Origin of the sequence: Nostoc sp. LPT, from assembly GCF_017115165.1 — a bacterium.
Classification (GTDB): domain Bacteria; phylum Cyanobacteriota; class Cyanobacteriia; order Cyanobacteriales; family Nostocaceae; genus Nostoc.
In genome coordinates, this window is the sequence record NZ_JABXKF010000179.1 from 1 (window position 1) to 57671 (window position 57671).

39 protein-coding genes, 1 other RNA gene and 4 pseudogenes (1 of these 44 running past the window's edge) are annotated in these 57671 nt (G+C 42.2%); 26 read left to right on the top strand and 18 right to left on the bottom strand.

Annotated features, from left to right (window positions below):
• Positions 1–122 precede the first annotated feature (122 nt).
• Entirely contained in the window at positions 123–1235 is a 1113-nt protein-coding gene (aroB, locus tag HWQ58_RS35285; protein WP_292873065.1) for a 3-dehydroquinate synthase, read from the bottom strand.
• Positions 1236–1530: 295 nt separating this feature from the next.
• On the opposite strand from aroB, the gene petL reads away from it, so the two are divergent.
• The 11 genes from petL to ssrA all read left to right on the top strand — a co-directional run bounded on the left by petL (position 1531) and on the right by ssrA (position 9589).
• The gene (gene petL / locus HWQ58_RS35290) at positions 1531–1626 is read left to right on the top strand and encodes a cytochrome b6-f complex subunit PetL (RefSeq protein WP_292873067.1); all 96 of its coding nucleotides are present in this window, start codon (positions 1531–1533) and stop codon (positions 1624–1626) included.
• A gap of 270 nt (positions 1627–1896) precedes the next feature.
• Complete coding sequence (locus HWQ58_RS35295) at positions 1897–2337, top strand: ATP synthase subunit I (RefSeq protein WP_292873069.1); 441 nt, start codon at positions 1897–1899, stop codon at positions 2335–2337.
• 60 nt (positions 2338–2397) lie between these two features.
• Complete coding sequence (gene atpB / locus HWQ58_RS35300) at positions 2398–3159, top strand: F0F1 ATP synthase subunit A (protein ID WP_292873071.1); 762 nt, start codon at positions 2398–2400, stop codon at positions 3157–3159.
• Between the two features lie 153 nt (positions 3160–3312).
• A complete protein-coding gene (gene atpE, locus HWQ58_RS35305; RefSeq protein WP_012411162.1) occupies positions 3313–3558 on the top strand; it encodes an ATP synthase F0 subunit C in 246 nt (81 codons plus the stop codon).
• 182 nt (positions 3559–3740) lie between these two features.
• The gene (locus tag HWQ58_RS35310; RefSeq protein ID WP_104907880.1) at positions 3741–4172 is read left to right on the top strand and encodes a F0F1 ATP synthase subunit B'; all 432 of its coding nucleotides are present in this window, start codon (positions 3741–3743) and stop codon (positions 4170–4172) included.
• Between the two features lie 187 nt (positions 4173–4359).
• A complete protein-coding gene (locus HWQ58_RS35315) occupies positions 4360–4932 on the top strand; it encodes a F0F1 ATP synthase subunit B (protein ID WP_292781176.1) in 573 nt (190 codons plus the stop codon).
• The gene (gene atpH / locus HWQ58_RS35320; protein WP_292873074.1) at positions 4929–5483 is read left to right on the top strand and encodes an ATP synthase F1 subunit delta; all 555 of its coding nucleotides are present in this window, start codon (positions 4929–4931) and stop codon (positions 5481–5483) included. The genes HWQ58_RS35315 and atpH overlap by 4 nt, the downstream gene beginning before the upstream one ends.
• A gap of 142 nt (positions 5484–5625) precedes the next feature.
• Complete coding sequence (gene atpA, locus HWQ58_RS35325; protein ID WP_292873076.1) at positions 5626–7146, top strand: F0F1 ATP synthase subunit alpha; 1521 nt, start codon at positions 5626–5628, stop codon at positions 7144–7146.
• Positions 7147–7314: 168 nt separating this feature from the next.
• A complete protein-coding gene (locus HWQ58_RS35330) occupies positions 7315–8262 on the top strand; it encodes a F0F1 ATP synthase subunit gamma (RefSeq protein ID WP_292873078.1) in 948 nt (315 codons plus the stop codon).
• 105 nt (positions 8263–8367) lie between these two features.
• A complete protein-coding gene (locus HWQ58_RS35335) occupies positions 8368–9132 on the top strand; it encodes a class I SAM-dependent methyltransferase (protein WP_292873080.1) in 765 nt (254 codons plus the stop codon).
• Between the two features lie 66 nt (positions 9133–9198).
• Positions 9199–9589: a transfer-messenger RNA gene (ssrA, locus tag HWQ58_RS35340) on the top strand.
• Between the two features lie 394 nt (positions 9590–9983).
• Here ssrA and HWQ58_RS35345 read toward each other — a convergent pair.
• Positions 9984–10439 carry a helix-turn-helix domain-containing protein gene (locus HWQ58_RS35345; protein ID WP_292873082.1) on the bottom strand — a complete coding sequence of 152 codons (456 nt, stop codon included), beginning with the start codon at positions 10437–10439 and terminating at the stop codon, positions 9984–9986.
• Between the two features lie 1106 nt (positions 10440–11545).
• Between HWQ58_RS35345 and HWQ58_RS35350 the strand changes: the two genes are divergently transcribed.
• The 4 genes from HWQ58_RS35350 to HWQ58_RS35365 all read left to right on the top strand — a co-directional run bounded on the left by HWQ58_RS35350 (position 11546) and on the right by HWQ58_RS35365 (position 21023).
• The gene (locus tag HWQ58_RS35350; RefSeq protein WP_292873084.1) at positions 11546–13285 is read left to right on the top strand and encodes a diflavin flavoprotein; all 1740 of its coding nucleotides are present in this window, start codon (positions 11546–11548) and stop codon (positions 13283–13285) included.
• A 250-nt stretch (positions 13286–13535) separates the two neighbouring features.
• Entirely contained in the window at positions 13536–15248 is a 1713-nt protein-coding gene (locus tag HWQ58_RS35355) for a diflavin flavoprotein (protein ID WP_292873232.1), read from the top strand.
• Positions 15249–15692: 444 nt separating this feature from the next.
• Positions 15693–16766, top strand: a complete 1074-nt coding sequence (locus tag HWQ58_RS35360; RefSeq protein ID WP_292873086.1) for a TIGR03032 family protein — start codon at positions 15693–15695, stop codon at positions 16764–16766.
• Positions 16767–16799: 33 nt separating this feature from the next.
• Complete coding sequence (locus HWQ58_RS35365; protein WP_292873088.1) at positions 16800–21023, top strand: tandem-95 repeat protein; 4224 nt, start codon at positions 16800–16802, stop codon at positions 21021–21023.
• Between the two features lie 818 nt (positions 21024–21841).
• Here HWQ58_RS35365 and HWQ58_RS35375 read toward each other — a convergent pair.
• Positions 21842–23134 carry a dicarboxylate/amino acid:cation symporter gene (locus HWQ58_RS35375; protein WP_292873092.1) on the bottom strand — a complete coding sequence of 431 codons (1293 nt, stop codon included), beginning with the start codon at positions 23132–23134 and terminating at the stop codon, positions 21842–21844.
• A 194-nt stretch (positions 23135–23328) separates the two neighbouring features.
• Here HWQ58_RS35375 and HWQ58_RS35380 point away from each other — a divergent pair, with 194 nt between their 5' ends.
• The 3 genes and pseudogenes from HWQ58_RS35380 to HWQ58_RS35390 all read left to right on the top strand — a co-directional run bounded on the left by HWQ58_RS35380 (position 23329) and on the right by HWQ58_RS35390 (position 26741).
• Positions 23329–25959 (top strand): DNA polymerase III subunit alpha, encoded by a 2631-nt coding sequence (locus HWQ58_RS35380; RefSeq protein ID WP_292873094.1) that lies wholly within the window; start codon positions 23329–23331, stop codon positions 25957–25959.
• An 84-nt stretch (positions 25960–26043) separates the two neighbouring features.
• Positions 26044–26418 (top strand): annotated as a pseudogene (locus HWQ58_RS35385) (type II toxin-antitoxin system RelE/ParE family toxin).
• The gene (locus HWQ58_RS35390) at positions 26415–26741 is read left to right on the top strand and encodes an XRE family transcriptional regulator (protein WP_292873096.1); all 327 of its coding nucleotides are present in this window, start codon (positions 26415–26417) and stop codon (positions 26739–26741) included. The pseudogene HWQ58_RS35385 and the gene HWQ58_RS35390 overlap by 4 nt, the downstream one beginning before the upstream one ends.
• A gap of 244 nt (positions 26742–26985) precedes the next feature.
• On the opposite strand, the gene HWQ58_RS35395 is transcribed toward HWQ58_RS35390, so the two are convergent.
• The 7 genes and pseudogenes from HWQ58_RS35395 to HWQ58_RS35425 all read right to left on the bottom strand — a co-directional run bounded on the left by HWQ58_RS35395 (position 26986) and on the right by HWQ58_RS35425 (position 38884).
• Positions 26986–28713, bottom strand: a complete 1728-nt coding sequence (locus HWQ58_RS35395) for an NFACT family protein (protein WP_292873098.1) — start codon at positions 28711–28713, stop codon at positions 26986–26988.
• Between the two features lie 634 nt (positions 28714–29347).
• Positions 29348–30580: pseudogene (locus tag HWQ58_RS35400) on the bottom strand (glycosyltransferase family 1 protein); the annotation flags it as partial.
• A gap of 1147 nt (positions 30581–31727) precedes the next feature.
• Positions 31728–32300 (bottom strand): Uma2 family endonuclease, encoded by a 573-nt coding sequence (locus HWQ58_RS35405; RefSeq protein WP_292873102.1) that lies wholly within the window; start codon positions 32298–32300, stop codon positions 31728–31730.
• Between the two features lie 94 nt (positions 32301–32394).
• Complete coding sequence (gene recQ, locus HWQ58_RS35410) at positions 32395–34557, bottom strand: DNA helicase RecQ (protein WP_292873104.1); 2163 nt, start codon at positions 34555–34557, stop codon at positions 32395–32397.
• Between the two features lie 252 nt (positions 34558–34809).
• Positions 34810–35421 (bottom strand): annotated as a pseudogene (locus HWQ58_RS35415) (Uma2 family endonuclease).
• A 354-nt stretch (positions 35422–35775) separates the two neighbouring features.
• Positions 35776–37338: an AAA-like domain-containing protein gene (locus HWQ58_RS35420; protein ID WP_292873106.1), complete on the bottom strand. Its 1563-nt coding sequence runs from the start codon at positions 37336–37338 to the stop codon at positions 35776–35778.
• Positions 37339–37477: 139 nt separating this feature from the next.
• Complete coding sequence (locus HWQ58_RS35425; protein WP_292873108.1) at positions 37478–38884, bottom strand: AAA-like domain-containing protein; 1407 nt, start codon at positions 38882–38884, stop codon at positions 37478–37480.
• A gap of 576 nt (positions 38885–39460) precedes the next feature.
• Here HWQ58_RS35425 and HWQ58_RS35430 point away from each other — a divergent pair.
• The 3 genes from HWQ58_RS35430 to HWQ58_RS35440 all read left to right on the top strand — a co-directional run bounded on the left by HWQ58_RS35430 (position 39461) and on the right by HWQ58_RS35440 (position 42573).
• Positions 39461–40420: a protochlorophyllide reductase gene (locus HWQ58_RS35430; RefSeq protein ID WP_292873110.1), complete on the top strand. Its 960-nt coding sequence runs from the start codon at positions 39461–39463 to the stop codon at positions 40418–40420.
• Positions 40421–40640: 220 nt separating this feature from the next.
• Complete coding sequence (locus HWQ58_RS35435; RefSeq protein ID WP_292873112.1) at positions 40641–41105, top strand: DUF29 domain-containing protein; 465 nt, start codon at positions 40641–40643, stop codon at positions 41103–41105.
• Positions 41106–41913: 808 nt separating this feature from the next.
• A complete protein-coding gene (locus HWQ58_RS35440; RefSeq protein WP_292873114.1) occupies positions 41914–42573 on the top strand; it encodes a hypothetical protein in 660 nt (219 codons plus the stop codon).
• Between the two features lie 99 nt (positions 42574–42672).
• On the opposite strand, the pseudogene HWQ58_RS35445 reads toward HWQ58_RS35440, so the two are convergent.
• Positions 42673–43125 (bottom strand): annotated as a pseudogene (locus tag HWQ58_RS35445) (Hsp20/alpha crystallin family protein).
• Between the two features lie 676 nt (positions 43126–43801).
• Between HWQ58_RS35445 and HWQ58_RS35450 the strand changes: the two are divergent.
• A complete protein-coding gene (locus tag HWQ58_RS35450; protein WP_292873116.1) occupies positions 43802–44299 on the top strand; it encodes a hypothetical protein in 498 nt (165 codons plus the stop codon).
• A gap of 265 nt (positions 44300–44564) precedes the next feature.
• Here HWQ58_RS35450 and HWQ58_RS35455 read toward each other — a convergent pair whose 3' ends face one another.
• Complete coding sequence (locus HWQ58_RS35455; protein WP_292873118.1) at positions 44565–45242, bottom strand: methyltransferase domain-containing protein; 678 nt, start codon at positions 45240–45242, stop codon at positions 44565–44567.
• Positions 45243–45581: 339 nt separating this feature from the next.
• On the bottom strand, positions 45582–46055 hold the full coding sequence (locus HWQ58_RS35460; RefSeq protein WP_366839235.1) for a DM9 repeat-containing protein: 474 nt from the start codon (positions 46053–46055) through the stop codon (positions 45582–45584).
• A 476-nt stretch (positions 46056–46531) separates the two neighbouring features.
• Between HWQ58_RS35460 and HWQ58_RS35465 the strand changes: the two genes are divergently transcribed.
• Entirely contained in the window at positions 46532–48118 is a 1587-nt protein-coding gene (locus tag HWQ58_RS35465; RefSeq protein WP_292873122.1) for an NCS2 family permease, read from the top strand.
• A gap of 37 nt (positions 48119–48155) precedes the next feature.
• Here HWQ58_RS35465 and HWQ58_RS35470 read toward each other — a convergent pair whose 3' ends face one another.
• Positions 48156–48779 carry a hypothetical protein gene (locus HWQ58_RS35470; protein WP_292873124.1) on the bottom strand — a complete coding sequence of 208 codons (624 nt, stop codon included), beginning with the start codon at positions 48777–48779 and terminating at the stop codon, positions 48156–48158.
• A gap of 196 nt (positions 48780–48975) precedes the next feature.
• Entirely contained in the window at positions 48976–49656 is a 681-nt protein-coding gene (gene surE / locus HWQ58_RS35475; RefSeq protein WP_292873126.1) for a 5'/3'-nucleotidase SurE, read from the bottom strand.
• A gap of 587 nt (positions 49657–50243) precedes the next feature.
• Here surE and HWQ58_RS35480 point away from each other — a divergent pair.
• Positions 50244–50981, top strand: coding sequence for a TPM domain-containing protein (locus HWQ58_RS35480; RefSeq protein WP_292873128.1), 738 nt, complete (start codon positions 50244–50246; stop codon positions 50979–50981).
• A gap of 52 nt (positions 50982–51033) precedes the next feature.
• Here HWQ58_RS35480 and HWQ58_RS35485 read toward each other — a convergent pair whose 3' ends face one another.
• From HWQ58_RS35485 to HWQ58_RS35495, 3 genes are all read right to left on the bottom strand, one after another.
• The gene (locus HWQ58_RS35485; RefSeq protein WP_292873130.1) at positions 51034–51417 is read right to left on the bottom strand and encodes a DUF4346 domain-containing protein; all 384 of its coding nucleotides are present in this window, start codon (positions 51415–51417) and stop codon (positions 51034–51036) included.
• 491 nt (positions 51418–51908) lie between these two features.
• On the bottom strand, positions 51909–53087 hold the full coding sequence (locus HWQ58_RS35490) for a GNAT family N-acetyltransferase (RefSeq protein ID WP_292873132.1): 1179 nt from the start codon (positions 53085–53087) through the stop codon (positions 51909–51911).
• A 155-nt stretch (positions 53088–53242) separates the two neighbouring features.
• A complete protein-coding gene (locus HWQ58_RS35495; RefSeq protein WP_292873134.1) occupies positions 53243–53983 on the bottom strand; it encodes a RibD family protein in 741 nt (246 codons plus the stop codon).
• Between the two features lie 294 nt (positions 53984–54277).
• Between HWQ58_RS35495 and HWQ58_RS35500 the strand changes: the two genes are divergently transcribed.
• Both HWQ58_RS35500 and HWQ58_RS35505 read left to right on the top strand, forming a co-directional pair.
• Entirely contained in the window at positions 54278–56410 is a 2133-nt protein-coding gene (locus tag HWQ58_RS35500) for an ATP-binding protein (protein ID WP_292873136.1), read from the top strand.
• 668 nt (positions 56411–57078) lie between these two features.
• Positions 57079–57671, top strand: the 5' portion of a protein-coding gene (locus HWQ58_RS35505; RefSeq protein WP_292873138.1) for a PleD family two-component system response regulator. The gene runs 403 nt beyond the window's last position; the window shows 593 of its 996 coding nt (coding positions 1–593); it begins with the start codon at positions 57079–57081; its stop codon lies beyond the right edge, outside the window.

The following is a 57671-nucleotide window of genomic DNA, read 5'->3' on the forward strand; positions in this document are numbered from 1 at the left end:
GAAGGCAATATATTTTGGTAGCTTTATCTGTAGCCAGCTTTTAGAGAATTGGTATAACTTTTATTCTGACCGGAGCAACGGAAACGTCTCCGGCTCCGCTCCTGAATTCTTCTTCAAATTGTTTACATTCCTCGCAACACTTGCCGAATAATATCCGATGGCACTTCATCGGTAATTGTTACTACACCAATCTCTGTTGGTAAAACAAACCGCACTTTCCCAGCTTGGACTTTCTTATCTAACTGCAACGCCTCAATAATTGCTTCAATATCTACCCCATCTGGTAACTGAGTGGGTAAACCCGCTTTTTGAATTAAAGCATTTTGACGTTCTGTGTCTTCCTTGTGCCACAGTCCCAAATCCACAGCAATTTGACCGGCTGCTACCATACCAATAGCCACTGCTTCGCCATGATTTACTAAACGATAACCAGTCAAACTTTCCACTGTATGACCGATGGTGTGTCCATAATTGAGAATTGCGCGTAATCCGCCTTCTTTCTCATCTTTGCCGACAACATCAGCTTTAGCTTGACAAGAGCGCGTTAATATGTTTGTTATGAGATCAGGTTTGACATAGCGGAGTTGGTCGAGGCGTTTACTTGCTTCCAACTGGGTAAACAATTCGGCATCCCAAATCACACCGTACTTGATAACTTCTGCCATCCCTGCTCGAAACTCACGCATAGGTAGAGTTTTTAACACATCTGGGTCAATCAAAACCAAGCGCGGTTGATGGAATGCCCCAATTAAGTTTTTACCGTGGGGATGATTCACGCCAGTTTTGCCGCCAATTGCCGAATCTACCATCGCCAACAAAGAGGTAGGCACTTGGACAACATTAATACCGCGCAGCCAAGTTGCGGCTGCAAAGCCAGTCATATCGCCAATTACACCTCCGCCCAAAGCTACCATAGTAGAAGAACGTTCTAGGCGGTTTTCCAAGGCGATATCGTAGAGTTTTTGGATGGAATTGAGGGTTTTGTAGCGTTCACCAGGTGGTAGAGTGCAGCTAGCAACTTTAAATCCAGCAGATGTCAGGGATGTAATTGCTCTTTCCCCAAAATGCTTAAAAATCGTCGGATTAGAAACCAGCAATACCTTTTTGCCCAGTTTCAGACTGGCCATCTGTTGACCCAGTTGATCTAAACTTGAAGGTGCGTTAGCGTAGCTCAACGAAGTTATCGCAATCTCATAAGACTGCTCTGGTAGATTTACATTAATTACAGAAGTCATTGCCCAACCTTAAACAAGCGCCCGTGGGCTGTATTGTATCGCAATCTAGAAAATGGGAATAGGGCATAGGGCATAGGGCATTGGGGATTGGTTAAGAAGCAGGGAAGCAGAGGGAGAAGTTGCAGTAACTATTTCTTCTCTACCCCATGCCCTTCAGGAGTGCTGAGTGCTGAGTGGGGAATCTCAGTTCTTTACTCAGCACTCGGAACTCGAAACTCGGAACTGTTTTGCCCCATGCCCAATACCCAACAACTAATGATTCAATAGATTTAGGAAATATTCTGGAGAGCAATAAATGTTTGCAATTGTATCTTATGTCGTCTTCTTGGGTTTATTCTTTGGCTTAGCTGTAGGTTTGCTGTTCGGTCTGCGGACTGCCAAAATAATTTAATCGAGAGGGATATTCAACCCAAGACTCTTGTGGGGCGGGCATCTTGCCTGCCCTCTATTTATGAATATCCTATAAAACCCTTCCTTTTTCACCAAGTACACCTCGGCGAACTTGGTAAAAGTGCTGTAGGCTTTAGTCTGTCGGTACTTACTCTCTGAATGTTGATAAGAAGTTAATTGTTTTTTCCTAAAGTATTGTTACCGCATCGTGATATGATTCAGCTGACTGAATGTGCAGTCATCATATTTAACTGTACTGGTTTCAAGTCCCGTGAGCTTGTCTGACGAATCAATTGCGCCCACTCCGACAACGCAACAAGATGCTAAAACTGGTTCTGAAGACACAGAATCAGGTAACTCCATGCAAGAGTTCTATCAACTCTTCCAGCGATTGTTGGTAATCACGCTTGTCTTGACGGGGGTTATTTTTATCTCTGTGTGGATTTTTTATTCCTTAAACATTGCCCTAAATTATTTAATTGGGGCGTGTACAGGTGTGGTTTACTTAAAAATGTTGGCTAGAGATGTTGAGCAGCTTGGTAGTGAGAAAACCAGTCTGAGCAAAACTCGTTTTGCTCTATTTATTGGAGTCATGATCGTGGCAACTCGATGGCGTGAGCTACAGATTTTGCCCATTTTTTTGGGATTTCTAACTTACAAAGCCACGCTCCTCGTCTATATGGTGCAAATTGCGTTCATTCCTGATTCTTAAAAAGTCAGGCTCACAAAGATAGTAATCCCATCCTCGCTCGTTGGGGAAAATGCTTGAAGAATGCAAATGCTTAGTGTCTTAAACGCCTTTAATTCTTTTCCCCTCGCCGAATTAGAAGTAGGTCATCATTTCTACTGGCAGTTGGGCAATCTTAAAATTCATGGGCAAGTTTTTCTCACCTCATGGTTTGTGATTAGTATTCTAGTAGTGGCTTCAATAGCTGCTACTCGCAACGCACAAAGAATTCCCAAGGGTATCCAAAATTTGATGGAATACGCCCTAGAATTTATTCGTGATTTGGCCAAAAACCAACTTGGTGAGAAAGAGTACCGCCCTTGGGTGCCATTTATTGGCACATTGTTCTTGTTTATTTTCGTATCGAACTGGTCAGGTGCGCTAATTCCCTGGAAGCTCATCAAGCTACCTTCAGGTGAATTGGCAGCTCCCACCAATGACATCAATACGACTGTTGCATTAGCACTGCTGACCTCTTTAGCGTACTTTTACGCAGGTTTTAGCAAACGGGGTTTAGGCTACTTTAAGAAATATATAGAGCCAACCCCTGTTTTGTTGCCGATCGCAATTTTAGAAGATTTCACCAAGCCCCTCTCCCTAAGCTTCCGTCTATTTGGTAATATTTTGGCGGATGAATTGGTAGTAGCGGTATTGGTGCTGCTAGTTCCTCTATTTGTACCTCTGCCTGTAATGGCCTTGGGTTTATTTACCAGCGCCATTCAAGCCCTGGTTTTTGCCACCCTAGCCGGAGCATACATTCATGAGGCAATGGAGGGGCATGGCTCAGATGAACATGAGGAGCATTAAACTTCTCAGTTGATAGCACGGTTCCAAGAGCATTTTCGCTCAAAACATCGCAAAGCGCGATCAAAGAAAAGAACTCATGTGCAGCGTGAAAACCACGTTTCTAATTGTTAACGTACTTTTGTTAGTTTTGTAATCAAAGCAAGGAAAATCAACATGGATCCATTAGTTCAGGCCGCTTCAGTTCTCGCTGCTGCTTTAGCGATTGGTTTAGCTGCAATTGGCCCTGGTATTGGTCAAGGAAACGCTGCTGGACAAGCAGTAGAAGGTATTGCTCGTCAACCTGAAGCAGAAGGAAAAATTCGCGGTACTCTGCTATTAACCTTGGCATTCATGGAATCCTTGACTATCTATGGTCTAGTAATTGCCCTGGTATTGCTGTTTGCTAACCCCTTCGGCTAATACCTGAAAATTTTTGTGAGTGTGGAGACGTGATAGTTCACGTCTCTACAATCAAAATATTTTGGGTGTCGTAATAGTTTTAATGTTCAGTTGACCCTTATTGGCTATGGGTCTCTAAAATATGAAAGGTTGGATGATGTTGCTAGCCACGAAAACTGCTACTCCAGCCAAAGAGGAGACAAATGTTTGATTTCGATGCTACCTTGCCCTTCATGGCATTGCAATTCCTGCTCTTAGCAGCTTTGTTGAATGCAATTTTCTATAAGCCACTGACCAAGGTACTAGACGATCGCGATAATTATATCCGAACGAATACCTTGGAAGCGCGGGAGAGCTTGGCTAAAGCCGAGCGCTTGGCTACCGAATATGAGCAGCAACTCGCAGACGCTCGCAAACAATCGCAAGCTACTGTAGAAGCAGCTCAACTGGAAGCTAAGAAAATTACTGCCGAGAAAATAGCTGAGGCCCAAAAGGAAGCTCAGACTCAACGAGAACAAGCTGCTGTTGAAATAGAACAACAAAAGCAGGAAGCTTTTCGCACCTTAGAGCAACAAGTTGATGCTCTAAGCAGGCAGATTCTAGAAAAACTATTGGGGCCAACTCCAGTTAGATAAACTAACTAGACTGGTTCCGTGAAAGCATACGCGCAACTGGCCCCTTGTCCAAAGCGCAAAATTTAAGTGTCGAAAAAGGCACTTTTTCCCCTTCTGGGGAAAAGATACTTAAATTTCCTTCGGGAAAGATACTTAATTTCCCTTCGGGAAAATACAATGTATTAGCAAGCGAGCAGCGCACTTGTAAATGGGTATCATGGGGACATTCTTATTACTTGCCGCAGAAGCGAACGCTGTTCACTCTGAATTGGCAGAAGGCGCAGCAGAAGGTGGTTTCGGTCTAAACCTAGACATTTTTGAAACCAATCTAATTAATCTAGCGATTCTGATTGGCATACTATTCTACTTCGGACGTAAAGTTTTAAGCAATATCCTGAACGAGCGACAATCCAATATTGCCACCGCAATTCAGGAAGCAGAAGGGCGCTTAAAAGAGGCAAAGACTGCCCTTTCCCAAGCGCAAGAGCAGTTGAAGCAATCTCAGGCAGAAGCAGAACGCATCCGCCAATCTGCCACAGAAAACGCCCAAAAGACAAAAGAAGCCTTGTTAGCGAAGGCAGTGCAAGACGTAGAACGCTTGAAACAAACAGCAGCAGCAGATTTAAACACCGAAACTGATCGAGCGATCGCTCAACTGCGGCAACGGGTAGCTACACTAGCATTGCAAAAAGTCGAATCGCAACTCAAAAGCGGGATTGCCGACGATGCTCAACAAGGTTTAATTGACCGCAGCATCGCACAACTGGGAGGCAATGTATGACAAGTCAGGTAGCGGCAGCCGAAGTAGCCCAACCTTACGCACAGGCACTTTTGTCAATAGCGCAATCGAAAAATTTGACAGAAGAGTTTGGGGAAGATGCGCGTACTTTCCTGGGACTACTCAGGGCAGATAAACAGCTACACAACTTCTTCAGCAACCCGTTTATTCAGTCTGAGAACAAAAAATCTCTGATCAAACAAATACTTGGTGAAGGCTCTAATCCCTACTTACGCAATTTTTTGCTGATACTGGTAGATAAGCGGCGCATTGCATTCTTGGAAGAGATTTTTCAACAGTATCTGGCGCTGTTGCGGCAGCTGAATCAAACCGTATTAGCGGAAGTAATTTCAGCCGTTCCCCTCACAGAACCTCAACAGCAGGCAATCATCCAAAAGGTCATCGCCATCTCGAATGCTCGTCAGGTAGAACTAGAAACCAGGGTAGACAGCGAGTTAATTGGCGGTGTAATCATTAAAGTAGGTTCGCAGGTAATTGACGCTAGTATCCGGGGTCAGTTACGCCGCCTTTCATTGCGCTTAACTAATAGCTAGAAAGTTAGAAGTTAGGAGTTAGTAGTTAGGAGTTAAGTAAATAGTAATTTATTTTGACTTTTAACTTGTAATTTTGGCATTTTTAACTCTTAACTCCTAACTGAATTAATTTTTCCGTCTCGAAAGCAAAAAAGATAGACACATGAGTATATCAATTAGACCTGACGAAATTAGCAGCATTATCCAACAACAAATCGAGCAATACGATCAAGAGGTCAAAGTTGCTAACGTTGGTACTGTTCTCCAAGTTGGTGATGGTATTGCCCGGATTTATGGTCTGGAAAAGGCTATGTCTGGGGAACTTTTGGAATTTGAAGATGGCACAATTGGCATCGCCCAGAACTTAGAAGAAGACAACGTGGGTGCGGTGCTGATGGGTGAAGGGCTGGAAATTCAAGAAGGTAGTTCTGTAACTGCCACTGGTAGAATTGCCCAAGTACCCGTAGGAGATGCGTTAATTGGACGAGTTGTAGATTCCTTGGGTCGTCCTATCGATGGTAAGGGAGACATCAAATCCTCAGATAGCCGTTTGATTGAATCTCCAGCACCCGGTATCATTGCCCGTCGGTCTGTACACGAACCCATGCAAACGGGTATCACAGCTATTGACTCAATGATTCCTATTGGTCGCGGTCAACGGGAATTGATTATTGGCGATCGCCAAACTGGTAAAACTGCGATCGCGATCGACACAATCATCAACCAGAAAGAAGAAGATGTAATTTGTGTCTACGTTGCGATCGGTCAAAAGGCTTCTACTGTTGCTAACGTGGTGCAAACATTGCAAGAAAAAGGCGCGATGGATTACACCATCGTCGTCGCCGCTAGTGCCAGTGAACCAGCTACCCTGCAATACCTCGCTCCCTACACAGGTGCAACTATTGCTGAGTACTTCATGTACAAAGGCAAAGCTACCCTGGTAATTTATGATGACCTCTCCAAGCAAGCCCAAGCTTATCGCCAAATGTCCCTACTGCTACGTCGTCCACCCGGACGCGAAGCGTACCCCGGAGATGTATTCTACATCCACTCCCGCTTGTTAGAAAGAGCCGCAAAACTGAGTGACGAATTAGGTAAAGGCAGTATGACCGCCCTACCAATTATCGAAACCCAAGCTGGTGACGTTTCAGCATACATTCCCACAAACGTAATTTCGATTACTGATGGTCAGATATTCCTCTCTTCTGACTTGTTTAACGCTGGTATCCGTCCGGCTGTAAACCCCGGTATTTCAGTATCCCGTGTAGGTTCTGCCGCTCAAACCAAGGCAATGAAAAAAGTTGCCGGTAAGATTAAATTGGAACTAGCCCAATTTGACGACCTGCAAGCCTTCGCACAATTTGCTTCTGACTTAGATAAAGCCACTCAAGACCAATTGGCACGGGGTCAACGGTTGCGCGAACTCCTCAAACAGCCACAAAATTCCCCACTCTCGGTGTATGAGCAAGTGGCAATTTTGTATGCTGGCATCAATGGTTACTTAGATGATGTACCTGTAAATCAAGTAACCAGCTTTACAGCAGGTCTACGTGAGTACTTAAAGACTGGAACAACCCAGTATGCCCAAGGAGTACAAGCATCTAAAGCACTAGGTGATGCAGAAGAAGCTGCCTTGAAGGAAGCACTTACTGAATACAAGAATACCTTCAAAGCTACAGCGTAATAGAGTGCTGAGTGCTGAGTGCTGAGTGCTGAGTGAGAAGAGGAGTCAAGAGTGAAGATATATGAGCATGATGCTTACAAGTTCTCACATTTCCAATTCCTATGAAGCTTGGCATTCAGCACTTTCTACCACTCAGGACTCAGAACTCAAGACTCAGAACTTACAGTTATGGCCAATTTAAAAGCAATACGCGATCGCATTCAGTCGGTCAAAAATACCAAAAAAATCACAGAAGCCATGCGTCTCGTAGCTGCGGCTAGAGTGCGTCGGGCGCAAGAACAAGTGCTAGCAACTCGCCCCTTTGCCGATCGCTTGGCACAAGTATTATATGGTTTGCAAAGCCGTCTGCGCTTTGAAGAAGCAAACCTACCACTACTGAAAAAACGCCAAGTTAAGTCAGTTGGGTTGTTGGTTATTTCAGGCGATCGCGGTCTATGCGGCGGCTACAATAATAACGTTATCCGTCGTGCAGAAAACCGCGCCAAAGAAATCCAGGCAGAAGGTTTAGACTATCAATTTGTGATCGTCGGACGCAAAGCTACGCAGTACTTTCAACGCCGTAATCAGCCAATTGATGCCACCTACAGCGGCTTAGAGCAAATTCCCACCGCAGCGGAAGCTAATCAGATTGCCGATCAACTACTTTCCTTGTTCCTTTCAGAAGAAGTTGACCGCATCGAATTAATCTATACCAGATTCATTTCCTTGGTTAGCTCACGTCCTGTGATCCAAACCTTACTGCCGCTCGATCCACAAGGTCTAGAAGCAGGCGATGATGAAATCTTCCGCTTGACAACCCGTGGCGGTAAATTTGAAGTCGAACGGGAGAAAGTGACTAACCAAGTCCGCACCTTGGCTCCTGACATGATTTTCGAGCAAGATCCCGTGCAGATTCTCGATTCTCTATTGCCCCTGTATCTGAGTAACCAGCTATTGCGGGCGTTACAAGAATCGGCAGCTAGCGAACTAGCAGCGCGGATGACAGCCATGAGTAATGCCAGTGAAAATGCTGGTGAACTGATTAACACCCTCACGCTGTCTTACAACAAGGCTCGACAAGCTGCAATTACCCAAGAACTCCTTGAGGTTGTGGGCGGTGCTGAAGCACTAACTTAGGGTATAGCTAATTATTTATTTGTAGTGCGTTGTAATATATAGCCAACTGCTAATTATTTTAAGATTAGCAATTGGCTATTTTTAGTATTTGAGACTTTTAACTAGATGACATTCACGGCATATGGGCCTTTATGCATTGAGGTTTATGAAATAACCAAGCCCATTGATGGAGATTACCCAGATATTCCATACTACATTAGACACCTTTCATCAATTGGTGGCAGAGTTTTGGAGGCGATGGTTGGGACAGGACGACTACTCATTCCACTGCTAGAAGCTGGTATCAATGTTGAGGGTATCGATAGTTCATCAGATATGCTTGCTGCTTGTCGAAAGCACTGTACTCATAGGAACTTAAATCCAGTTCTGCATCAAGGTTGTGTAGAAAATTTTGACATTCCTGGTAAATTTAGTGCAATCGCAGTTTCCTTTGGTTCATTCATGCTGCTAGAAAAGCGAACTGCTGTTGTGTCTGCTCTGCAAGCTTTTGCTCGACATCTGGAACCACAAGGGCGAATCTTTATTGATTTAGAGTTGCCTATCGAAGATTTTAAGACAGAGAACATTGTTAAACAGCAATTGCCAATTGACAGCCCTGATGGATCAACAATTCTCTTGCAATCCACATCTCAGATAGACTGGCTTAATCAACTTAACACGACTGTGATTCGCTACGAAAAGTGGAAAGAGGGCAAACTTGTTGCCACGGAGTTACAAAGCCTTCCCTTACACTGGTTTGGGCGTGACGAATTTATGATGTGTTTACGGGAAAATGGTTATAAAGACATCACCCTATGTGTTAACTACACTGATGATCTACAGCCAAGCTCATCTAAAGATACCATGTGTTTCTCAGCAGCACTTGTATAAACCAAAAATTTTTTGTTACTAACACATTTTGAAAACAGCGTATTATAATTGAAATATAAAGCGCATGGGTCCGTCACGGTTTCGACAGGTTGGCGAACGCTGCTCTGTGATTCAGGTCGAGAGTGAGTCTCCTCTCGGAAATCAAAGGCTCAAACAAAAAGTAAATGCGAATAACATCGTTAACTTTGCTCGTAAGGATGCTCTAGTAGCAGCCTAAAACACCTCTTACAGGTTCGAGCGTCTTCGGTTTGACTCCGTTAAGGACTGAAGACCAAACCCCAACGGATACTCTAGCAAGCGTTCTCTGGTTGGCTTGCTAGCTAAGATTAAATCAGAGCATCCTACGTTCGGGATAATGAACGATTCCCGCCTTGAGGATCAGAAAGGCTAAACCTGTGAATGAGCGGGGGGTTAATACCCAATTTGGACAGCAGTTCGACTCTGCTCGGATCCACTAAAAATAGTTAACAAGTCCACTTGACATGTGATGTGTAAGTGGGCTTTGTTTTATGGGAAACTCCCATCAGAATTTTCTATAATGCACAGCTAACTTGAGTTCAACGGCTAATATAGCAATACCGTTCAGTTAAGCCCAAAATTTTTGGTAAATATGCGAAACTGGACTGTTACCCGGCTGTGCTAAGGTGTTTCTACAAGTTTCTCGGCAAACCTTAAACCAAAAACATGTAGACCTCAACAGCGCCCAAGCCCAAGTAACAAAAAGAAGCGCAACAAGTACTATCTCTGCACAAAGCAGAACTTGTCAAGAAGATAATCTTGATTGTCAACCACAATCTAGCGATCACTGCCCAAACGAAACAAGTGATTCGAGTCGAAGATGATTTAATCAGCTAATTATGCTGTTTCTGGGTTTGTGTGCGTGCGCTTCCAAACCCCCTTGCCCTTTTTTTCAATACCCGTCGTAGTCGATCTGCACTCAAGTTTACTTGACGCTCAGATGCGAGTTTTTTTGCTAATTGTTTAGAGTTATAAGTCTCTGACTCTTGAGCTAAACAATTTTCGAGATAAACCAAATCCGATTCCGAATATCGGGGTTTTCCTCCTCGACCAGGAGCATCCCATAAACCTGCTAAACCCATCTTTTCCCAGCGATGAAGGGTTTGGCGCACTGTTGAAATCGCCCAGTTCAAGCCTTTTGCAATTTGCTCATTTTTTAAGCCGCGAGTATTCAGCAGTAAAACTTGAGCACGATCCTTAGTACGTTGAGGAACATCTTTAGCTTTTCTCAACTCTTCTAAGGTCAGCTTTTCTTCTTCTGTAAGAAACACTTTTAATCGGCATCCCATAAACAATAACCTTTTACACAATCAATTTTTTGTCATTTTTGTATCTATTTACGCCTGTATATTGAATTACTTAAGTATTTAATTATACATCTTAAAAATGAACTACAAGTATTAAGGATGGCGGCGTCTATAAGGCTGCTACGCGATAAGTATTGGCTTGAAAACACGATCAAAGTTTGCAATTTTTCATCAACAATAAATTTTTATAAAAAGTTAGGCACATCGAAATGACACCATTAACCTATATAAGCAAATTTATTCAATAGCCTAAAGCTGTAGCTTATAGCTATGACAAGAAGAATTTGTTGGCGTTGTCTTGTTTAATGTCTAAAGTCGATAATAAAGGACTGTATCATTAAATTACTGAGATTATTTCTATGCTTACAGAGGTTTATCGAAACTTTAAAAATTATTTTTACGCTAGTTTCTATTTGGATGAGCGGAAAAAGATATACAACCCTAGTTCCTTTTTATTCAACTAGTCTCTGGAAATTTGCCTTGATTATCTCCAAAAAATATCTGTTTTATCTACTTTACATAAAGTTTATATTCTATGCCACCATATTTTTGATTAAGACAACAACATATTCAATACTCATTGAATAAACTAATGTTAACAGCTTATTTGATGCTTGTTCGAAGCTTGATAAAGTTTGTCCTACTTTTCCTACTTTTCCTACCTTTCCTACCTTTCCTACCTTTCCTACCTTTCCTAAGTAAGGGAGTATCCGAAAAAAAGAAATTTTTCTACTTTATAAATATATTCTCTGACAATATTAAGTATTAAAAGTAATTTAGACTTGGTAGATCGACCAGCAATCTAATATTGTATTGTTTAAATTATGCTTCTCTAGTTAAAAATATAATTGCTATGATATTTTTGAATTAAGATAGAGCCAGATAAATAGCAAAACTAAGTACTCAGGAAATTTTAGGGATAAATTAATATTTAGTATATTTTGGAGTCATATTTTTTGCTAAAAAACAGCAATAATTGATACAAGTTAAATTTCTCAAAAACTGATATTCATTACAACTTAAAATAAAAATAATAGAGACAATGGGGGCAGAAGAAAAACCTGTTAATTTGCGCTCGGAGACGAATAATGGTAACGATGTCTACGACCGGCAAGGCCCACGCAGAGAACGTTCAACATCGGTTAACTATACAAACTGTAGAAATTGCCCCTAACACAACGGCGATTCGCTCTCTTGATTGGGATCGCGATCGCTTTGATATCGAATTCGGACTGCAAAACGGTACAACCTACAATTCATATCTAATTAGGGGCGAACAAACAGTTTTGATTGATACTTCTCACCAGAAGTTTCGCGATCTGTATTTAGAGACCCTCAAAGGTCTTGTTAACCCCAAAACAATTGATTACATAATTGTCAGCCACACAGAGCCAGACCATAGCGGCTTAGTAGAAGATGTCCTCCAGTTAGCTCCTAGAGCTACCGTCTTAGCCTCAAAAGTTGCATTGCAATTCCTCGAAGGGTTAGTCCACGATCCTTTTAGTAAGCGGGTTGTGAAAACTGGCGATCGCATCGATATCGGCAAAGGACACGAAATGGAATTCGTGAGTGCGCCTAACCTGCACTGGCCGGATACAATCTTTAGCTTTGACCGCAAAACCCAAATTCTCTACACCTGTGATGCTTTTGGGATGCACTTTTGTGACGATCGCACCTTCGACGAAGATTTAGAAGCGATCGAAGCTGACTTTAGATTTTACTACGACTGCTTGATGGGCCCTAACGCTCGTTCTTTGGTGAATGCCATGAAGCGGATGAGCGAATTAGGGAAGATTAATATTATCGCCAACGGTCACGGGCCATTATTACACCACCATTTAGATGTTTTAACTGGGTGCTACGAAAATTGGAGCCAAAAACAAGCTAAAGCAGAAACCACAGTTGGCTTGTTTTTTGTCTCAGAATATGGGTATGGTGAGCGCCTTGGTCACGCAATTGCCGAAGGTATACTAAAAACTGGGGTTGGGGTAGAAGTACTGGATCTGAGTACTGCTGAGAGCCAAGAAATCCAAGAACTAGCCGGGAGAGCCGCTGGCATCATTATTGGTATGCCCCCAACTACCTCCGCCGCCGCCCAAGCTAGTATCAGTTCGGTGCTAGCTGTCGCTAGGAACAAACAAGTGATTGGGCTGTTTGAATGTTACGGTGGGGATGATGAACCCATTGATACACTCCGCAGAAAATTTCTTGACTCTGGCATCAAAGAAGCTTTCCCACCCATTCGGATTAAAGAGGCTCCCAGCGCATCAACATTCCAGTTGTGTGAAGAAGCGGGTAAAGACATCGGACAATTGCTGGTGCGCGATCGCAACATCAAGCAAATCAAGTCCCTTGATGTCAACATGGAAAAGGCGCTAGGTCGCATTAGTAGTGGACTATATATAGTCACCACGAAAAAAGATAATGTCTCAAGTGCAATGCTGGCATCCTGGGTAACGCAAGCGAGTTTGCAACCATTAGGATTCACAATAGCCGTTGCTAAAGACCGCGCCATTGATTCCTTAATGCAAGTAGGCGATCGCTTCGTCCTCAACGTTTTGGAAGAAGGCAATTATCAAGAACTCAAAAAACACTTCCTCAAACGCTTGCATCCTGGTGCTGACCGCTTTGCAGGAGTGAAAACTCAAACCGCGAAAAACGGTTCGCCGATTCTAACTGATGCTTTGGCATACATGGAATGTGAAATACAGACCAGCATGGAATGCAGCGACCACTGGATTTTATACTGCACCGTCCAAGAAGGTCGTGTCTCCAAAAACGATGGATTGACAGCCGTTCGCCATCGCAAAGTAGGTAATTACTACTAAAGATTGGGCATGGGGCATTGGGCATGGGGCATGGGGCATGGGGCATGGGTTATTTTCCCTCATCCCCCTTATTTCCCTCATCTTCCCCAATTCCCAATTCCCAATGCCCAATGCCCAATGCCCTTCAGGAGTTCTGAGTGCTGAGTGCTGAGTGGGAAATCTCACTTATTTACTCGCTTGCCGAGGAACTCGGAAAAGAGGAACTACTATTCCCAATGCCCAATGCCCAATTCCTCAACTTTTAACAGCTATGACCAATTCCAAGCCACGCGACGTACAAGTTCTACCAATTGCTACAAATACTAAAGCTATCAGAGCACGTAGTTGGTCACGTCTGCGGTTTGAAATTGAATACGCACTTGAAAGAGGTACCACCTCCAATTGCTATTTAATTGAAGCTGATAAAACCGCACTTATCGATCCACCGCCAGAAAGCTTTACCGAAATTTATTTAGAGGCATTGCGGCAGACTTTAGATTTACAAAGTTTGGATTATATAATCCTGGGTCATTTTAGTCCCAATCGAGTTGCAACCCTCAAAGCAATTTTAGAACTGGCACCACAGGTAACTTTTGTCTGTTCTCTTCCCGGTGCAAACAATTTGCATGCTGCTTTCTTAGAGCAAGATTTAAATGTCTTGGTGATGCGGGGGAAAGAAACTCTGGATTTAGGCAAGGGTCATGTTTTAAAATTCTTACCCACTCCTAGCCCGCGTTGGCCGGAAGGACTTTGTACCTACGATCAGCAAACCCAAATTCTCTACACAGATAAGTTATTTGCAACTCATCTTTGTGGTGATGATGTATTTGATGATAACTGGGAAGCGCTTAAAGAAGACCAGCGTTACTACTTTAACTGCCTGATGGCTCCCCAAATTCCTCATGTGCAAGCAGCTTTGGAGAAAATATCAGATTTGCAGGTGAGAATGTATGCTGTGGGTCACGGGCCTTTGGTACGCACCGGCTTAATTGAACTTACCAAAGCTTATGGAGAGTGGAGCCGTTCTCATAACGATCGCGAAATTTCTGTTGCCTTACTTTATGCTTCAGCTTACGGAAATACGGCGACTTTAGCACAAGCGATCGCTCTGGGACTAACTAAAGGTGGAGTCGCAGTCAAATCGATTAACTGCGAATTTGCTACCCCTGATGAAGTTCGCATCAACCTCGCACAGTCAGAGGGTTTTATCATTGGTTCTCCTACTATTGGTGGTCATGCGCCAACTCCCATTCATACTGCTTTAGGTATAGTGCTATCAAGCGGTGACAACAGCAAACTCGCTGGGGTATTTGGTTCATACGGCTGGAGTGGCGAAGCATTTGACTTAATCGAAGGTAAACTTCGGGATGCTGGATATCGCTTTGGCTTTGACACCTTGAAGGTGAAGTTTAAACCTGATGATGTCACTCTCAAGTTTTGTGAAGAACTCGGTACAGACTTTGCTCAAGCACTGAAAAAGGCTAAAAAGGTACGCGTACCACAACAAGCTGCTAGCCCAGTGGAACAGGCTGTTGGTCGGATCGTTGGTTCTGTATGCGTGGTGACAGCGAAACTTGGAGAAGTATCTACCGCAATGTTAGGCGCTTGGGTTTCTCAAGCGACCTTCAACCCACCCGGAATAACAGTGGGGATCGCTAAAGACCGAGCGATCGAATCTTTGATGTATCCAGGCGGTAAGTTTGCCTTAAATATTCTACCTGAAGGCAATCATCAAGAGTACATGAAGCATTTCCGTAAATCTTTTGCGCCTGGGGAAGATCGATTTGCCAACTTTAGTACAGCAGTTGCAGATAACGGCTGTACCGTCTTTACCGACGCGTTAGCATATTTGGAATGCTCAGTCAACCAACGTCTGGAATGTGGCGATCATTGGGTTGTGTATGCAACTGTGGACGAAGGGAAATTACTCAAGCCTGATGCTGTTACTGCCATCAACCATCGGAAAACAGGCACTCATTATTAGATAGTGAGAAATTTAACTTAACGGAACCGCTTTAGCTTAAATATAGCCAAGGCGTTTATATTAGAAAAATCTTCTTTTTATTGTGGGATGGACATTTTGTTCGTCCCACTTTTTTTGTTGAGATATAGAGTCCGCCCAAGGAAATTTTAGTTATCTACTAAGTTACCTATCTTTAGACAGATATTGGAGGTCTTTAAGTTTTAGATTACACACGATATACTTTTATATTACAAAACCATCTATTGTTTTAAAAAGACTCCGAAAATACTCTGGTAAATTTCTAAAATGAGGAACCACTGACTACGAAATGTGTCGAGTGCGATCGCTAGATGCAGCTGACGCAGCTGATGTCCAACAGTAAGAGCATCGAGTCAAAGGTTTTTTCTGCCCTGCAACGAAATTTTCATCGCCTAAACCCCAGAGTTATCAAGGAGTCTAAACCAAGTGAATTCCAGTGACAGCAACATTGACAAACCATCTTTAGAAATCAACGCTTCTCGCCAGTTTACCGCTTGGCTGTATGAGCAAAACCTCAGTTTGTCCTTCACTACCTATCAAGCGGGGAAGTTATTTTTCATCGGCTTGCAACCAAACGGCAAATTGTCTGTATTTGAGCGTACCTTTGAGCGGTGTATGGGGTTGTATGCCAATAGCAACAGCCTCTACATGAGTTCCCTGTACCAACTGTGGCGATTTGAAAACATTATCCAACCTGGAGAAAACCACCAAGGCTATGATGCTCTCTATTTGCCCCAGATGAGTTATGTGACAGGAGATTTAGATATTCACGATATCGCTTTGAGTAAAGCAGAAGAGAAAGATTCAACTCCACAAAAACTATTATTTGTCAATACTTTATTTAGTTGTTTGGGAACAGTCAGCGAAACCCACAGTTTCGTTCCTCTATGGCAGCCAACCTTTATCAGCAAGCTGGCGGCGGAAGATAGATGTCACCTGAATGGGTTGGCAATGCAGCAAGAAAAACCCAAATACGTTACTGCTGTCAGCCAATCGGACGTAGCCGAAGGCTGGCGGGAGCATCGGTTCAGTGGGGGCTGTGTTATTGACATAGAAAGCAATGAAATCGTCTTGCAGGGGCTGTCTATGCCCCACTCCCCACGCTGGCATCAGGGAAAACTCTGGCTGCTCAACTCAGGTACGGGCGAGTTTGGCTTTGCCGACTTAAAGCGGGGAGTATTTGAACCAATCGCCTTCTGTCCGGGATATCTGCGTGGTTGTGCATTTTATGGCAACTTTGCAATATTAGGAATTTCCCAACCCAGGCATAACAAGACCTTTAGCGGCTTGGCTTTGGACGATAAATTGCACCAAAAAAATGTTGAGCCTCGCTGTGGGTTACTAGTGATTGACCTCAGAAGCGGTGATATTGTCCATTCCTTGCGAATAGAAGGGGTGGTGCTGGAATTGTACGATGTGGTAGCACTTTTGGGGGTACGTCGTCCAATGGCGATCGGATTTCGCAGCGACGAAATTCGGCGGGTGATAACGGTGGGATGAGAAGGAATTCAAAATTAAGAGGAATCAGCATTAATGACACCTAATTCAGCAGTTTTTAACCTATCCGATCTCAACGGCAGCAATGGCTTTGTAATCAACGGTATCGATGGAGATGATTTCTTAGGCGGCAATAGTTTCCTTAGTAATGCGGGGGATATCAACGGTGACGGCTTCGACGACCTGATTATCGGGGCATCTGGTGGCGACCCCGGAAAATACAATGCTGGAGAGAGCTACGTGGTGTTTGGCAAGAGCAGTGGCTTTGCAGCCAGCCTCAACCTCTCTGACCTCAATGGCAGCAATGGCTTCGCGATCAACGGCATTGATGCATCTGACGAATCAGGCTTCTCTGTCAGCAATGCAGGGGATATCAACAATGACGGCTTCGATGACCTGATTATTGGGTCATTTACTGCTGGGGAAAGCTATGTAGTGTTTGGCAACAGTGGCTTTGCAGCCAGCCTTAATCTCTCCACCCTTAATGGCAGCAACGGCTTCGTGATTAAGGGTATCAATTCATCAGACAAAGCAGGCTTCTCCGTCAGCAATGCGGGGGACTTCAACGGTGACAGCTTCGATGACCTGATTATTGGGGCAAGGTATGCCGTTCCCAACAGCAAGTTTGAAGCTGGGCAGAGCTACGTGGTGTTTGGCAAGAACAGTGGCTTTTCAGCTAGCCTCAACCTCTCCACTCTTAACGGTAGCAATGGCTTCGCGATTAATGGCATTGATGTCAGGGACGAATCAGGCTTCTCTGTTAGCAGTGCCGGAGACATCAATGGCGACGGTTTCGATGACCTGATTATTGGCGCAAGAAATGCCGATCCCAACGGCAATATAGATGCTGGGCAGAGCTACGTGGTGTTTGGCAAGAGCAGTGGCCTTACAGCTAGCCTCAACCTCTCCACTCTTAATGGTAGCAATGGCTTTGCGATCAACGGCATTGATGTCAGGGACGAATCAGGCTTCTCTGTTAGCAGTGCCGGAGACATCAACGGCGACGGTTTCGATGACTTAATTATTGGGGCAGGAAATGCTACCTCTTCTAACAGAAGTATAATAAATGCTAATGAGACTTACGTAGTATTTGGTAGCAGTACCTTTGCAGCCAGCATTGACCTCTCCAATCTTAACGGTAGCAACGGTTTCGTAATCAACGGCATTGATGCGGGTGACGGCTTAGGCTTCTCTGTCAGCAGTGCCGGAGACTTCAACAGTGACGGCTTCGACGACTTGATTATCGGGGCAGTTTTTGCTGACCCTAATGGCAAGACTGATGCTGGGAAGAGCTACGTGGTGTTTGGCAAGAGCAGTGGCTTTGATGCTAACTTCAACCTCTCATCTCTAGATGGTAGCAATGGCTTCGCGCTCAACGGCATTGATGCAGGTGACGACTCAGGCTTCTCTGTCAGTGGTGCTGGAGATATCAATGGCGATGGCTTCGACGACCTGATTATTGGGGCACCAGATGCCAGCAAAGGCCAGGACTATTTCTTTGGCGAGGGACAAAGCTATGTCATCTTTGGCTTTGCGAGTACTACGCCTCCTAATCAACCTCCAATCGCGGTTGCTGACACGGCTACCACCGACGAAGCCACAGCAGTTAATATTTCAGTCTTAGCCAATGACAGCGACCCAGATGGCAACTCCTTAACGGTAACGGATGTCAACGGTAGTGTGTTGACTGTTGGCACTCCTATTAGCCTAAGTTCTGGCGCTTTAGTCACCTTAAATACTGATAGTACCTTCACTTATGACCCCAACGAGCGATTTGAAAATTTGGGTGTCGGTAAAACAGGTAGCGACAGCTTCACCTACAATGTCAGGGATGGCATCTCTATCAGTACAGCTACCGTCAACGTGACCATTAACGGGGTGAATGACGCACCTAGAGTTTTTTCTTTTTTCAACCTATCTGACCTTAACGGCAGCAACGGCTTTGTAATCAAGGGTATCAATCAGAGGGATCGCTCAGGCATTTCCGTAAGCAGTGCGGGGGATTTTAACGGTGACGGTTTTGATGATGTGATTATCGGGGCCCTTGGTGCTGGACAGAGCTACGTGGTGTTTGGCAAGAGCAGTGGCTTTGTAGCTAACCTCAAACTATCTGACCTCAATGGCAGTAACGGCTTTGCGATCAATGGGAGTGGCGGTTTCTCTGTCAGCAATGCAGGGGACATCAACGGTGACGGCTTTGATGACGTGATTATCGGGGCAGCATTTGCCAGCGACAATTACGTGGTGTTTGGCAGGAGTAGTGGCTTTGGAACTAGCTTCGACATCTCCACTCTCAACGGCAGCAACGGCTTTGCGATTGAGGGCATCGAATATGACCGCTCAATTTCCGTCAGCAGTGCAGGGGATATCAACGGTGACGGCTTTGATGATGTGATTATCAAAACACCAACAGCTGCAAAGAGTTACGTGGTATTTGGCAGTAACAGTGGCTTTAAAGCTAGCCTCGACCTCTCCACTCTCAATGGCAGTAACGGCTTCGTGATTCAGGGTATCAATCCATTTAACGAGCAATCAAATTCCTTCGTCAGCGATGCCGGGGACATCAACGGTGATGGCTTCGACGACCTAATTATCGGAGCATCTAGTGCCTCTGCCAACGGCAAAACTTATGCTGGGCAGAGCTACGTCGTGTTTGGCAAGAGTAGTGCTTTTGCAGCCAGCTTCAACCTCTCCGACCTCAACGGCAGCAACGGCTTTGCGATCAACGGCACTGATGCGTTTAAGAGATTGGGCTTCTCCGTCAGTAGTGCAGGGGACATCAACGGTGACGGCTTCGACGACCTGATTATCGGGGCAGGAACTAGGGGAGTATTCGGCAACTTTATTGGTAACAGCTACGTTGTATTTGGCAGCAGTAGTGGTTTTGGAGCTAGCCTCAACCTCTTTGACCTCAACGGTAACAACGGCTTCGCGATCAACAGCATTTCTAACGACTCAGGCTTCTCTGTTAGCAGTGCAGGAGACTTCAATGGTGACGGCTTCGACGACCTGATTATCGGCGCACCTAGTGCCTTTGCCAACGGCAAGTCTTATGCTGGGCAAAGCTACGTGGTGTTTGGCAAGAGTAGTGGTTTTGCAGCCAGCTTCAACCTCTCCACCCTTAACGGCAGTAATGGCTTGGCGATTAACGGCATTGATGAAGCTGATCTCACAGGCTCCTCCGTCAGTAGTGCCGGAGACCTCAACGGTGACGGCTTCGACGACCTGATTATCGGGGCGGCTGCATCCTCTTTGCGCGGCCCGGATGGTGTTGGAGATAGCTACGTTCTCTTTGGCTTTGCAACTCCTACAGCTAGTGCCGACATAGCTAGCACCAAGGAAGATACCGCAGTTAATATTCTTGCTAGCCCAATTCTAAGTAAATACACAGATTTTGATGGTGATACATTGAGCATCACTAGCTTTACTAACCCTGCCAAGGGCACACTGACGTTTAATAACAACGGCACTCTTAGCAACACTAGCGACGACTACTTTATCTACACGCCCAATACTAACTATAACGGCACTGACAGCTTTACTTACACTGTCAATGACGGCAATGGCGGCGCCATTAATGGTACTTTTAACCTAACTATCAATTCAGTTAACGACGCCCCTATTGCTGTGAATGATACTGTTAGGGATGCCGAGAATACTGCTGTGAGTATTCAAGCAAAGACCCTGTTGGCTAGCGATCGCGATATTGACAGCACCAGCCTCAGTATCACTAGTGTTAGTGCTGCAACTCACGGTACTGCCGTCCTCAAGAATAACGGCACTCCCAGCAACTCGGCAGATGACTTGATTGTATTTACCCCAACTACCGGGTTTAGTGGTGCGGCTAGTTTCAACTACACTATCAGCGATGGTCAACTCACCAGTACTGCCAAGGTTACTGTCCAAGTGGGCGATCGCCTTTTTGGTGGCAACTGCAACGATGTATTTCACGGCACCCCCGGCAATGACTACCTCAGTGGTGGTAATGGTAACGACCTCTTGTCTGGTGGTCTTGGTAGCGATATCCTCACAGGTGGTAATGGCCATGATAAATTTGTCTTCGCCGCTGGAGAAGGTACTGATATTATTACCGAGTTTTGCAAAGGTAACGATTTAATTGGCTTGTCTGGTGGTTTGACCTTCAGCCAACTAAGTTTCTGCGGTAACAACATTAACGTGACTAATACTGATGAAACCTTAGCAACGCTAACTGGCATTAAAACTACCACACTGACTGCTGCTAATTTCACTACCATCTAGTGTCCAAGTCAGGAAGCAATATCTTGCTTCCTGTGCTCCTCCTCTCAAGAACAGTTTGCCTCAACTGATAATTTTCTTTAAGCTAACCTTATTAGACATCTCCAAAAATGAATTTAGAGAGGTAGCACTGTTACCTCTCTACAAGGGTAGAACTTACGCAAAAACTCTCTGAAACTCTTATTTCTTGTCTGCGAGACGCTGCGCGAACGTGTCCTACCCTTCGGGAAGCCACTTCGTGTCTATGCGTCCAACTCTTACGAGACGCTGCGCGAATGCGGTTCGTTTTTCCGTTACCCGTGCGTAAGTCCTGAAGGGTTCTGGATAACGCATATTTAATTTCTGGAAATGTCTATTGTGTACGCCCTTAGTAACGTCTCCTTAACAGAAATTTTGTGAAATGGTATGACTTTTCACGGGATGTGGAATCAGAAAAATGGTGCGTGCAATTTCAGTATTAAAGCGGAAACAACATAAATTCACTTGTCGAAATTCAGCAATTGCCACAAAGACAATTGCAAAAACGCAGGGTAGCCTTTAACTAGAAAAACAGTATCAGGCAATTGCTAGACAAAACTTTTATATTATTTTTGTTGTTCTTATGACTCTAAAACACACCAAAATTAAATTTCCTATTTGGCAGTATCTGAACCAGCCCTTATTTAGTCGGGATACTAAATTAGTATTGAATCCCCAACGCTTTGTATTGATCTGGCGTCTGCAACTTTTAGAACGTTGCTGGACTAAAGAATGTGACGCCAAAGGGCCTCAACAGCATTAGATATCTGAAAAGTTGCTGAACTCAACTAAAAGCTGGCAAATTAAGCCTCGTCTACAGAACGTGGCTTTTTGCCGTCAAGTAAAGCACTGACAGTCATATCTCCCATAACATTAATCGCGGTGCGGCAGCGATCCAAAAACCAGTCTACAGTAACTAGCAAAGCAATGTACTGGGTAGGTAAGCCAACAGAAGTGAACACTAGTGTCATTGTTACCAGTCCCGCATTGGGAATATTTGCCGCACCGACAGATGCAAAAATCGAGGTAAGGATGACAATTAACTGCTGTGTCAGACTCAGATGTTGTCCAATCAGTTGGGAAATATACAACGCAGACATTGCTTCATAGAGGGCAGTGCCATCATTATTGAAATTTGCCCCGACTAATGCCCCCAAGGCAGCAGAAGATTCCCTTAAACCGACTTTTGTTTGCAAGACCTCAAAAGTTACGGGCATTGCCGCTGCCGAGGAAGAAGTTGAGAAAGCTGTTAAAAAGGCATCAGAACCGCCAGCTAGGAATTTTAGCGGGTGTACCCAAGAACCAAATTTTACTCTGGTGAGGTAGTAGCACGCTTGTAATACCAGTGCTAACAATACGGCTACGATAAATGCACCCAAAGATTTAAACGGTGCAAAGCCCTGCATCGCAATAGTTTTAGCTACAATCCCAAAGACTGCGAACGGCACTAAGGCAATTACCCAGTTGAGGATGCGGACTACCGCTTCAAATAAAATTCCGATGACATCCTCTATCGGCTGGAATCCATTCTTGCCTTGGGCGATTTGTTCAGATTTTAATCCCCGCAGGACGATGCCAAAACTCAGGGCAATCACAATCAGTTGAATGACATTATTATCAACCAATGGCTTGAGGACGGCTTCTGGTACAGCATCTTTGAGTATTCCCCAAGGATCGAGACTCTGAGCAGTTATTGCCGTACTTGTTGAGGTGCTAACATTGCCCCAAGTCCCCGGACGCAGTACATTCGCTACCAAAAGTCCCACCAAAATAGCTACGGTTGTGTTGGTTAAAAGTAGTACTGCCAGCCGCCGTCCGGCTGTACCAGGGATATTGGTAGTCATCAAAGTATGCAGCACCGCTACCAGAATCAGGGGTGTAGCCAAGGCGCGCAGAGCCTTTAGCACCAATTCTGCCGGAATTGCTAAATTGTTGATTAAAGCGGCGTTGCTGGGATTGGGATTCCCCGCACCAAGGGCAATTCCGACACTGACTGCTACTACTAAGGCGATGAGAATTTGCAACGTGAGAGGGATACGCTGCCACCAAGGGCTAGCTTTGGTTTCAGGCGAAGTTGTTCTCTCTGTTTGACTCATTGGCTAGATACTGGTTAACTGCTGTAACTATTAAAACAACACTAATAATAGTGATAATTCCCGAAAAAGAACAGCTTTAATTTTGGTTAAAAACTGTTAATCTAAGATGCCGTTGCTTTGCAAAATCTGGCTCGAAAGGGTATACCACAAGGTAGGCCCCTAGAGATATCTTGGCTTGTAGGTTGGAGATGCTTATGTCCTTTGTTCCTCTACATATTCACAGTGACTATAGTTTGCTTGATGGGGCAAGTCAGCTACCAGAGTTGGTGGATCGAGCGATCGCACTGGGAATGAAAGCGATCGCCCTTACCGATCATGGTGTCATGTATGGCGCAGTTGAATTGATCAAAATCTGCCGTAGTCAAAATATTAAGCCGATTATCGGCAATGAAATGTATGTAATTAACGGCGATATCGAGAAACAAGAACGCCGCCCTAAATATCATCAAGTTGTTTTAGCTAAAAATACTAAAGGTTACAAAAATTTAGTTAAATTAACCACGATTTCTCACCTCCAAGGTGTTCAAGGCAAAGGAATTTTTTCTCGTCCTTGTATTAATAAAGATTTATTAAAAGAATATCATGAAGGCTTGATTGTCACCAGTGCTTGTTTGGGTGGAGAAATTCCCCAAGCAATTCTCAGTAATAGACCAGATGCAGCCCGAAAAGTTGCTCAGTGGTATAAAGATGTATTTGGTGATGATTATTATCTAGAAATTCAAGACCACGGTTCCCAAGAAGACCGGATTGTGAATGTTGAAATTGTCAAAATTGCGCGGGAACTAGGGATTAAAATTGTTGCTACCAATGATTCGCATTTTATTTCTTGTTTTGACGTTGAAGCCCACGACGCCTTGCTGTGTATTCAAACTGGCAAGCTAATTATTGAAGATAAACGGATGCGTTATAGCGGCACAGAGTATCTCAAATCTGGTGAGGAGATGCGGCAGCTATTTCGTGACCATTTACCGGATGATGTAATTGCAGAAGCTGTAGCCACGACTGGAGAAGTCGCCGATAAAGTCGAGCCTTACCATATTATGGGTGAGCCTCAAATTCCTACACCTCCCATTCCTTCTGGTCATACTGCTGACACTTACGCTGAAGATGTTGCATGGAACGGACTTTTAGAACGGTTAAATCGCAAATCTCGCCAAGAAGTTGATTCCGTCTATAAAGAAAGATTGGAATACGAACTAAAAATGATTCAGCAGATGGGTTTTTCCAAATACTTTTTAGTTGTATGGGACTACATCAAATTTGCTAGAGATAATAACATTCCTGTGGGCCCAGGTCGTGGTTCTGCGGCTGGTTCATTAGTTGCTTATGCAATGCGAATTACTAATATTGACCCCGTACATCATGGGTTACTATTTGAGCGTTTCTTGAACCCAGAACGGAAATCCATGCCTGATATTGATACAGATTTCTGTATTGAACAACGGGATAAAGTGATTGATTATGTAACTGAGAAATATGGTGCAGATAGAGTTGCCCAAATCATTACTTTTAATCGTCTAACTTCTAAAGCAGTTTTGAAAGATGTCGCCAGAGTATTAAATATTCCCTACGGGGAAGCTGACAAAATGGCGAAATTAATTCCTGTGGTGCGGGGGAAACCAACTAAACTGAAGGTGATGATTTCCGATCAAACCCCAGAACCAGAGTTTAAAGAGAAATATGATAAAGAACCCCATGTTCGCCATTGGCTTGATATGGCGATGCGAATTGAAGGAACTAACAAAACTTTTGGTGTTCATGCAGCCGGTGTGGTAATTTCCGCCGATCCACTTGATGAAATTGTGCCGTTACAGAAGAATAATGATGGTTCTGTAATTACCCAGTATTTCATGGAAGACCTGGAATCAATGGGTTTATTGAAAATGGATTTTCTGGGTTTACGGAACCTGACGCTGATTCAAAAAACCGTTGATTTAATTCAAGAAACGAGAGGATATCGGGTCGATCCCGATGAAATTCCCCGCGATGAAAGAAAAGCCCAGAGGATATTAGCTAAAGGCGAACATAGCACTTTACCAAAAGATGTACAAAAAACTTATGAATTATTAGAAGCAGGTGAGTTAGAAGGGGTATTTCAATTAGAATCTTCTGGGATGCGTCAGATAGTGCGAGATTTGAAGCCTTCTAATATAGAAGATATTTCTTCGATTTTGGCACTTTATCGGCCTGGTCCACTAGATGCGGGACTGATTCCTAAGTTTATTAACCGCAAACATGGTCGAGAAAAGATTGATTATCAACATACTATTCTAGAACCAATATTAGACGAAACCTATGGAATTATGGTCTATCAAGAGCAAATCATGAAAATTGCTCAGGATATGGCGGGATATTCTTTAGGACAAGCTGACTTGCTGCGTCGGGCGATGGGTAAAAAGAAAGTTTCTGAGATGCAAAAGCAGCGAGAAAAATTTGTAGATGGCGCGGCGAAAAATGGCGTTCAGAAAAAAGTTGCGGATGAATTATTTGAGCAAATGTTGAAGTTTGCAGAATATTGTTTAAGTTATGACACGGAGATATTGACAGTAGAATATGGATTAATGCCGATTGGGAAAATTGTAGAAAAAGGCATTGAATGTACTGTATACAGCGTTGATGATAATGGAAATATTTACACGCAACCTGTAGCACAGTGGCACGATCGCGGGGAACAAGAGGTGTTTGAGTATAGCTTGGAAGATGGTTCAATAATTCGGGCAACAAAAGACCATAAATTTATGACTGTTGATGGTCAAATGTTGCCAATTGATGAAATATTTGAACGCGAATTGGATTTAATGCGGATTGAGAGTTTACCGAATTGAGAGGACAGGCAGTGGGAATTAGGCATTCTCGGCTTGCTATATGAATGAGATGTCTGACTTTTTTTATAGGACTTTTCATATAAAATGGACAATGGTGAGGATATTACAGAAATTCCTTTACGACCTCTGGTTTGGATGGGAGACTCTCTCAAAAATATTCGCTTATTTCCTGAAGAGGTGCGTACATAAGTAGGCTATGCCCTGCAATTGGTGCAAGCAGGGGAAACACCAATGGATGCCAAGCCTTTTAAAGGGGTTGGAAGCGGCGTGTATGAAATTATCAAACGCTACGATACCGATACTTATAGAGCAGTCTATACAGTAAAGATTGCAGAGAAAATCTATGTCCTGCACGCTTTTCAGAAGAAATTAAAGCAGGGGATTAAAACCCCACAAGCTGATGTTGACCTGATTAAACAACGCTATAAAGACGCAGTGGCAAAGGAGAAACAACAATGACACAGGAACCCGTTTTTGAACAAAGCAGTGGGAATGTGTTTGCTGACCTCGGTTTGTCGGATGCTTCGGAACTTTTTACGCGAGGCAAGATAGGGATTCAGGTATTGCGCCTCCTCTCTCAACGCAACCTGAAACAGCGCGAAATCAGCGAACTTCTTGGCATTCCCCAGCTAGAAGTATCTCATTTGATAAAAGGAGAGTTTCAAAGGTTCAGCGAGGGCAAACTCCTCATTTTCCTCAAGCGCCTTGATATGGAAATCAGCTTGCATCTTCGCCCTCGTCATGCGCCGGAACAATCTGCTGAAACTGTGATATCGCTATAGGGCAGGATAGAAGCGATGTTGAGTCTTGACATAGTAGTGGGGAGTAGGCAAATGAAAGGCATGAGGGAGCAGAGGAGCACAGAGAAATGCCCAATGCCCAATGCCCTTCAGGAGTGCTGAGTGCTGAGTGCTGTTAGCGGAAGCGGGGCGTTTAGCCCGTGCTGAGTTGTGAATCTCACTTATTTACTTGGAACTCAGAACTCGGAACTCGGAACTGTTTCGCCCAATGCCCAATGACTAATGACTAATGACTAATGACTATTTGCGGTTTTCCCCAAAGTATGGTTTCCTGCTTGTAAATAGCAATTCCCGGTTTGGCTCCTTTGGGTTTGTAAACGTGTTTTAGCTGAGTGTAAACTACTGGCACTTGCTCACTCTGACGGGCGCGACTGTAGTAAGCGGCAAGATTAGCTACAAATTGCAAATCAGCTTCTTCTGCAACAGCACCCGGTTCTAGACGTAGTAACACATGACTCCCTGGAATTTCTTGAGCGTGGAACCATAAGTCATAATCCCCAGCTACACGAAAGGTCAATTGGTCATTTTGGCGATTGTTACGACCGATTAATACTTCAAACCCATTGGGAGTAAGGTAACGATGAAAGTTGGTGCTGGGAGGTTCGTTGGCACTGCGGCTGCGGTATTCTGGATCTTCGAGATACTTTTGCCCAATCAACTCTTCGCGGATTTCTTCTAAAGCTCGTAAATCTTCTGCTGTTTGGTAGGTGTCTATCTGAGCGATCGCAGCTTCTACTTGCTCTAAATACTCAATTTCTGTCTGTACTTCCAATAGTAGCGGTTCGACAGCAGCACGAGCGCGTTTGAGCTTTTGGTGCTGTTTATAAAGACTTTGAGCATTTTGGACAGCATTTTTATCTGGTTGGAGAGCGATCGCTACTGGCAAATTTGTATCAAAATCAGCAAGGATAATTTCTTTCATCCCCGGTTCCCAATTTTGCAAGTGAGCCATCAATAAATCAGCTTTTTGCCGATATTCATCGGCTTGATCTGATTGCTGCAAGCGCGTCTTAAAAGTTTGAGCCTTGTTACGTAATTTCGCCAGAATATTATTCAATTTCTGACTCAACTGATGGCGCAATTGGGAAAATAACTGTTGGTTAATCTGGTTACTGTAGTAGCGGTTGAGCAACTCCTGGATATTTTTGACCTTTTCAACTTCACCCCAACCCATTACGGTGTAACCATCTTTTGTCCAAGCGGGTTGAAATTCTTTGGAATCTAAGGCTTGCAGCCATTCTTGCCAACGCTCAAACAGCCGTCGCCAGTCGTCAGGGTTGAGAGTATTGGTGGATGTTTCTGGTGCGATATTTGCTTCTAGCAGCATTAACTCCAGTAGTGCTGCACTCAAGCCACTATAACTTTTGAGCAATTGCCGCTTGATTGCTCCTGGTACTAAACTTACCCGTTCTTGCCAACGTTCTTGGGATTCATTCAAGTAGGGGACAGTTCCAGTTAGTTTCGGTGGTGTTTCATAAGGTTGTCCGGTTTGGATGGGACGGACACTAGATTGTTGCTGACTTACTTGATGAGCGGCGGTGATAATTATATTGTTAGCGTCGGTGAGAATGACGTTGCTATACTTGCCCATGATTTCTGCATAGACATGATATAGAGCGCTTTCTCCAGGACGACGGGCAAATTGCAAATCAATAACACGCTCCCAAGGAGCGATCGCTTCAATCGCCACCAGTGCTAAACCACCCAATTGGTGAATCAGTTGTTGGCTAAAGGTAAAGGTATCTGGCGATCGCGGTGGCGGATCGCCAATACAAATATGTGCAGCTTGGGGATGCCAAGAAATCTGTAGCCAATCTCGCTGTTCTAAGGTGCGTAATGCCATCGCAATCGTGTAGCGATCGCGCTGGTAAACCTGTTCTAAGCGTGATGGTAGCCAGTTAGCGCGGATTTCGCTACAAGCAGCTGTGAGAGTAGTAAAGTCAACTGGTTGCAAAGCGATTAGTTGTTAACATTCAAATGGTAGCGATCGCTATGCCTTTATTTTTGTTTAGTTAAAGCATAACAGATCTCACCTATCATAGCGGTTACTTGGTTTGGTGATAGCTGCGAATAAAAAAACACAGAACTTATCATCAGATAAGTTCTGTGTTTAGGTAAGAAGTTAGTTTTTTATACAGTTTGTTTTTGGTATTGAGTTTTTCAAGCTCAGGCGATCACTGCCAAAGTTGAAGAAAAATTCAGAATTCAGGAGTCAGAATTACTCTCGTGGGAGACTTAAACCTGTTGATTTAGACACTAGCGGACTCGTTCTAAGCGTTCGCGTAGCGTCTCCAAGAGTTGCCATGCCGCAGGCTTTACGCTGCACTATCCACCAGTTTCACAGAATTCAATTCTAAATTCTGGCTTCTGACTCCTGAGTTCTAATTTTGTTAAACCCAAAATATTATCCGAGTTACTTACTCACGATTATCTGTTAAACAAAAGCGTTACTCAGCAACCAAAACTGGTTTTTTTGCTGCTGATTGCACTAGTTCTGTGGTTGAGTGTACTAGTTCTTTTGCTTTTGATTGCACTAGTTCGGCAGTTGAGTGTACTAGTTCTTTTGCTGTTGACGCTACTGTTTGTGGCTGCATCAGTTGGGTGTAAAGTTCACTCAGTTGATGTGCAACACCATCCCAGCTAAACTTAGTTTCGACACGCTTTCTACCAGCTTTACCCAATTCATCTCGCCATTCTGGATTTAAGAGAATTCGGTCAATAGCAGAAGCAAAAGCATCTACATCTTGCGGTGCAGCTAATAAACCAGTTTCTTCACTAACTACAGTAAACTGAAGTCCGCCAACATCACTTGCTACCACTGGTGTACCGCTTGCCATTGCTTCAATCGCCACTAGTCCAAAGGGTTCGTAGTGACTGGGAACAACGCTAACATCGGCAGCGGCGTAATAAGTTGGTAAAACATCTTGACTCAGACGACCAGCAAAGGTGGTAAAGTCGCTCATTCCCAATTCGTTGACGATTTGCTCAATGCGATCGCGCTCAATTCCGTCACTGTTACCTGGAGTACTACCACCACCAATAATTAGCTGAAGATTGTTGGAGTCGCGTAGCTCAGACTCATTTAATGCCCGCACCAAGGTTTCTATACCTTTGCGTTGGTCAAAACGTCCTACATACAATACAACTTTAGCTTCTTTGTCAATTCCCAATTCAGCCCTGGCTGCTTCTCGTGCAATCGAACCAAATCGCTGAATATCTGTACCACAGGGAATAATGTCGATATTACCTTTTGTGGAAACTAGCGATCGCATGTGTTCCTGTTCTTGCGGACTCGTCGCTACAATTCGATCGGCATTTTCCAACACCTGTTTTTCCACTGCTAATCGCTGACTAGCAATCAAAGGAATATTTTCTATAGTGTTGTACTTGACTGCTCCTAAGGAGTGGTAGGTGTGAACCTGTTTACTCTTTTGGATTTTATTTAACTGCATCCCTACCCAACTAGAGAGCCAATAGTTAGTATGAACTAATTCGTATGTAATTTCGTTTTTTACTTGAAATTTAAGGAAATTATCTATAAATTCTGGCAGAAAATCAAAAAGATCATCTCGTGGCACAAACTCAAGGGGACCAGCTTTTAAACGAATAGTTCGACAATTGTTGCTATGTTCAACAATCGAGTCTTGCTCCAGACTCACTTTGCGGGTAAACATATCAACTTGCCATCCTAGTTGCGCTAGTGCTTCACCTACGTTGCGCACATAAACATTTTGTCCCCCAGCTTCTTCTTTCCCTATTTCAATCGCTGGGTCTCCGTGGACGGAAATCAAGGCGATACGTTTTTCGGTGGTAGAGTTCATAGTTTGTGTGTTGCTGATTTTAACAAAGTTTTAGGTTGTTCCAAGCACGCGTATAGCACACTTGTCTGAATTGTTTAGGAACTTTGATTAATATTGATTTTAATTTACTATGTCTAATTTCTTTTTACATCCTCTGTCAGAAGTATACTTTTAGATTAAATACAAATCTTTTTAGTTTCTTTAGATATAGGAAATTGTTAGATCCGTCTCTCATACTTTTGATAGATAAAAATGAGATTTTTTCATTTATCTCTAGCTCTAGTTTCATAGATATGGCAATTTTAATTTGCTCTCTATCTAAAGACTCAGCTCCCGACTTCTGTGAGATAAAGCTAGCGAATAGGGGGTAAGACCCCCTAAAACATCTCCAAGCAAGAAGTCAGGAGATATAAAAAGTAAAGGTATGACGCTGCATCCAAAAAATCAAGGGGAAATAGCAAGAACAAAGAGCACAAATAGCGCTTGCATTATTCCCAAAAAGGAAATATGTACATGAAAATGTACGATGAATTGCGAGTGTTATACGCAGACAAAGATTTTGCTGTCCTATTTACAGCCGGGTGTGGACAATCAGCAATATCTCTAAATAGATTATAAGTAGGTTTGACCTGCGACAAACACCGTTACACTACGCAATAACATTCCCTACATATACTTAGATGTTTTCAAAAATCAAATCGGCTTGCTATAGGATAAAAATATATTTATTCAGCTTATATTCTCTAAAAGAAATCTAAATTCTGTTTTTACGCAATTCTACTGATTTTGCTTCAAACTAATAAATATAGTCACCACCAATTTTTAAATGGAGAAGATTAATACATGAGTTTGATAGATGGTATATTTCTGACGCTATTAAATTCTGTTGCCTGTCTAGCACTGCCTAAGATGCTATCTATAATTCTGCCTGTAAACAACCAAAACACTGAGCCTTCAAAGTCTGCTATGAAATCACAAGAATCTAACTCTGAAATTCCCAGTTTTTCTTAATGTAAACTGATTATCTGTAGATATCGCCTTGATGAGGAGAAGACTTCGTTATTGGTGCAAGGCGATATCTGAACAATAAATTATACACATTTTGTTTTGTGAAAAGAATGAGAGTTAATCCGCTACTTGAGATTTGTTTTTCCATTCAACCTAAAATTTATACAGGAAAAAACTGGTCTACAGTACAGCTAAAACCAGGCAATAGCGGAGAAATGAGATTATCATTACTAAATAAGGTTACTACCAAGTTAAGTTGACTTTGTTCGCGCCGATAGACCTCTAGTTTACGCGATCGCCAATCAGCAATCCAATATTCTTTGACTCCTCTGGTAGAATAAAGTTTAAGTTTAGCTTCCTTATCTCGTCTTAGGTCTTCGTTGCTAGCAGACAAAACTTCGACTACTAAATCTGGTGCGCCAGTTAAATGTCCCGCTTCATCCAATGTTAGCGCCAAGGTTTCTTTAGTAGCCCAAACTACATCAGGAATCACATTATCTGATTCTGAAAACAAAACGCCGGGATTGATTACAGCTTCTCCTAAACCACTAGACTCTGACCAAACATCAAGTTGTCGAAAAATCTTGCCACAAGTTTGCTGATGTTTAAAGTGAGGTGCCCTGGTTATAAATAATTCTCCATGAACTATCTCATAGCGCGTCCCTTCATTTTCTGCGAAGAGTTCCACATCATGAATTGTCCAGCATACTCCGGTATTAAGCATCTGACTCATTGGCTAACTCCTTTAATCTTGTTTTTGTATTTTAATAAAATAGAATTCATGATTCATACTAATTGATTCTGTATTCTGTATTCTTCTTCAATCATCACTTGCGATTTTCGCGCCGCCACTTACTCCGTACTAAACGAATTTCATCAAAAGTGTAGCTTTCACCTAGTTGTTCTTTGATGGGAGTGAGGGAAATATCACCGAGTACTTCTAAAACTTGCCAAATTTTTTGTTGATGTTCTAAAGGTACTAATTGATTTAAATCAACTGGCTGATTTTTCTCAATTAGTTTTTCTAGATGATTGCTAACTGTTGCCGGACTAAGGTTGCGTTTTTGGGCAATTTGAGCAACATTTAAACCTTGTTGATGCAATTGTAATGTCTGTAATTCTGTGTAAGAAGATGAGTTTGAAGATGATACGGAAGCGGAAGTAACCGATTTATTTTGCAAACCTTTTTCTTGGCGGTAGGCGCGAATTTCTGTAAGAAACTTTTCGCCATATTGAGCGAGTTTGTGACTACCTACACCAGAAAGTTTGGCAAATTCAACTAAGTTTTGGGGTTGTACCTGTACCATCAATTTTAAAGTGGAATCGTGGAAGATGACGTAAGGTGGTACAGATTGCTCATCAGCCAATTGTTTACGTAGCGCTCGCAACTTCTGTAATAATATTTCTGCAACTTCTGCTTTTTCACTCTCCTGTTCCCAGGTAATCTTTTGAACTATGGTTACAGCTAGCGAAACTGTGCGTTGTTTTCGCATTACTTGCCAACTTAAGGCATTTAGTTTTAAAACTGAGTAACCATCGCTAGTTTGTTCTATTAACCCCTGATGTAAAAGCGATCGCCCCAACATTCGCCATTCATCTACAGTTCTATCTTTACCAATACCATAAGTAGAAAGTTTATCGTGTTCGTACTGGATAATTTTGTCTTTTTTTGCCCCCCGCAACACATCAATTATGTGTAGCATCCCAAATCTTTCTTTGCAACGCGCCACACAAGATAAAAACTTCATGGCTTCAATTGTCCAATCTTGCATCGGTTTGGGATGACGACAATTGTCACAGTTACCACAATTTCCAGGAAACCTTTCTCCAAAATAACCCAATTGAATCGTTCGCCGGCAATCAGTGCCTTCAGCGTAATCGATCATCTGCCGCAGTTGTTGTTTAGCAATCAACTGTTCTTGAGGGTCAGTTTTTTGATCGATACTCCATTCAATTGTTTTAACATCACCAAAGCTGAAAAATATTGTACATCGAGATGGTTCTCCGTCTCTACCTGCCCTACCCGATTCTTGATAATAACTTTCTATATTTCTGGGCAGATCGAAGTGAACTACCAAACGCACATCAGGTTTATTAATTCCCATTCCAAAGGCGATTGTTGCCACCATCACCCGGACATCATCTCGAATAAATCGCGTTTGATTACTACTACGTTCTTCATCAGTTAATCCGGCATGATAAGGGAGAGCAACAACTTTATCATTTTGGAGTTTAAAAGTGAGTTCATCAACTTTTTTACGAGTTAAACAATAAATAATTGTTGAACCTTCAGTTTCTCGAATTAATTCTAATAATTCAGCGTAAGCATATTTAGTTTTAGGACGAACTTCGTAATAAAGATTTTCACGATTAAAACTGGCAAGATGGATGCTTGGTTGCTTTAGTCCTAATTGTTGAATGATATCACTACGGACGCGATCGGTTGCTGTGGCGGTGAGGGCAACAGTAGGGACATCAGGATAGCGTTTCCGCAGAGATTTCAACTGGCGATATTCTGGGCGAAAATCGTGTCCCCATTCCGAAACACAATGCGCTTCATCAATAGCAAAGCTAGAAATACCGATTTTTTCTTTAACTAAATCGAGAAATGGGAGAAACCTTTCACTGAGGAGACGTTCCGGGGCGACGTAGAGTAATTTTACTTTACCGTTGAGGATGGCTTCTTCCCGCGATCGCACTTGGTAAGCATTCAAACTGCTATTGAGAAATGTGGCGTTAATATTATTATTTCGCAGTGCTTCTACTTGGTCTTGCATCAAAGCAATTAACGGCGACACCACCACCGTTAGTCCATTTTTTAACAATGCTGGTAGCTGAAAACATAGAGATTTTCCCCCGCCAGTCGGCATCACAACCATTAAATCTCGATTTTGCAGCGCATCTTCGATAATTTGCCGTTGTCCGGGGCGGAATTGGTCATAACCGAAGTGATATTTTAGCGCTTGTTCGAGATGGGGATACTGAAGCATAGCGATCGCTTTTTCGGGGGCTGTCTGCGTGAGTAGTGATTGAAGATATCAGGATTTTAACTCACATCATCGGCAGCTTTGGCCAGACCTGCGTTTCTATACGACGATGTCTACGACGGGCTACGCCTACGCACGCTGATCAACCATCATACATGTGCGATGTCTACGACGGGCTATTCGGCGTCGCTTGACTTTTAAGACAGTTGCTACAAGAGCCGCGATCGCACTATTCCCCTGGCGTTCGGCTCAATCCTAAACTACATTCTCGGCATCAGCTGCTAATACTTGGTCAACGGTTAAAGTTAAGTCTGGAAAAGTTTGACAAGGAATTGTTTTTCCTTCAAGATACTCAGAGCGTTGATACTCACCATTTTCTAGGGTCAGGACGATCGCCTTTTTTCCTTTTCCTCGTAGACAATACTTAGCAGGAATTTGACCTGTGTAGTCGATAATCCAATATTCAGGTACTCCCAAGGCAAGATATTCTTCTTGCTTGTCTATGAGGTCAGTTGACCAGTTGGATGAGGCAATCTCAACAATCATAAATGGCTGAGTTTGGATACCCATCCTCGGTTAATCGTCGGGGTAAAACTGGGGGCGTTGGATAATGGTAATATCGGGTCGTCGGCTTTGTGTATCACTAATTTGTAGCGCGTTTCGCTTCCGAACCGAGTATTTTAGTTTACGCTTGCGGTAGGCAAGTTCAAACATGAAGGACAGGAATTCAAGAATTTCTTCATGCAGTTCACTGGGTTCTGGCATTAGCACCAGCCTCCCAGCAACCAACTCATACTCATTAAGTTCGTTACCTTCGGCGAAATCAAGGAATTGCTTAAAGGTTAGTGGTTTAGGGGTTGTGATCATGGCGATCGCTCCTGATTGATTAGCATCTGGCTTTTCATAACCTTTTGATCTTCAAGTTTATATCTATTTGCCATTAAGTTTTAGCTTGTTGAGTCTCATGCTTCGACCTAACCTACAAGATCGGTGTTCTGCTTGCAGCAGCGCTGACGCTCGTTCTTCTCTACGAGACGCTGCGCCAACGCTACCGCTTCGCTAACATCATCGCACGCTCATCAACCTACAATACATGAGCGATTGCTTTTATTGTTTGACTCTCGCGATCAGATAGGCGATTGCACTTGGAAGATCAGGCGATCGCACGCTCATCAACCTTCATATAATTAATTCTGCAAAAATTAAAATCTCAAATTCGCCTCAGCATCCACCTAACCGAGAATTTGCAGTTATTACTTTGCCCTGATGCCCTATCTGGGTACATTTATTCTGTGATTCTAAAGCATCAATCTTTCGTAAAAGCGATACTCCCCAGACTATAGAAATTACCAACTTGATTGTCATGCCCACGAGCAAAAGTGTCACTATTGTGGCATTTTTCTTTTGTTGAGCCAGCCTTTTTTGTTCTTCTGCAAGTCGTGCTTCGACTTCTTGAGCACGTTCAGCCTCTAATGCCTGTTGTGCTTCTCGCCGATCTAATTCTTCACTAGCAGCTAAAAATCGATAATCTAAGTTGCTCAAGCTTTTACCATTTGCCCAAGTTTGGGCATCTATCAACGCTTGTCCACGCAATAGGCGAGATTTATCTTTTTCTTGTGAGGCTACCCATGCATTGAAGTTTTCGTAGTAAGGACGCAAGTAAGCTAGTTTTTTTCCAACCCATTCTAAATTGAAAACTTCTTGATAAATTCGGTTTTTTATTTGGAGAAAACCTTGTTTTTTGATTACCAAGCCAGACAGCAATAATTCTACCTGTTCTCGACTATCGTCGGCTGGTACTTTCACTCCTTGGAGAATTTGTTGATAAATTCCTAGCAATCTGGCGGCAAATTTTTCGTTTCTGAGGATGCGATCGCGAATTGTTCGCATATGCTCCGGTTCATCTTGTGATTCCCATTTCTCGATGATGTGCGATCGCACCACATTTTCTATCCAAAATTCTTCTGTACCAGGAGGAATTTTTAGCTTTCTACCCAGATCGTCTTGAGATAAACTCACAAGCAGCCGACACAGCTTTTGAGTCAGAAATGGTTGCCCTTCTGTCCAAGCTAATACTTCTTTTAAAACTTTCTGGGGATGATTGTCTTTAATATCTAGTCCTAAAGATAGTGGTTGAGCTTCTTCAAAGGTGAAACCATTTACTTGTATGGTTTTACCCAAATTAAACGGGGTAGTATGATTTTGAGATAAAATTAAGTCTGAAGGTGTGGCAACCCCGAAAACTGCAAATGTAATCCGATGATACTCTGGGTCAATTGCTCGTTGGTTATAACAGAACCGAATCAAGCTAAAAAAGTCGTCAACAGAGAAATCGAGGCTGAGTATACTATCAACTTCATCAATAAAAATAAATAGTCTTTCGTTAGGAAACTTCGCTAACAGATTTTCCGAAATAAACCGACTAAGTTTATAAACTAAAGAAATATCTTGTTGTTCTTGCCACCAGGTTTTTAAATCGACTTTTCCTAACAGTTTAAAACTCAACCATAGGTCGCTAACTACTCCTTTATACCACTGTTCTGGAGTAATATTTTCACAACCAATATTAGTCATATCAACGGTGGCACATCTAAAGCCCTCTTGTTGCAAGCGGTGCTTTGTTTTTACCATAAGTGAGGATTTACCCATTTGCCTACAGTTTAAGATGTAGCAAAATTCACCCTGTTTCAAAGCTTCGTAAAGTTCTACATCTGCTCTGCGCTCAACATAGCTAGGAGCATCATTAGTAAGAGTACCACCCACTTGGTATCGATAATTTTTCATGTAATTAATTTTTAATTTCAAATTAGTTCTATATCTCAATCAAAAAATTCGTTTTGGGACAGTTGATAAAATTTATTTAATATCGATGAGTAACTAGGTTCATAGTAAGAACTTTAGTACTTACTATGAACGCTCAAAACTAGATGGTAAATTTACTAGAAGCATTAACACTATTTTGCTTTTCAAACTGTTGGCTAAAATAAAGACGATATAACTCACACTTGGTGCTAGCTTGATTGCCATTTAATTGAACCAAACCCATGCTTTCCAGCTTGTAAGCAGCGATCGCGTCTAACTCCACTTTTTCATCTGTTGCAATTACCTGTTCCATAGCTGACATTAATTCTGGTTCTGCTTGCAGTAGTGTCAACAGTTCTCGTAAATGCTGACCGTAAATTCCTACTGGTGTAGATGCGGTTTCTAATAACACCTCCAGCGTCATTTCCCCCTGACAGAGATGATAAAATGCAAGGTTCACCAGATAGGGATGTCCTCCTACCATTGCTTGTAGGGGTGCAAAGCGTTTTTCCCCTTCCGAGTTTCCTGACCAATCTAGTCCGTAACGTAATGCTAAATTCTGTACCTCCTTAAGGGTAAATGGTGGCAGTGTAATTGTTATCCCTACATTGAAAGGCGATTGGTTGAGCTTAAGCGGAATATAAATTTCTGTTGTGTGAACCACTACCATCCGCAGTTTTTGCCAAGTTCGATCTTGCTTTGCTTGTTCGTGCCAAAATCGCAGCATTGGCAAAAAGTCTTGGGCAATATTGGGATGTTCAAAAATCCGATGGACTTCATTCAAAGCCAAAACTACAGGACTATCATCAATGTATTGCAACAGATAAGCTTCAAAATAGATTTTGCAGCTTACCTTGCTGCCCATTTCTATATCCCAAAAATCATCTAGACAAGGAAGGAGATTTAACTGCCTACTGACATTTACACAAAACCAACGCAAAAATTTATCCAGGGAAACAAAAATGTCTCGATCGGCTTCTTGAAAGTCCAAATAAACAATTCGATAATCTTGCTCTCTAGCATAAGCAATCATCCGATTGAGTAGAGAACTTTTTCCCATCTTTCTAGGTGCTTTGAGCCGGATTAAGCAACCAGGTTGTAAAACCTCATTACAAACAAGTTCTTCCAGAGAAGGGCGATTGATGTAAAGAGGAGAATTTAGTGCTACAGGACCGCTAGGAAATTCTATCTTGCTTGCTGAAAAAAAGTCTGGAAAAACCATTTCTAAGCTAGATTCTTCACCGAACTTTTGTTGGATCTGATTTTTTTGATTATCTATCTCGTCTTGCAAGTGTTTATTCAAAGCTAAATGCAGATTTTTTTTCGTTATTCTTTTTCCAAGTGCGATAGAAAGGTCTTGCCACAACTCAGAACCAATTTCCTTGATATAATTGTCGCCGTAGCCTGATGCCTCTGCTATTTCACCGTAAGTTTTGCCCAACCATGATTGATAGAGCACAAACCACTGAATTGAACCGAGAGGCTTGTCTTGCAGAATTTTTTTTACAGATTCTAGAAGCTTATCCACAGAATATAAATTGTTAAACAGCTAGGCAATTTACTTATACTTTCCAGCCTAGTAATAATATACATCTGAAATATATCTGAAAAATACTTGAAAACAGAAAAAGTTAAGATTGCATTCAGTATACCAAAAATGTTATTATAATTAGTTTTTTGAAGGTTCTTTTGTATAGAGATTAAGTTGGTAAGCACGATAAAACCAATATATATTTAGATTTAGTTTTGTAAAAACGGTGAAATAACGAATTTGTAAAGTACGTGCTGTATTTACATTTGGTAAAATACTTGGGAATTTTCTCGCCTACTTACTTAGTGCTCTTTAATCACTCTCACCAGAGTAAAAACATATAATCCTTGCTACGCAGGAGTTTCAGGCAAAATACATATTTCTGACCATAATGTTAGAAAATAAAGCTTCAAACCCAAGTGCTGTATGAAGTTTAAATGTTGCCTGAGATTTTTATTTCCCCAGAGTGACCCAAGAGCGTTAGTTCAGCCTAAATACAGCCCTGAAAAACCTGGTGACAATGATGGCTCGCTGGTATGAGATTCTAGAGACAGTCAATGGAAGCTGAACAGAATGGAACAACATCACAAGCCAACGGTTGTAATTACGGGTGCCTCTTCGGGGGTGGGTTTGTATGCTGCAAAAGCTCTTGCTGAAAGGGGATGGTATGTCGTACTAGCGTGTCGGGATTTAGCGAAGGCACAAAAAGCAGCCCAAGGTGTGGAAATACCCTACAACAGTTATACCAGTATATATATTGACCTCGGCTCCTTGGAAAGTGTTCGACAGTTTGTGAAGAACTTCCGAGCCACTGGAAAGTCTTTAGACGCTTTGGTGTGCAACGCTGCAATTTATATGCCCTTAATCAAAGAGCCATTACGCAGTCCAGAAGGTTACGAGTTAACTGTCACCACCAATCATCTGGGGCATTTCCTATTGTGCAACCTGATGCTAGAGGATCTGAAGAAGTCATCTTTAGAGCCAAGGCTGGTAATTTTAGGAACTGTCACGCACAATCCAGATGAACTGGGTGGAAAGATTCCACCACGTCCCGACTTGGGCGATTTGCAAGGCTTTGCAGAAGGGTTTAAAGAGCCAATATCGATGATTGATGGCAAAAAATTTGAAGCAGTCAAAGCTTACAAAGACAGCAAGGTTTGCAACGTGCTAACTATGCGGGAACTGCATGAGCGCTATCACGAATCAACTGGTATCGTCTTCAATTCTCTCTATCCGGGATGTGTTGCAGAAACGCCGCTATTTAGAAACCACTATCCCCTGTTTCAAAAAATCTTTCCATTATTCCAGAAGTACATCACTGGGGGATATGTGTCTCAGGAGTTGGCGGGAGAACGAGTTGCTGCTGTGGTTGCCGATCGTGAGTATAATCAATCCGGTGTTTATTGGAGTTGGGGAAATCGCCAGAAGAAAGATGGTAAGTCTTTTGTGCAAAAAGTCTCTCCTCAAGCTCGTGATGACGAAAAAGGCGATCGCATCTGGGAACTCAGCGCCAAGTTGGTTGGACTTGCATGATGGAACAGAAAAAGACAAACTATGCTCATCTAGTGTTCACCGTTCCACTCAATACTGATGAGTCAACAGAACATCGTAACCTTTACATACAAAAACGCGAGACTACACCTCTAACAAAATTAATACCTCCCAATTCCTAGAGTTCGTAGGGTGCGTTACACTTTGTTAACGCACCGATGTTAATTGTAAATAGATACGAAAAATTATCTAAACATTTCCGATGGAAACTGCTATGTCTTCTTTAAAGGCGCATTCCCAAACGCTATATGAAACTGATTACTTGCAATGGATAGAAACGACTGTAGAAAAATTGCAAAGTCAGGATTACGCAAACGTTGAGTGGGAGAACCTAATTGAAGAAATTGCCGATATGGGAAGGAGTGAGCGCCGGAGTCTCAAGAGTAATTTGATTGTAATTCTGATGCATTTGCTCAAATGGCAATTTCACCCTGACAAAAGAAGTGGTAGCTGGGAAGGAAACATCATTGAACATCGTAGACGCGTTAAAGAAGCTCTAGATGATTCACCTAGTCTCAAATCCTATCTTGAGATAGTTTTTGCTGAGTGTTATGCACAAGCAGTTAAGCAAGCAAAAGCTGAAACTGGCTTGTCAATGGAATCCTTTCCTCTGAACTGTCCATACCAGCTAGCAGAAGTCACAGATGATGAGTTTTTACCTCAGTAAGCACTGAATCGTTCTGTATGTGCTTAGTTGTTGACCAGAAGAGGCAGGAGGAAAAGGAGCTCTTAGCGGGGGGAGCAAGCCCTTTCAAGAACTGTGTGGAATGAAGGGGGGAACATGGGTACAAGCCCCGTCATAAAGGATGCTTATACGGGGCATCCAAGCTCCGTCCCCCAGCAAGAACTGCCCCTTTTCCTCTTGTTGACCAAGCCCCGTTGGGGCGGGGTGTAGGTTTAGGGTTGCAGGTTCTAGAGAGCCCCAACAACCATCAATTTCACTTGCCCCGTCAATTCACCGGCGTAGCAAAAGGTCATTATCACTTGCCTCGACCAATGCCGTCCTCCCTATACCCTACACCCTACCCCCTATACCCTATTAGTGACCAGCCTGATTTTGTACATGGCTTAACCAATTTTCACTGGTGGCCAGAAATAGCGGCTTAATTATGGGTAATTTGCCGGACATCATATAATTCGCAAAAATTACTTTCACCCCTCCAAGGTGTTGGAGGGGTTTTTAGTTGGTGCTACGGTTGCTACTTGCTCTAGCGTCGTCCCATGCACAGTAACTGGAATGCTTTCTGCTCCCACAAGGGTATGACCGATCGCACTTTTAGAAAAAAGGGACGGGTCTAAATTATTTACTGTTCTATCAAATTAACGTTGTTAAGTTACTCAGCAGGTGTAGTTTTCACCTCCAGGCTGTGTTAGATATTGTGACGCGAAACAGGAGTATAGATACGTTGCTAAAGCTTTCTCCCGAATCTCCTCTATTTATTATATTAATCATTATTAGTTTTCTAGTAGTAACTTTGTCAAGTTGGTTATCATCTAAACCATTTGTTTTAAAACCATTTGGAGTTAATGATATTGTCCAGTTACTCACATTACAATTATTTATTTCTTTGTTGATAGAGCGTTCTTTAGAAGTTTTTATAACTACTTGGCGTGGGCCATTCGTCGAACAATTAGATATTAGTATTCAGCAAGAGAAGGCTCTAATCTCTGAAAAAATAAAACTTATGGAAGTACAACAGAACCAATTCCCTTCTTTGGAATCAAATCAAATCAGTGGACTTCCACCAGAAGGAATGAGTTTAGAACAGCAAATCATCCAAAACTTTACACAAAACCAACAAGAAGCATTAAAAATATTCAAGCCACAAATGGATGATATAAATGAAAAAGAGCGCCAAAGAACAGCCTATAAATCTGATACACGAACAATTGCTCTATGGACATCTCTTTTATTTGGTCTTTTAATGAGCGCAATAGGTATTCGCTCAATCGAACCACTTGTAGTTATTGATTTAGATAATCCCATACAAGTAATTATTTTCCGTTGTTTAGATGCATTGCTGACAGGAGGTTTAATTGCAGGAGGTAGCGAGGGAATTCATAAGCTCATAAAAGTTTTTATCGACTTTATGGAAGCTACATCTAAGCAAATCAAAAATCAGGGAACGTCTTGATGAAACTCTCAATGCAGGATAAAGTTAAAAAAAAGCCCAGCTAGAAATGACTGGGCTTTTAGCTATCTCAATCAATTATTGAAGGTGAGTAGTTTCGCACTATGCAGCAGGTTGTTCTAGATTAACCTTGACAACTTTGTTTTTTTCTTGCTCGGTTTTAGGCAGTGTCAAATTCAAAATACCGTCTTTATAATCTGCGATGACATTGGTATTTTGAACCTTAGCAGATAGAGGAATTACACGCTGGAACTTGCCGTAGTAAAATTCACTCTTGGTAATACCCTTGTCTTGGGTTTTAGTTTCAGACTTGCGCTCACCGCTAATGTGAACAGCGTCTTGGGTGACCTGAATATCTAAGTCTTTAGCTTCCAATCCTGGCAGCTCTAACTTGAGATAAATCGCATCATCAGTTTCATGCAACTCAGCAGCCGGAACTCTGATAAAGTCTTTTTATAACCGTGCAGATGGGACTTTGGTATCTCCCAATAAACCGTTGATGTGACGTTCTAAAGCGTTCAATTCTTGCCAGGGGTTGTAACGAACTAGTACCATAATCTCTCGAAAAAATTCAACTATTGTTTAATCGTTTTTGCACTTTAGTTTGTGCTTATGTATTCATAATAAGTATGCTTTAAACTCTTGTAAATTCGGTAATCCTCACCTAATAAAATGATGATTACCACACTTAGATTAGACCTAAAAAAAGATTACGGTTTACTCTAATTTATTAGTTCGGTAAACCAGAATAAGAACTATTAATGTCAATAATTAACTACTTAATCTGCTTTTGAAGGAAATATGCAGTCAGGCGATCGCTTATATTTCCAAAACAACATCCAAGCTCTACTCGCCTTCCCATCGCACTATTCAATAAATATTTCGATTTAGTCATCGGGAAACTACTAAGACGAAATACTTTCTACATCTTTGCGACTGCATTGAATACAAGTAATATCAAATGCTGAATTCATCCACTCATAACCGCAAGTACGACAATGACAGAAAATATTATTGCAATTGGGATGTGGTCATTGTGCGCGAACTCGCCGGAGAATAAATAAACTATTGCGCCGTGGTATTCTTAAAACTTTAGGCTAGAATCCCCTAGTCTAAAGGCAGGGGTGTTGACAGGGGATCTATGATTTTTGGCTCATGTCACCTGATAATTCAGGTTTTATAATTAAAGTTAAAGGGTTTAGAGCATTAAGCATAAATGAGGTTAAAAGCTGTGAAGAAAATAATTGTTGCTGCTTTATTCAGCTTAATTGTTGGCTCAACATCTTTACTTTTTCCCCAAGCCGCTAAAGCTGATAGGGTTGTTTACTGTCATCCTGTTACTGACAATAGGGTACTCAAATCGGCGGCAGACCACCCCAATGCTTATACAAATGGTTTTCGAGAAGGACAACAAAGCGCTCGGAACAGAGAAGCTTATAAACCTCGGACTGTGGGAGGTGAATTCGCTCGTGGTTTTCAGGATGGTTATTTGAATCTACCTTATGCTGGGCAAGAGAATGTTGTACCTAGAACAATTGTGCAACATACTACTCAGATTTGTAATGATGATGGTTACACCGTAGCGCCTTCTCCTGTTTACATTTACAACCCTTATCCCATCTATGGGTCGCCCTATCCTACTTATGGCATCAACTTCGGATTTGGAAGAGGGTTCCACTTCGGATTTGGAGGAGGGTTCCACGGATGGGGTCACCATCGAAGATGGTAGGGGGTGGGGAATTTCGTCAAAGAAAGTTTCTGGGCTGAAGAATACTTTGTATTCACCCTCGGAAGTAATCAGGGAAAAATTTGAGAGTATATCTGAAATCAGAAAAAAGAAGATATTCGGATAGATCAGATGAAAGTATTTCTTGCTTTTCCGGTGGATAACCATATTTGTGCAGCAGGCGCGGTTGTTTTCCAAAGTTATCACTGGGAGTTACAAACCAGTAGATTATCCAAGAGAACTGAAAGGCAATACACCTGTTAAAGAATTATTTATGCCTTTGATATTCAATCCGTACTTGCTTAACGTCAAACTCAGATTCTAAAAACTCAAGTTTTTCTACTGGCTGTAATCCCAAACTTTCAAACTGTGCTAATTCTGAGTCTGATAATGGCCAAGGTGGGCCAGAGGGTTCAGCTTCTGTATCTCGAACACGAGTAATCAGCAAAAGTGTGCCACCGAGAGCAACAACAGAGGTAACTGAAGAAATAACCCAAGAACGCACATTCAAAGGCAAAGCTTGAATATTACGACATTCAAAAACAAAGTCATAAGCTTGATGCCATTGTGAGGGAATCGCTAACAAATCTGCAACTATATAGTTGACAGTCGAATCTGGAAATCGCTGCTTACACCAAGCGATCGCTGTCGGTGAAATATCAAAGGCAGTTACTTCAAACCCTTGATCAGCTAAAGCTTCGGCATCATCTCCCAAACCACAACCAATGACTAGCGCCTTTTGCCCAGAAGCGAACGGTTGACGATTCGTCAACCAATCTTGTAGATAAGGGTGAGGAGTTAACTTTGCCCAAGGAATTTTTGCTGTATCACCTTTAGCTTCGGTATATAACACTTCAAACCATGCCGATGGTTCTGATTTTTGTAAAGCTTCGGTAGCTAACTGTTTGACATAAAATCGTAAATCTTCAGGTTGTTGTTCAAACATAAAAACCCATCACCGACACTAATAACTTGAGGTAACTGTTATAGTATCGTGTAATAATTTTTGAACGCGATCGCACTGAGTAAGAACCCGTAAAATTTGTTCTGATACCTTTGTAGATTTTTCTAAAACAGTAAATTCTTCTTCATAAAGTTGAATTACTTTATTTAACACAGGAAAACACTAAATACATATTATTGACTTTGAATATGATCGAGTGCCACAAAAACACTTCACTCTTTGTAATGCTAAAAATTACCCTAAGTTAGCACACAAGAAGTAACCCTCGACCCTTGTATCAACTGGTGTATAGAGAGATCCAGATATTTGGTAAGAACCAGTTTAGTTTGCAAATAGAATCTGGAAATTGCTCCTGTATATGTATTCTCGTCCACCCCAAGGAATGTAGCAGGTTTTATTTGGTGGATAGTATTTCCCTGGTGTATACTCTCCATCAACCTTGGCTCGGCAAAAATATAATGTGTTGTTACCATTATTCTCAGTGCCACCAGCAACATTATTACCAACAATGTACCCCGGAAAATTTCCCCATGTCCAGCTATTAGCTTTGTACAATATGAGAGGTAATTTATAGGAATATTCTTTACCTCCCCATGAAACGTAGCATCTTTGATTTGGTGGATAGTATTTTCCAGGTGTATATTCTCCATCAACCTTGGTAGAGCAAATATACAATGTGTTTCTACCATTATCCTCAGTTCCACCTGTAATATAACGACTAGAATTACTAGTACTGGGTTTTACCTGAGTCTTTGAAACAGCCGCTAATGAAGGTATTCCTATAGAAACCGCTATTCAAACTGCTAGGAATGTAGCGATCCGATTAAATTTCATTAAATCTGTTGCGAGTGCTTTTAATTGCATATTCAATCAACTCCCATTTTTGATAGTTTTTACTGAATTTATACAAAACGCAAAATAACGTAATAATATGAAAAATAAAGCTTTGGGAGAGTGATGAATAATAAATTAATATTTGAAAATATTTAACATATTAAAAACCCAATTTAATATTTTCATTTTTTATTATTCATTCAAAAAGTAAAAATAAAAAGTTACATTTATACTCAGAAACTATCCTGGTAACGTAGAACGGCGTAGATATTTATAGTTGGAATGAGGCAGGATGGCGCAGCAGTAGCGAGTCAACTACCTACACCTCACAACAGCAACGGTATCGGGTGTGAAAGCTTATCACCCGTAATACCATTGCTGGTATTCTAAAAACGGCAAGACCATTGCCAGATAATTGGCAAAGCAAAAGTAAAATAATGGAAATCGCTACAACCAGAGTACCGCGTTGGTTCGTTCGCAGAGACATTGATGGTTTATTTGGGCTGGCGCTTGATAATTTTATTCAAATTTTATTGATTGTGAATTTGTGCCAAGGAGTGCTTGGCTTTCCTGAGTCGTTAGTTTATAGGCGGATTTTGCCAGGAGTTGCAATCAGTTTGATTGTTGGTAATTTCTATTACGCAAAGCTAGCCAAAGAGCAAGGCAAAGGTGAGCAGAGGGACGATATTACTGCTTTGCCTTATGGGATTAACACCGTCAGCCTTTTTGCTTATATTTTTCTGGTGATGCTGCCTGTAAAATTGGCGGCAATTTCTAGTGGTGCATCTGGCGAACAAGCTGCTAAATTAGCTTGGCAAGCAGGATTGGTGGCTTGCTTTGGTTCTGGTTTGATAGAATTTGTCGGGGCTTGGGGAGGAGAAGCACTCCGCCGCCTCGCCCCTCGTGCAGCATTGCTTTCCACTTTGGGTGGTATTGCAATCACTTTTATTGCCATTGGTTTTCTATTTCGTACTTATGCCAATCCTGTAGTCGGCTTGGTGCCTCTTGGTGTAATTCTATTGACTTATTTTGGGCGAGTGCAATTTGCCATACCTGGCGGCTTGTTGGCAGTTCTGTTGGGAATTGCCCTTGCTTGGGTAACAGGTTTAGCTAGTTGGGATCATGCCAAGTTTATCGCTACCCTGCAACCAATAAGGCTTTATCTCCCTTCTTTGTGGCTGGGAGAATTGTGGAGCAGTCGTTCAGTTTTGGTTGAATATTTCAGTATCATTCTACCAATGGGATTATTTAATCTTGTTGGCAGTCTCCAGAATTTAGAAAGTGCCTCAGCTGCGGGTGATACTTATCCTGTAGCTCCCTGTCTGAGGGTAAATGGTATTGGTACATTAGTTGCTGCTATTTGTGGTTCCTGTTTCCCGACTACTATTTATATTGGTCATCCTGGCTGGAAAGCTATGGGAGCAAGAGTTGGTTATTCTATACTCAATGGTATAATTATGAGCTTGCTTTGCCTAAGTGGAACTGTGGCAATGCTGGCTTACTTTGTGCCGATTGAAGCTGGAATGGCAATTGTGTTGTGGATTGGGATTGTGATTGTCGCTCAAAGCTTTACAGCCACTCCGTCGCACCATGCACCTGCTGTGGTTGTTGGTCTATTACCCGGCATTGCTGGTTGGGGTGCGCTAATTGCGAAAAATGCACTTCGGGCAGCAGGTTTGGGCACGCCGGAAAAACCTTTGACACCAACCTTGATTGAGCAGTTTAAGTTAAGCGATACGTATATTGATGGGGCTTTTGCTCTTGAGCAAGGGTTTATTTTTTCCGCGATGATTTTAGCTGGCATCACAGTTTATATTATTGAGCGCAAGTTTCGCCAAGCTGCCTATTGGTCTATAGTCGCTGCTGTCATTTCCTGGGTTGGGTTGATGCACAGTTATCGTTGGACTGTTGCAGATACAGTTGTTAATTTCGGCACTGGAACTGGTACGCCTTGGGCTATTGGCTATATAATGCTTGCAATTCTCTTTTTCTATGTTGATTGGCAAGAAAGACGTAAGGCTTGATGCCATATTGCATAAAAGTTGAATTATCTAGATGAGATTAGTCAATAAGTTGTGGGGTGGGAATTTGCGTATCGATATCTGCTTGGGAATAAGTGGGGAGCAACCAGCTACTATCACCCGCCTTGAATACTTTGGCAGGTTCAACATTCAATTCAATTGCACCAGTGGCTGGATTAGTTCTAGCAAGAGACTGTGTACCATCGACAAACTTAACGGCGATTGGTTGAGTCAGTTCTTGTGGTTGAGCGTTCGGGCCTAGAATCACTTGAGAACCTGCGGGTAAGTAAATGCCATCGCAATCCCAATCATCATCCGTGATTGTTCCTGCGCCCAGAAAGTAGAGTTGGGTTGGAGATTTTTTTGGTTTATTGGCATAGACAGCCAAAGTCTTTCCAGTTTCATTACGGCACTGTGCCCGCTTTCTAGCTGTTTCTATGACATATTTCTGAAACTGCAATTGTGCCAGTCGCTGCTGGAATTGCTCAGGTGTATAGCCAGCTTGCTCAGGTGTATTCTTTACAGTTAGAAGTTGATTGAGCGCTTGAGTAACCTCAGCATAGTCAGCCCCCTTAGTGAAATCCTTACCTGCCCAAGAGGGTTGAGCAATTAGCAGGTTCACCATTAACACCAGAGCAATAAGAACAATTTTGAGAAACTGCATATATTTATCCTTTTTTTGAAATTAGTGTTCAGTACTACTGAAACTTTACCAGATTTCAAATCTTTGAAAATTTTGCTCGCGATCGCACCAATAATAGCCATAAGATTAATTAATAGCCCTACAAGCTCTCCTCAATGTCTAAATAACTTGTAATTTGTAATAGCCTAAACAGTTAACTAGTAACTGATGGCTGATGTTAAACTCTTAACTGGGTGACGGCGATATTGCCGGAAAAACATACGTCCACATCGCTACCAGGAGTGCGATCGCGTTTGCCATATTCCCCTACATAATAAAAATTATCGCCTTCAATTCGATAGTTCACGGGCAAAGGTTTGGTACAGGCTTGGCAAAATACCACATCAGGATCTGGTTCTCCTGGTTGCAGATGCGGCAGATTTACATTCCAGAAACTTCCTGGTTCTAGGGGACGCTTGAGTAAATCCGCTAAAACTTCAGCTGTGAATTTGGCAGCCAGATCCCAATCAAAATTCTGCTTGGCTTTGCGATACTGGGAAATGGCAACTCCGGGAATACCGTGCATTGCGGCTTCCCGCACGGCGGCCACTGTGCCAGAAATATAGGCATCGACTCCCAAGTTCCCCCCAGCGTTGATACCTGAAAGTACAAACTTGACATCTGCTGCAATTTGTGTTAGCGCAATTCTTACACAATCAGCGGGAGTACCTGCGATCGCATACTCAGTCTCAGAACGTCGCTGGAGGTTGATAGCACGAGTCGTAGTAACTTGATGTCCACAGCCAGACTGATGATCGGCAGGAGCAGCGATAATAGAATTTTTGCCGTTTACAGCTTTGAGCAGCGCTTGGATACCAGGGGCATCAATGCCATCGTCGTTAGTTAAAAGTATAGTCATGTATATATGATATTGATTTAGCTAAAATATCAGAAAAATGCAGATATCAACCATCACATAGACATTTAGAGCAGAATTCAGAATACAGGAGTCAAAACACGCTTTATACCTGGGTAACAGACGAATCATTGTCTACCTCACCTACTGAAAATTTGCTGTATATAAATTAAATATGCATCATCCAGAACCCTTGTAGAGACGTAGCAGTATAACGTCTTGACATTCTTTTTCACTCAGATATCTAGAGTACGGCAGAAAAAACTACTCGCAGATATGAAAAAATATGGCGTTGCTAAACCAAAATTATGAATCATGCGATATGATTTCTAGATGGTTTGCAAATTCCGCCCTAAGCATTTGGGTTAATTCCCAAAATGGGCGGTATTTCTTGTCACTAGTAAGGCGGTTAGCGTCAGGTTAATGCTTGCAGCCGTCCTTAGAACAAGTTTGTGTAATCAAAAATCCCGTACAATATACATATTTGCTGAGAATATCAGAAATTTTACACTGGAGAAAATCGGGAACGAGGTGATTTTTGCAGTGGTTCTGTAGTATTTTTGGTGCAAGTCTGTCTTAGGGATCACACGATGAAACAGCTCCTCAAACAAGTTTTTAGCAGTCAAAAACACCTCATCCGGCTAATTCTACCTTTGGTGACGGTTATTTTCGCAGCCTCGCTGTTTGCCACACCTGCTTTAGCCACAGGTGTGTATCAAATACCCAACCTGACAGCCGGGAATGACACCTGGGTTTTGGATCAAGGTGAAGTCATCAGCCGTCTGAATGAAGGCAAGATTAGCAGCGCTTTTAAGGATTTGGCAAAGCAAACAGATAAGGAAGTCAGAATTGTTACTGTTCGCCGACTCGACTACGGCGAAACACCAGAAAGCTTTACTAAAGAACTGTTTGAAAAATGGTTTCCGACAAAAGCAGCCCAAGCTAATCAAACCTTATTGGTTCTCGATACAGTTACCAATAGTACTGCCATTATTACTGGGGATCAAGTCAAGCCAATACTTACTGACTCTATTGGCGAGAGTATAGCTACTGAAACAGTAAGCGTGCCGTTACGCAATGGTGACAAATACAATCAGGCATTTCTTGATGCAAGCGATCGCCTTGTCGCCGTTCTCTCTGGCAAAACCGATCCAGGCCCACCCCAAATAACTGACAATGTGCAGGTTGGAGGCACTTTCAAGAAAGCAGAAGAAACCAACCAAGGTAACGCTACTGCTTGGGTAGTTGGATTATTAATTGCTGCCACCGTTATCCCAATGGCAACTTACTATATCTATCAGATAAATCAGCCCTCATCTAATGGGTAATGGTGGAGTTAGGAGTTAGGAGTTATGAATTTCTAACTCTTAACTCCTCACTTTAATCTTGAACATACTCTTGCCCTGTAACTAAAGCTACCTCAGCCCGAACAAATTCTCGACCTAAATAAGCTGCGTGATCTAATTGAGTTACAGGAGGGGGCTGAGTTTCTTCAAAAATTTTCACGCAAAGTTCTTTCGCCGTTCTGGCGCTAAAAACTGTTGTATGAGTTCGTTCTACCTTTTCTCGCGCTGGAATAACCTTTCCCGTTTCAGGATCGACAGCTAAACCGCGATCGTCAATTACATTTGTAAAATGCTTGGCATAAATTAATCCTGCGTCTCGATCTAAGTAAATAATGAAATATCCACCTGGATCGAGGTCAATATGACGCTGGGAAAGTTTATCATCAATTGCGGCTAAATCTTCAACTATTAAATCCATAAGCATTATAAAAAGAAATTTTCTTTTTTCAGGGTTTTTACACTCTATATTAAGTGTAATTCCTATCTTCCTTAGTATTCTTCATATCTTTAGTATTTTTGTGAATACTTTTACTTAAAAAACGCATCAAGGGGCAATTGCTCAGTACACGCAAGCGATTGAGCTTGATCCTAACTACGTTTAAGCTTACTTTTATCGGGGTAATGCTCTAGCTTTAGAAGGACAACCGCAAAAAGGAATTGAGGATTTACAGAAAGCTGCGGCTATCTTAGAATCTCAAGGACAATCAGAATGGGCAGCAGCAATGCGCCAACAAGAAGAAATTATTCAAGAAGGGATTCAAGACGGTGAATTTTGACGAATGGTAGCAGAAATATCGTCTCAATCGCCAACAGTATAATTTCACAATTTTGAAAATAAGGAAAATTTGCATCTGTTTGCCGAGTAAAGCTTAATTATTCGGCAAATGTTACGAAAGTAGTTCCTTTTCCTCAAGCATTTTTCTCACTAAATGGCAACTCTGCATTAATTGCCTCAATCTGCTGCTGTTCGAGTTGATTCACTTCCTTAATATAGGGAAGTAAAATTTGTCCTAAACGATTATTGTAAAAGCGGTGCAGACTGTGATTGGGCATAGCGGGGAAACCTCGCCGTTTTTTGTGTCGCCCACCCGCGCCAGGGTCAAAAATTTGGATACCGTTAGCGATCGCCCACTCAATCGGTGCATAATAACAAGCATCAAAATGTAAGCAATCTATTTCTTGAAAACTGCCCCAATAGCGTCCGTAGAGTTTGTCACCTTTAAATAAACAAAAGGACATTCCTAAAGGATGAGAGTTATCTTCTTCGCTATATGCGGCAACAAACAAGACTCGATGGCGATAATCACTGTGTAGCTGCTCAAAAAACCTCCGTGTGAGATACTTGCTACCCCACCAGCCAAACTTATCACAGGTGTCAGCATAGAATTGGTGCATCAAGGGAAACAAAGACTGAGGAATTTGATCCCCAGCCAGTGGTTGCAATCGTAAACCTGCTTTTTCCACAGCTTTGCGTTCCCGCTTGATATTGCGGCGCTGATTGGCGTTAAACACCTTCAAGTAATCATCAAAAGTTTTAAAGCCAGCATTTTCCCAGATATAGCTGTGGTGCAGCCAAGTTGTAAAGCCATGCCGTTCTAGCATCGGACGCCATTGGGGATCGACGTAGAGAAAATGACACCCAGAAATCCGATTTTTGGAGCAAAAAGTGTCAATTTCATGCACCATCAGCGCTGTGATTTCATCCTCATCTTCTCCTGGGGCGATTAAGAACCGATAACCTTCTGCTGGGGTGAATGGTGTCATTCCCAGCAATTTTGGGTAATATTGGACTCCAATGCGATCGGCTAACTCTGCCCATTGGTGATCGAAAACAAATTCACCAGAGCTATGTCCTTTAAGATAAAGTGGCGCAGCCGCAATCAGCGTTTTATCTCGCCACAATGTCAAGTGATTTGGCAACCAACCAGTTTTAGCCGTAACACTCTGGGAGGTTTCGAGATTGTTCAACCATTCCCATTCTAAAAATGGTGTTTTGAGTGGCATTGCCAAAGCATTCCAGGCATTTTGGGGTACTTCAGCAATTTTGTTCGTCCAAAAGACAGAATAGCGAGGCTTAAGTTGTTCCACTTTTTAGGGACTGGGGACTAGGGACTAGGGACTTGGGACTTGGGACTAGGGACTGAGGGACTAGGGACTGGGAGTAGGAGAATAAGGAAAATACACCAACCATACCGGATGCTCAATACCCAATACCCAATCCTTAATCCCTTATTTAGCGTAATCTAATCTGCTGGTCGTTGCAGGCGATAGTGCAAAAACACTTCTTGCTCAACTGTATGAACTTCTATGAGTTGTAACTTGGGAGCCAAATCAGCTAAAAATCCTTTCCCTTCTACAGGTGTGGGTGCGGTATTACCACCTAAAATCAGTGGACAGACAGTTAGCCATAATTCATCAATTAAATCTAGTTCCAACAAGGAAGCGACTAATTCACCTCCACCCAAAACCACCAATCGTGTTATATGTAGAGTGGCTAGTTGCTTCAAAGCTGCGGAAATGTCAATTTCTCGCGTTGGTGTTTCAAAAACCAGAATCTGCTCAAATTCTGAAGGGTACTCCTGTACTCCGATTCCCAGAGTTGAGTAAAACGTCTGTAAGCGTTCTTTCCACGAAAATTCTCCTGCTCTTGTCGTGAGTAGCCAGCGTCTAACTGGTTGTTTAAAAAAGTGAATTTCCGGATTAAGGTTTGCAGAGTTTGTAATCACTATATGAACTGGTTGCCGAGGCTTCCCTCCTTGCGCCCGAAGTTGCACTAGAGTTGGATCGGTTACAGTAAGTGTTGTTCCATAAGCGTCCAGAGTCCCAGCACCGAATAATACGGCATCAGAGGCAGCAATTTGTTTTTCTAAGTGTGCTTTATCAACCCTTGAGCCAAACCGAGCAGGCGATCGCTTAAAATCTGCTATCTTGCCATCTGCACTCATTGCTAAAACAACTGTAGTATGAGGACGATGTTCCAACATTAAATTGATTTGATAGTTTTAATATTTTCTTTAGTCGTGTGTAGATTCTCAAAAAAACCATACCTGCGAGCCACTATTTTATAATTTCACCACTGTTATTGATATGCAACACAAATCGCTTTTACATCTAGCATATACGAGTTTTGGTATACCACGTTTCTTTTTGAATTATAGCAATTTGTTATTTTTAAACATTGAAAATAAAATTCTGATCATTTAATAAAATGTCTCATCTAGCTAGTCTAATTGCATATCTTTGGTGTTGTAGATTGCAGGTGCAAAGTGAGACAGTCGATGACTAATCCCCGCCAATCTTCCTTTCGTCGAATTTTAGTAACGAGAATATTGCTGCTGTTTGTTCCAGTTTTACTTGTAGGCGAAATTGTTGCCTTGAATAAGGCACGTTCTAGTATATTGGGAACTGCACGGCAAAATTTAACAGAAAGCGCTATTAGTAAAGGGGAGAGAATTGGAGATGCGATCGCAATCTTAAAAGCTAATTTGCAGAGTGTAAGTAAAACGACGGTTATTCCGTCGGATTCACCTATACAAGAGCAAGAAATTCTCACGCAGTTAAGACAACAACTTCCAGCCAGTATCGAGTGCATTCAATTAACAAATCTCCTAAACCACAAGCTAATTGCCAGTAGCTGTGGGGATCGAGAAATTGGCGAATTGAGATTACCTTTCCCTAGTGAGGGAATTGATGTCAAAGCAATCTTCCCGCCAAAAGCAGGAATGACTGGAAAAAGAAACACACAAAATCAGCAGCTGCAACTAGTTTTATCTGCACCAGTCTTTGATAGCCAAAAAAAATCAGTTTACAGCTTAAGTATTCAGTCTGCATTGTACCAACAAACCAGAAATCCGCCGGGATCACTCACGGGCGCTATGGTAGTGATTGCTGAAGATGGCACAATTTTGGCACACCCATTCACAGATTGGGTGGGAACTAATATCAATCAGCACCCTCATGCTTCCCAAATCAAAAGCATAATTAAAAATGCAATTACGGGACAAAACGATTCGATAAATTTCTCTTTTACCGAAGGAAAAGAATTAGTCGCTGGCTATACAGCAATTCCAAATCCACTCACCCAACAGCAGCAGCAAAAATGGATAGTTTTAGCTGTTACTAGCGTCGATAATGCGCTTTTTGGTTTAGAGGAAATCAAATTAATTCTTATCGTTTTGACAGTTGGTTTGATTGGTGCAAGTTTGTTAGCATCTCTATATTTAGCTCCTTACTTAGCCCGTCCTGTAGAAGAATTACGAGACTACGCTCTCAATATTCACTCTCACCATGCTGCACAACCAGTTCCGCACGATTTTCAAATTCGGGAATTCAATCAACTGGCTCAAGCATTAGATCAAATGGTAAAACGGCTGAAAGCAGGATCGGAAGAATTAGAAATAGCTTGGAAAGAAGCAAAAAGCGCTAACCAAATTAAAAGCCAGTTTTTAGCTACGACTTCCCATGAATTGAGAAACCCATTAAATATTATTATTAACTGTATTCGCCTGGTTGAAGAAGGCTTATGTGATGACCGGGAAGAAGAAATGGAGTTTCTCAAACGTGCCGATGAAACAACGATTCACTTGCTAGGTATTATTAATGATTTACTCGACATTTCTAAAATCGAAGCAGGTAAGCTTTCAGTTGTTTCCACGCCAATTGACCTCCAACAACTATTGTTAGAGGTAATTAATTTACAATCAGTTAATGTCCAACAAAAGGGCTTGCAATTGAAATGTGAGTTAGCTCCCAAAGTGATCCCAATTATGGCAGACGCGGGAAAACTCAAGCAGGTGCTAATTAATGTTATCGGCAACGCCACCAAGTTCACCGACACTGGAAGCATCACCATTACTACAGAAATTCAATCTAGTAGTGGAAAATCTCAGGTGGTAGTAGCTGTCAAAGATACAGGTATAGGCATCGATCCAACTCAACAGCACAAACTATTTCGCCCTTTTGTAATGGTCAATGGCACTACGACACGTCAGTTTGAAGGTACTGGACTGGGACTAGCGATTTCACGAAACTTAATCGAACTCATGGGAGGTAGCATTACTCTTGAGAGTGCGGGACTTCATCAAGGTACGACACTGAAAATTACTTTACCTTTGATTGATATCTCGCTGTTAGCTGTTCCAAATAAAGAAGCAAATGTCGGGAATCTGGGATTTTCCTCTGGGAATGAGGGGGCAAAACCAAGCCGCTACCCTAACCTACAGGAGTCTGGAGGAAATTCCTCTTTGGGGATCAACAAGTCTGTGAAAGCAGGGGTAGACAAAGAGAAGTCCCCGAAATCCCAGTTGCTGTTTGGGAAGGAAACTTGCGAGATTCGTCTTTCGCCGCTGCAAACTATTCTGGTAAGTCTTCCAAAAGCAGAAGTTTGTGTGAATGGGACTTTCAAGAGGTAATCGTCAACCCCCTTCTCTGCGAGACGCTACGCGTAGCTTGCTTCCCCGCAGGGGTACGGGGGAATTCACGCATTCACGCATTCAAAGTTCACGCATTACAATCCCCACGGATAAATCTGGGGGCTTGAAATAATGATGCTGCGCTTTTTATACCTCCATTCATAAATATTCGCGCAAAACCGTTGCTCCAATCCAAACTAAAATCCAAAATTCATGCAATTCAAAAATGTCGGAATTAAAAATTCAAGAAATCCGATGATTAATCCAATTAGTAGCAGAACAGCAATATCCTGTAATTTGACTAACTTTTGCAAAAACCGTAATAGGGTTCGCCTTTATCAAAGCAATCAATGCAATTGCTTGGAATTTAGCTGTCCAAACAGACGACGTAAGAATTTAAAACTTAAATATTATTAATAAGTTTTGTAACAAAATCAAACTTAATTAACTTATCTAAAACATATAAAACTTCTGCCAATACATAATTTCAAACAAGGATCTATCATTCTTTACCAGAGTTAAACAAAGCATATAAAAATTGCTAGCTCAAAAAGTTTGGTTGTCTCAATAGATATTGTTTCAAAATAGAGGCTATTTCAGCCTAAGTAATAAACAAAATTGCAACTGAAAAATAATTGCAAAAGTTTTTCTATAAAGATGTATAAAATATGAGTATTAGCAGAGCGTGTTGTAAAAGCATTAGAGAAAAAGAAATAATAAAAACTGTTGTTCAAGCAAATAAAATTTTAATTTTAATTATTGACGATCAAGCATTTATCCGCAAGATACTGCGACTTTTTCTAGAACAAGAGGGGTATCAAATAGTAGAAGCTCAAAGTGGTATAGAAGCATTAAGTATTTTTGAAAAACAGCGCCCAGATATAGTAATACTCGACATCATTCTGCCAGATATGGATGGGTTCGAGTGTTGCATTCAGCTGCAATCTTTAGATTGGAGTAAATGCACTCCTGTTTTAATGATTGCAGAGATAGAAGATGAACAGTCAGTTGACCGTGCATTTGAAATGGGTGCAATAGACTATTTTACCAAACCGATTCACTTGCCAATCTTGCGACAACGAATAAAACGGATACTTGAGCAATCTCAGCTACAGAAAAAACTCATTGCTAAGAATCTAGAACTGCAACGATTAGTTACTATCGATGAATTAACGCAAGTAGCTAACCGACGAGGATTTGAACAGTATTTAGCTCAAGAGTGGCAGCGCATGGCAAGGGAGCAACAGCCTTTTTCCTTGAT

What these genes read in the sequence shown, in the direction of transcription:
- petL (WP_292873067.1), top strand. Translation starts at nt 1,531, where the DNA reads ATGTTTGCAATTGTATCTTATGTCGTCTTCTTGGGTTTATTCTTTGGC.
- HWQ58_RS35435 (WP_292873112.1), top strand. Translation starts at nt 40,641, where the DNA reads ATGGAAACTGCTATGTCTTCTTTAAAGGCGCATTCCCAAACGCTATAT.
- surE (WP_292873126.1), bottom strand. Translation starts at nt 49,656, where the DNA reads ATGACTATACTTTTAACTAACGACGATGGCATTGATGCCCCTGGTATC.
- atpA (WP_292873076.1), top strand. Translation starts at nt 5,626, where the DNA reads ATGAGTATATCAATTAGACCTGACGAAATTAGCAGCATTATCCAACAA.
- HWQ58_RS35420 (WP_292873106.1), bottom strand. Translation starts at nt 37,338, where the DNA reads ATGAAAAATTATCGATACCAAGTGGGTGGTACTCTTACTAATGATGCT.
- atpE (WP_012411162.1), top strand. Translation starts at nt 3,313, where the DNA reads ATGGATCCATTAGTTCAGGCCGCTTCAGTTCTCGCTGCTGCTTTAGCG.
- HWQ58_RS35380 (WP_292873094.1), top strand. Translation starts at nt 23,329, where the DNA reads ATGTCCTTTGTTCCTCTACATATTCACAGTGACTATAGTTTGCTTGAT.
- HWQ58_RS35315 (WP_292781176.1), top strand. Translation starts at nt 4,360, where the DNA reads ATGGGTATCATGGGGACATTCTTATTACTTGCCGCAGAAGCGAACGCT.
- HWQ58_RS35470 (WP_292873124.1), bottom strand. Translation starts at nt 48,779, where the DNA reads ATGCAGTTTCTCAAAATTGTTCTTATTGCTCTGGTGTTAATGGTGAAC.
- HWQ58_RS35335 (WP_292873080.1), top strand. Translation starts at nt 8,368, where the DNA reads ATGACATTCACGGCATATGGGCCTTTATGCATTGAGGTTTATGAAATA.
- atpH (WP_292873074.1), top strand. Translation starts at nt 4,929, where the DNA reads ATGACAAGTCAGGTAGCGGCAGCCGAAGTAGCCCAACCTTACGCACAG.
- recQ (WP_292873104.1), bottom strand. Translation starts at nt 34,557, where the DNA reads ATGCTTCAGTATCCCCATCTCGAACAAGCGCTAAAATATCACTTCGGT.
- HWQ58_RS35485 (WP_292873130.1), bottom strand. Translation starts at nt 51,417, where the DNA reads ATGGATTTAATAGTTGAAGATTTAGCCGCAATTGATGATAAACTTTCC.
- HWQ58_RS35365 (WP_292873088.1), top strand. Translation starts at nt 16,800, where the DNA reads ATGACACCTAATTCAGCAGTTTTTAACCTATCCGATCTCAACGGCAGC.
- HWQ58_RS35495 (WP_292873134.1), bottom strand. Translation starts at nt 53,983, where the DNA reads ATGTTGGAACATCGTCCTCATACTACAGTTGTTTTAGCAATGAGTGCA.
- atpB (WP_292873071.1), top strand. Translation starts at nt 2,398, where the DNA reads ATGCAAATGCTTAGTGTCTTAAACGCCTTTAATTCTTTTCCCCTCGCC.
- HWQ58_RS35390 (WP_292873096.1), top strand. Translation starts at nt 26,415, where the DNA reads ATGACACAGGAACCCGTTTTTGAACAAAGCAGTGGGAATGTGTTTGCT.
- HWQ58_RS35500 (WP_292873136.1), top strand. Translation starts at nt 54,278, where the DNA reads ATGACTAATCCCCGCCAATCTTCCTTTCGTCGAATTTTAGTAACGAGA.
- HWQ58_RS35355 (WP_292873232.1), top strand. Translation starts at nt 13,536, where the DNA reads ATGACCAATTCCAAGCCACGCGACGTACAAGTTCTACCAATTGCTACA.
- HWQ58_RS35455 (WP_292873118.1), bottom strand. Translation starts at nt 45,242, where the DNA reads ATGTTTGAACAACAACCTGAAGATTTACGATTTTATGTCAAACAGTTA.
- HWQ58_RS35350 (WP_292873084.1), top strand. Translation starts at nt 11,546, where the DNA reads ATGGTAACGATGTCTACGACCGGCAAGGCCCACGCAGAGAACGTTCAA.
- HWQ58_RS35465 (WP_292873122.1), top strand. Translation starts at nt 46,532, where the DNA reads ATGGAAATCGCTACAACCAGAGTACCGCGTTGGTTCGTTCGCAGAGAC.
- HWQ58_RS35330 (WP_292873078.1), top strand. Translation starts at nt 7,315, where the DNA reads ATGGCCAATTTAAAAGCAATACGCGATCGCATTCAGTCGGTCAAAAAT.
- aroB (WP_292873065.1), bottom strand. Translation starts at nt 1,235, where the DNA reads ATGACTTCTGTAATTAATGTAAATCTACCAGAGCAGTCTTATGAGATT.
- HWQ58_RS35405 (WP_292873102.1), bottom strand. Translation starts at nt 32,300, where the DNA reads ATGAGTCAGATGCTTAATACCGGAGTATGCTGGACAATTCATGATGTG.
- HWQ58_RS35480 (WP_292873128.1), top strand. Translation starts at nt 50,244, where the DNA reads ATGAAACAGCTCCTCAAACAAGTTTTTAGCAGTCAAAAACACCTCATC.
- HWQ58_RS35430 (WP_292873110.1), top strand. Translation starts at nt 39,461, where the DNA reads ATGGAACAACATCACAAGCCAACGGTTGTAATTACGGGTGCCTCTTCG.
- HWQ58_RS35345 (WP_292873082.1), bottom strand. Translation starts at nt 10,439, where the DNA reads ATGGGATGCCGATTAAAAGTGTTTCTTACAGAAGAAGAAAAGCTGACC.
- HWQ58_RS35375 (WP_292873092.1), bottom strand. Translation starts at nt 23,134, where the DNA reads ATGAGTCAAACAGAGAGAACAACTTCGCCTGAAACCAAAGCTAGCCCT.
- HWQ58_RS35310 (WP_104907880.1), top strand. Translation starts at nt 3,741, where the DNA reads ATGTTTGATTTCGATGCTACCTTGCCCTTCATGGCATTGCAATTCCTG.